Source organism: Roseomonas chloroacetimidivorans, from assembly GCF_049629625.1.
GTDB classification, from domain to species: Bacteria; Pseudomonadota; Alphaproteobacteria; order Acetobacterales; family Acetobacteraceae; genus Roseomonas; species Roseomonas chloroacetimidivorans.
In genome coordinates this window covers 1-56032 of record NZ_JBNBZS010000025.1, presented here as the reverse complement: position 1 = coordinate 56032, position 56032 = coordinate 1, and the positions used below count along the sequence as shown (strand labels likewise).

Genomic DNA, 56032 nt, shown 5'->3' with positions numbered 1-56032 from the left:
GGTCCCGATGCGGTTCCGCTGGGCGTCATTGTAAGCGAAGGCCCGGCCCAGCAGCATCTTGTCGGGCGACAGTCCGACGCCTGGGACTGTGTTGCCCGGCGAGAAAGCCGCCTGCTCGATCTGGGCGAAGAAGTTCTCAGGATTGCGTTTCAACGTCATCGTCCCGACCGGGATTAGCGGATAGTCGGCGTGCGGCCAGACCTTGGTCAGATCGAACGGATTGAAACGGTAGGTCGCCGCCTCGGCATAGGGCATGACCTGGACCGACAGGTCCCAAACCGGATGTTCACCACGCTTGATGGCGTCGAACAGGTCGCGGCGGTGGAAGTCGGCGTCCGCGCCCGACATGGCCGAAGCCTCCTCATTGCTGAAGAAGGCCATGCCCTGCCGGGTATGGAAGTGATATTTGACCCAGAACTTCTCGCCGGCCGCGTTGACCCACATGTAGGTGTGCGAGCCGTAGCCGTTCATGTGCCGCCAGGTGCGCGGCAGCCCTCGCACCCCCATCAGATAAGTCACCTGGTGGGCGCTCTCGGGATTGTTGGTCCAGAAGTCCCACTGCATATGGTTGTCGCGCAGGCCCGAGTCCGGTAGCCGCTTCTGGCTGCGGATGAAGTGCGGAAACTTCATCGGGTCGCGTACGAAGAAGACCGGCGTGTTATTGCCGACCAGGTCGTAGTTGCCCTCGTCGGTGTAGAACTTGAGACTGAAGCCGCGCACGTCGCGCCAGGTGTCGGGGCTGCCCATCTCGCCGGCGACGGTCGAGAATCGCGCCAGCATCTCGGTCGAGGCGCCCTTCTGGAATAGGGCGGCCTTGGTATAGGCCGACACATCCGCGGTGGTCTCGAACACGCCGAAGGCGCCGGCACCTTTGGCGTGGGGCTGGCGCTCCGGAACTTTCTCGCGGTTGAAATGCGCCATTTGTTCCAGGAAGTGCACGTCGTGCAACAGGATCGGACCATCAGGACCGACCGTTAGAGAGTTGCGATCGCTCGGCGCCGGGGCGCCGGTGCTCATGGTCGAGCCTGTCTCCGTCTTAGTCATGATATTCTTCGACCTTCCTGAGCGTCAGACGCCGCCAGCGCCAATGATGGATGAGTTTCGGCTATCCCCGTGATGGCGCCGGTCACGCGTCGCGTGGCAACACGGTTAGCACCCGCGTCACATGGGCGTGGAACTCGGTCATGTAGCTCCGCAGGAACTCTTCCGTGGCCTTGACGGTGACCTCGCCGTTCTCGGTGATCAGGTCGGGCGTGAACTGGATATAGCCCTCGACGGTGTTCATCTGCGGGGCGTTCAGGAACCCGAGGATGCTGCGCAGGTGCTGTTGGCCCACTGCCGTGCCGATGGCGCCGGGTGAGGTTCCGATCACCGCCGTAGGCTTGCGGGCGAACGAGTTCGTGCCCCATGGCCGGCTGCCCCAGTCGATGGCGTTTTTCAGAGCGCCTGGGATAGAGCGATTGTATTCGGGAGTGACGATCAGCAGGGCGTCCGCCTCCTTGATCGCCGTCTTGAACGCCGTCGCTTCCGCCGGGTAATCGGCGTCGTAGTCGTAGCTGTAGAGCGGCAGGTTTCCAAAGCCGATCTCGTGGAAGGTCATACCCTCAGGCGCAAGGCGGGTGAGCGCCTTCGCCAGCTTGCGATTGATCGAGCCGCTAGCGAGGCTGCCGACGAGATATCCAACTTTGAATGTGGTCATGAGCATCCTCCTGCGGGGAAGCCGAACGCAACCCTTCAGCTTGGACTGTGCGCTTCGACAAGCTCAGGGGCAACCGGCCTCATGCGAAGCTCCGAGTCGATAGCACAAATCGCTGATTATGTCGGATCCTCTAAAGCAAAGACCTCCCGCGACGCCGCTGTGTATTCGCTCCGAGCGCAGAACGCTCTCAAAATTTCTCGTTCATCCATTGATGGCGTGATTGTAACGGTCTGATATTGCCACAGGAATGCTTTGGAGGGGCTTTCGCTGCCTATAAAGCAGCCTGGGGTACAGGGCTCGACGTTGGTCGCCGTTGCTATCCCGAGTAACGCATAACGGCTTCCCAGCGGTGCATTTGTCCCATGCGGGAAGGTCAGCGATTTCGGAAATGGTTCTGGCTTGGCCGATCGCGCCGCTCAGGTGTTGGTCTGATCAGGCGGAACGTCGGGAGGAAGGCCAGCGGCGCCCTCCGGGTTGCTCAGGCGATGCGGCTCTATGCCCATCCCGTAGCTGGTCATGGAGATTGACCCCATTGAATAGCCCCTAATCACGGCCTCGGCGGGTTCGTTCGCCGCGGCTGCGAGGCCCGCGAGATAGAGCAGGGGAATGAAGTGGTCAGGGGTCGGCACGGCCCGTGTGTAATCCGGATGTTCGCCCAGCTTGAGTATGGCCGACGGATCGTCCGACAACTGCGCCAGGGCCGCTTCATCGAATCGTTCGGCCCAATCGAATACGGCATCCGGCTTGTCCCACTGCACGCGTGGCAGATTGTGGACGACGTTGCCGCTGCTGAGGATCAGGACGCCGCTCTCGCGCAGCGCCGCCAGCCGGGCGCCGAGATCAAGATGGTAGTCGAGCTGCTTTAGTGCATTGATCGACAGTTGCACCACCGGAACGTCGGCCTCGGGATAAAGGTGGGCCAGCACGCTCCACGTGCCGTGATCGAGCCCCCACTGGTCACGGTCGAGGCCGATCCAAAGAGGCTTGACCACCTCCGCCACCTCCTGCGCCACATCCGGCGCGCCGGGCGCAGGATAGTCGAAGGCGAACAGGTCTTCTGGAAAGCCGTAGAAGTCATGGATCGTGCGCGGTCGGGCCATCGCCGTCACCGCGGTGGCGCCGAAATACCAGTGCGCCGACACGGCCAGGATCGCGCGCGGTCGGGGAAGTCGACGGCCAATTTCTCGCCAGGCGTTCGTGAAGCCGTTTCGTTCCAGCGTATTCATCGGGCTTCCGTGGCCGATGAAGAGGGCGGGCATGAGACTCATGGCTGGCGCTTACCTCTGGGGGCGTTCGAGGGCCGCGCCAACTCTTGGAATAGCGCCTTAGCGTTCCCCTGCTGGATGGGATTGGGAGTGCTTGCAAGGTCTATGTAGTCGTCCAAGCGGTTGCTCGCAGTACATGATGCAGGGATCATGTCCCCGAGCTCCTTGAGCGCGCGAACGATGAGGGTGCGGTGCGCCCAAGGGCAGGCGAGGCTGACATAGAGATGATAGCGGCCGAGCTCGGCCTTGAAGCCTCCTTCGCCGCTGGGACCAGGGGAGCCATCCTGAGTGATCCAGTTGCGGAACTGGCTGTCGCTGCGGACGAAGCGACCGCCGGTCGCCTCGGTGTCATACCAGACATCGTGCCATTTCCCGTCGACCAGCATTCCCGTCGCCTTGCCCTCCTGCATGTTGACGAGGGAGAAGCAGGGGGCCTCCCTCGGATTATTACTCGGCGTCGACAAGAACGACTTCGCCGTCCTCAAGTGATATCTGGAAAGTTTGGCCGCCCTCCTATTACATGTATTCCGTGTGACGCCGCTGGGCTGCCGGAGGGGCGGACGCAGTCCTGCAGTTGGAGAACCAGCATGCCATATTTCGGAAATTACGAGACACCAAAGGATGTGCTGCTCGACAAAAGCCTGTCCACTGAAGAGAAGGTCGAAGTTCTTGAGCAGTGGCGTGAGGACAAGGAGGCGCTCGCGCGTGCATCGAGCGAGGGAATGGTCGGCGACGATCGAGCACATATTCTTAAGGCCATCGAGGATGCTATTACCTCGCTTTCCAGATAGTTTCGTCACAGCGCGCGGCGGGCGGTACTAGGGTCGAGACTCGTTCACAGCCAGAAGGCGATGGCAGCAGCGAGCGCGACGGCGGACTGGTAGTTGCGTGCGAGCTTGTCGTAGCGGGTCGCAACGCGGCGGAAGTCCTTGAGGCGGCAGAACATGGCCTCGACGAGCCAGCGGTCCCGATAGCGGCGCTCGTCGTATTGGATAGGCCGTTTCCTGTTGCGCCTGCCGGGGATGATTGGGGTCGTGCCCTGATCGCGCAGCTTCGAGCGAAGCCGATTGGCGTCATATCCGCGGTCCGCGATGAGGCGTTTCATACCCGCAGTCGCGCCGACGAGCAGATCAGCGCCCCTGATGTCCGATGTGTTGCCCGGCGTTAGCGCGAGGCGGAGTGGCCGTCCGAGGACATCGACGAGCGCGTGGATCTTCGTCGTGCGGCCGCCGCGCGAGATGCCAATGGCATTGGCTCGAGCCCCCCTTTTCCTCCACCCGAACAGCGGTGGGCTTTGATGTAGCTGCTGTCGATCTGGGCGGTCTCCGCGATCCAGCCTTCCTCGGTCAAAGCCGCCAGGATGCGCGTCCAGATGCCGCGATGGCTCCATCGGTTCCAGCGGTTGTAAACCGTCGTCGAAGGCCCATACTCGCTCGGGCAGTCCTGCCAGCGACCGCCGCATTTGAGCATGTGAACGATCCCCGAGATCACCCGCCGATCATCGACACGCCGCGCTCCAGGCTGGTTTTTCGGCAGATGCGGTTCGATCGCCGCCCACGCCACATCCGACAACCAAAACAACGAACGCGACATCCTCGACCTCCTTTGCTGGGAGGTCCCTTGAATCAATAGGCAAGCCATTTTTCAAGAGGATGATTGGGTTTGGACCCTAGTCTCGAACACGAGCGGGCATCGCGAGATCGATGCTGAAAGGCCGCAAGGATCGTGTCGAGGAGCACTGGGCTTACGCCGTCCCCGGAAAGAGGTTGAGCTTTACGCCCGAGACGGTATTTTTTGACCTGTTCTCGAATGCATGATCAGAGTCAGACAATCTCGTTTTCGGTGCGATAGAAGACGATACATGCCGAAAAGTGCATGCCGCGCACTGCGTCTGATTAAGTCAATAAAATCCAAAGCGTAGCTTTTCGCCGATACCGCCGACGGTATTTTTGATTAGAAAATATATTTTCACCTGAAATACCAGAGGCTTATTAGGTGGCGAACAATCGAGTGGGAGTGACGGAGAGAAACGGCGGCGATGGCGCGGGTTTGGCGGCGATTTTCGCCGTCGCGCCTTTGCCATTCCGCTCGAGTTTTACGCACGCCGAGGTCGCGTCCTCATCTCCGCTTCGCCGTTTCGACATGTCCCTGGCTTTAGGGCAAAGCCAGGCTTGCTCAGGCTCCAAGCCGCTCCACGACGAGGTCCAGGAGGGCGCGTAGGCGTGGCATGCGGCGCATGTCGCGATGATAGCCAACCCACGTGTCCCGGCCCGGAGGCGGTTCCCCGAGGTCGACCAGTTCGAGACCGGGCGTGCCGTCGCCCAGCGGTCTTGGCAGCACCGCGATGCCGACACCCGCAGCGCAAAGACGGGCCTGCACCTCCCGATTGTTGCTGCGGCTGATGACCGTCGCCTTGGGCAGCCTGGCCTCGATCCAGGCCACGTCCGGCATGCCGCCGAACGCGGTATCCATGAGGACCAGACGGTCGCCCGCGCCATCGCCACGGGCCGGATGACGTGACCCGGCTTTGACATACACGCCGTAGGACAGGTGCAGCAGTCGCCGCGACACGACTTCAGGGTCGTCGAATGCCTTGATGCGGAAGACCAGGTCGGCCTCACGTCGCGGGAGGCTGTAGAGCCGAGGGTCGGTCAGGAGTTCCACCACAACCTTTGGGTGGAGCGTGGCGAATTCCGCGAGGATCGGCGAGAGCATCAACACACCAAACCAGTCGGAACAGGAAACCCGTAGGAGGCCACTGAGCGCTGCCTGCGAACCGGCCAGTTCGCGCTCCATCGCGATCGCCTCCTCTTCCATGCGCTCGGCATGGGCAAGAACGGCCTGGCCTTCATCCGTCAGGATGAAGCCGTCGCCGGTCCGCTGAAAGAGTGTGTGGCCGATGGCCTCTTCAAGTGCCCGCAAACGGCGGCCCATGGTGGGCTGCGTCTGTCCGATCGCGCGCGCCGCGCCGCCGAGCGTTCCCTCGCGGGCGATAGCCAGGAAGATGCGGAGATCACTCCAGTTCATCAGAATCAGCCAAACAAAAATGCACGATTGGCAAACAATATCTATAATTTCCATGCGGAAAGGAAAGGGCAATCTTGGCCACCTGAAAGATGGAGGCCTGCTGAGATGAAAACATTGATCGTTGAGACCGCGAACGGACCGTTCCAGCCTTCGGAACTCGAACGGCCGGCGGCTGGTGCTGGCGAGGTTCTGGTCAAGGTTCACGCGAGTGGCGTGAACCCGCTTGATACGAAGATCCGGGCTGGCACTGCCGCCCATGCCAGGCATCCGCTGCCGGGCATTCTGGGCATCGATATGGCAGGCGTGATCGTCGAGGTCGGCGAAGGAGTCGGCGCGTTCCGAATCGGTGATGAAGTCTATGGCATGACCGGCGGTGTGGGCGGCGTGCAAGGCTCGCTGGCCGAATATGCTGCGGTCGACGCGAGGCTCATAGCCAGGAAGCCAGCCAACCTCTCCATGCGCCAGGCAGCCGCGTTGCCGCTGGTGGCGATCACGGCCTGGGAAGGCCTGGTTGATCGCGTCAATGTCGGCGCCGGGCAGTCCGTGCTGATTATCGGTGCCGCTGGCGGCGTCGGTCATGTCGCGCTGCAGATCGCCAGGGCGCGCGGTGCAACGACCTTCGGGCTCGATCGACCCGATGCCGCCGACTATCTTCGATCGATCGGAGCGACGCCTGTCGACAGGGCGAGAACAGTCGTGGACTACGTTGCCGAGCTGACCGGCGGCAAGGGCTTCGATGTTGTCTATGACTGTGTCGGCGCGCTGGACGATGCCTTCCAGGCGGTCCGGCGGTTCGGGCATGTGACCAGCTCGCTGGGTTGGAGCACGCATTCGCTCGCGCCGCTGTCATTCAAGGCCGCCAGCTATAGCGGTGTTTTCACCCTCCTGCCCCTTTTGAGCGGGGAAGGACGTGAGGCGCACGGTCATATCCTTGCGGAGGCGGCGCGTCTTGTTGAGCTGGGCCAGCTTGTGCCCTGCGTGGACGAACGTCGCTTTACCTTTGAGGAGGCCGAAGCGGCGCATGCCCTTGTTCGGGAGGGCGGAGCCCGCGGCAAGGTGATCGTCGAGCTGGTCAAGGCTTGACAGGGGCCTGCGCGGCAGCCCGGTCTGGGCATGGCGGGACCGGGCCGCCGCTGAGTCTATGTCATCGTCATCCTGACAAGGCACTCAAGACAGGCGCAACTTGGCTTCTTGGAAGCTTATCCTCTGCAATTGGAGGATGTCTGATGCAGCCTGGGCTGCGCCTGGTCGCGTGGGTATCGTTGGATGAAACTGACGGTGCTTCTTGGCGCGTTCGCGTTTTGGATGTCCGACCTGGAATCACCTGCCAAGAGCCGATAGCAGCCGATGGATAGCTCGCGCTGGGCCGCTCAAAATCCCTAATGATATCAGCGGTGTTTTCTTCTGACGGGCCCTGAGCCTGTGGCATTTGGACGAAGAATATCTTTCATCAAAAAATTCAGATGGTTAGCGTGGATCTGAACAATCGAGTGGGAGTGATCCGTCCCCGGCCCTGAGGACCACCCCCCCTGGGAGGGCGCTGAGAGACAGGCCAGGATGGTACCCGCCACCCGCAAACGGGGGCGGTTCCTCGGGGGAAACAACCATGCTCAAGACAGTTCTTGCCGCCGGGGTGGCGGCGCTTCTCTCGCTGCCAGCCCTGGCCCAGCCGGCGCCGGACACCGTGGCGGCCATCCGGGCGCGCGGCCAGTTGGTCTGCGGCGTGACGCCCAATTCCGCTGGCTTCGGCACGCCTGATAGCCGCGGGGAGTGGCACGGGATCGATGTGGATTCCTGCCGCGCCATCGCGGTGGCCGTGCTGGGTGACGCTCGCAAGGTGCGCTTCGTGCCGGCCAGTACCGCGCAGCGCTTCACAATGCTGCAGTCCGGCGAGATCGACGTGCTCGCCCGTGTCACGACCTGGAGCATGTCGCGGGAAGGGGCGCTCGGCCTCGTCTTCGCCAGCATCAATGTCTTCGACGGCCAGGGCTTTTTGGTGAAGACCGAGTCGGGCATCACCTCGGCCCGGCAGCTGGACGGCGCGACCATCTGCCTCCTGCCCGGCACCACCAATGAGCTGAACGTCGCCGACTATTTCCGTACGCACAACATGCGCTTCACCCCGGTAATTATGGACAATATCGAGGAGTTGCGCGGCGCCTTCCTATCGGGCCGGTGCGACAGCTACTCGACCGACGCTTCGGCCCTTGCCGCCTACAGAGCGAGTCATGGCGAGAACGCCACGCGCTTCCTCGTACTGCCGGAGATCATCTCGAAGGAGCCACTCGGCGTGGCCTTGCGTAAGGGCGACTGGCGCTTCTTCGACATGGCGCGCTGGGCGCATTTCGCCATGGTCACGGCCGAGGAGCTCGGGATCGACAGCCGCAATATCGACAGCTTCGCGAATAACCCGAACCCGGACGTCCAGCGCTTCCTGGGACGTGTAGGCGACCTCGGCCAGGCCATGGGTATGAGCAACGACTGGGCCGCCCAGATCGTACGGCAGGTCGGGAACTTCGGGGAGGTCTGGGATCGCAATATGACGCCGCTGGGCATCCAGAGAGGCATCAACGCGCTCTGGACGAAAGGCGGCCTACAATATGCGCCACCGCTGCGGTGAGAGCGCAGGGCAGCGATGCCCGCGCAGTGAGATCCCCTGTGGAGTACGGGGATCACGGGGACAGTTTATGTTCACATAAATGTTTCCGTTCGGTGAAACGGTGAGCTGAAACCCGCGACTCGTTGAAATTCTGCGAGTCGTGGAATCGGGTCGGTAAACCGGCCCCAGACGTGTCCTGAACAACACGGCAACTCCCTACATATGGGGCTCGTTCCTCCGGCACCGCGCGATATCTTGTGCGGACGACGTCCCAGAGGCATCCTCCGGCCCGGGGGAATTCAGGGGTTTCTGTTACGATGTTCGATGCCATTCAGCTCGAGGGCCATGGCCAGGTGAAGGTCGACCGCTCGCGCGACGCCCTGCTCACCGTGTTCGGCAAGGACACGCTGAGCGACCGCTATCTGCTGCCCGGCGAGTCCTATCAGGACCTCTTCGCGCGTGTCGCCAGTGCCTATGGCGATGACGCCGCGCATGCCCAGCGAATTTACGACTACATCTCCAGGCTCTGGTTCATGCCGGCCACCCCTGTGTTGTCCAATGGCGGCACCAAGCGTGGCCTTCCCATTTCCTGCTTCCTGAACGAGGCGGATGACAGCCTGGACGCCATCGTGGGCCTCTGGAACGAGAACGTGGCCCTGGCCTCCAAGGGGGGCGGTATCGGCTCCTACTGGGGCAATCTCCGCTCGATCGGCGAGAAGGTCGGGATGAATGGCAAGACCTCCGGCGTGGTGCCCTTCATTCGCGTCATGGACAGCCTGACCCTCGCCATTTCCCAGGGTTCCCTCCGCCGAGGCTCCGCGGCCGTCTACCTGCCGATTTCCCATCCCGAGGTGGAGGAATTCATCGAGATCCGCCGCCCCACCGGCGGCGATCCAAACCGCAAGGCCCTGAACCTCCACCACGGCATCCTCATTTCCGACGCTTTCATGCGTGCGGTCGAAGCCGATGAGGAATGGGCCTTCACCAGCCCGAAGGATGGCGCGCTGATCCGCAAGGTCTCGGCCCGCTCGCTCTGGATCCGCATCCTCACCGCCCGGATCGAGACGGGCGAGCCGTACCTGATCTTCTCCGACCACGTGAACCGGGCCATTCCGGAGCACCACAAGTTGGCGGGGTTGGAGGTGAAGACCTCAAATCTCTGCTCCGAGATCACCCTGCCGACCGGGCGTGACCATCACGGCAAGCAGCGCACCGCCGTGTGCTGCCTTTCCTCCCTGAACCTGGAAAAGTGGTTCGAATGGAAGGACGAGCCCCGCTTCATCGCGGATGTGATGCGCTTCCTCGACAACGTTCTGCAGTCCTTCATCGACACTGCGCCCGACACCATGGCCAAGGCCAAGTACAGCGCGATGCGCGAGCGCTCCGTCGGCCTCGGCGTGATGGGCTTCCACTCCTTCCTGCAGGCGCAAAACGTTCCGTTCGAGAGCGTGGTTGCGAAGGTCTGGAACGTGAGGATGTTCAAGCACATCCGCGCCCAGGCCGATGCGGCGAGCCGCGAGCTGGCCGCCGAGCGCGGGCCTTGCCCGGATGCTGCGGAATACGGCATCATGGAGCGGTTCTCGAACAAGATAGCCATCGCACCGACGGCCAGCATCAGCATTATCTGCGGCGGCGCGAGCCCGGGGATCGAGCCGATCGCGGCCAATGTCTATAACCACAAGACGCTGTCGGGCTCCTTCATCGTCCGCAACCCACATCTTCAGAAGGTGCTGGCGAAGCACGGGCGCGACGACGACGAGACCTGGACCTCGGTCACCGTGACCAAGGGGTCCGTGCAGCATCTCGACTTCCTCACGCAGCAGGAGAAGGACGTGTTCAAGACGGCCTTCGAGCTGGACCAGCGCTGGGTGATCGAGCACGCGGCCGATCGCACACCCTATATTTGCCAGAGCCAGTCCCTGAACGTCTTCCTGCCCGCCAATATTCACAAGCGGGACCTTCACCAGATCCACTACCAGGCCTGGAAGAAGGGGGTGAAGTCGCTCTACTACTGCCGCAGCCTGTCCATCCAGCGCGCCGACACGGTCAGCGAGAAGGTGGCGGTGCAACCCAAGCTCGGGCTTCCGGCGAATGACGCCGCGGCCCCGCTGCCGATGGTTGCCGCGCAGGCCGATAGCAGCACGAATTATGAGGAATGCCTCGCCTGCCAGTGATTCGACCGGGCCTTCGGCCCGGCCGCAATCTGCAGGTGCCAGCCGGCGGGTGAAGGCCCGCCGGAACGTCCAAGCCACGCCTCAAGCCCACCCAGGACTCCCGCCATGCCCGACGGCGCCATCTCTCCCGACGAACTGCCTGTGCATTTCGACTTGCTGACCGCCAATCCCGTCTACAAGCCCTTCCGCTATCCCTGGGCTTATGACGCATGGCTGATGCAGCAACGCCTTCACTGGCTGCCGGAAGAAGTTCCGATGGCGGATGACGTGAAGGACTGGCAGAAGAACCTCACCCCCGGCGAGCGCAATCTGCTCACCCAGATCTTCCGCTTCTTCACCCAGGCGGATGTCGAGGTGAACAACTGCTACATGAAGCACTACTCCCGCGTCTTTAAGCCGACGGAAGTGCTCATGATGCTGTCGGCCTTCTCGAATATCGAAACGATCCACATCGCGGCCTACAGCCACCTGCTCGACACGATCGGCATGCCGGAGCTGGAATACAGTGCCTTCCTCAAATACAAGGAGATGAAGGACAAGTACGATTACATGCAGAATTTCTCGGTCGACAGTAAGATCGAGATCGCAAAGACGCTCGCCGCCTTCGGGGCGTTCACGGAGGGGCTGCAGCTCTTCGCCTCCTTCGCCATTCTCATGAACTTCCCGCGCCACAACAAGATGAAGGGGATGGGCCAGATCGTCTCCTGGTCGGTGCGTGACGAGACGCTGCACTGCCTGTCCGTCATCCGCCTTTTCCGCACCTTCGTGCAGGAGAACCCGGAGATCTGGACGGAGGAACTGCGCCGCGACCTCTATCTGATCTGCGCCACCATCGTAGACCATGAGGACGCCTTCATTGACCTCGCCTTCAGCATGGGGGGCGTGCAGGGCCTCGATGCGGCTCAGACCAAGGAGTACATCCGCTTCATCGCGGACCGCCGCCTACAGCAGCTCGGCCTCGAGCCGCTCTACCACATCGAGAAGAACCCGCTGCCCTGGCTCGATGACATGCTGAACGCGGTCGAGCATACGAACTTCTTCGAGAACCGGGCGACCGAGTATTCGCGCGCCTCGACCCAGGGGACCTGGGAGGAGGCCTTCGCGGATCAGGCTTTCAACGGTTCGCCGCAGCCGCAGGGCGAGATCATGCTGAGCGAGCCACCACGGCACTGAGGTACACCGCGCGATGCCCTCTGCGGGTATCGCGCGAGCCTCACTCCTTTGTGAGGAAACATGCTGCTCGACAGGGTTCTGAACGGCCCAAACTTTGTTGGTCGGCCGTACGGAATGGTGCGTCTTCGGTCCGTCCTTGGCGTTGAGTTTTTGTAACGGCGCCCCGTTCACGTTCCTGCGGCCGGTGGTTATGCTCGCGCCGGAGTCCCGCGGCTCAGGAAGTTCATGTCGCCGACGGACATGGATCGGGATTCGATTGGGAGGTGGCGAGCGGCATGGCTGCGGATGAGCCAGAGGGTTCAAAACCACCGGGGCGCTCTTCAGCCGCGCCCCGGCAAACCCGTCGGCTGACGGACAAGATCCTGATCGCATTTCACCACGCTTGCGATCAGGGCGATTTCGAAGTGGCGGAGGAGATGCTCCGCATTCTGGAGATGATGATCACACGTCGCACGACCACCCCGGATCCGAACCGCCGCAAGAACATGGAAAGTCTTGTTGCCGCGCATGAGCGGCTCTGGCTCCTTCGTCATCCCGATCAGGAGGTCTGAGCGGGCTGGGGAACAGAAGATTGTCTCCGTTCCCCCAGGCTGGGCAGTCGTACGCAGCCTTGCGTCAGGAGCCAAACTGAAGCTCCGCGCTCACTGGCTCCCAGGGGAGGGCGGCTCCGCGGAGGATTGCATCTGCCTTCTCGGTCCAGCCTTGCCCGGCGTGAAGCACCAGGCCGGGCAGCAGGGTGGCAGGCGCGCGGGGCGCGTGGCGCGCACGGAGCAGCACGCGCCGGGCTGCCTGTCCCGCACGGGGCCAGAGGGGCATCAGTGTCACCCCGCCCAGACCTGCGCGACGCAGGGCAGTGATTCCGTCGTCCATCCGGGCAGCCGGAAGGACCAACCCCGCCCAGCCGCCGCGGCCAATCGCGGCGGCGAGTAGCGAGGTCCAGCGGTCCAGGCCCACCGCCCCGCCATGGGTCGCCCCGGCACGCAGCTTCTCGGGCGGCGCCGACCCACCCGACCAATAAGGCGGGTTACTCACCGCATGGTCGCAGCGGGGAAGCTGCGCGCGGAGCGCTGGGTCGGCAACATCGCCCTCGACCACCTCCACGTGATCCGCCCAGCCATTCAGGGCCGCGTTTTCCCGCGCGAGGGAGGCGAGCGCGGGATCACGCTCCACCGCCACGATCCTGATGCCCGGGCAGCGGGCCAGCAGGCAAAGAAACACTCCTCCCGGACCGCAGCCCGCATCCAGCACCGTCTCGCCCGGCCGCGCCTCCACCGAAGCGGCGAGCATCACCGCATCCAACCCCGCCCGAAGCCCCTGCGTGGGTTGGCGCAGCCGCAGCTTTCCACCCAGCAGGGCGTGGACGGGGCCTTCGGTCAGGTCCTCCATTCCCCGGCCTCGCGCAGCAGTGATTCGGCCGCGGCGGCTTGCTCCTCTGGCACGGCCAGGCGCTGCGGAAAGGCGCCGATCCGGCCCTCCAGGGCGCTGATATGGCTGTCCAGCAACAACGGCCGCAGCCCGGCATCCCGGAGCAGGGCCTGAAGAAAGCCGAGGCGTACCGGATTGCCCTCGGATAACAGCACGCGGATCATGGTACCCCCGGGCGCGCTTCGCTGCGCCTCCGTTTCGAGTGCTGGGCCGCCGGTTGCTGGGCGCCCACCCCGCCGTTATGGTGCCGCCCCCCATGAACAGGTCAATGCCCGCGTGAGCGTCACCACCGCGCCCGTCACCTCCGCGCGCGATCCCGAGCAGGCGCTCGAAGCCCTCACGGATCTCGTCCGCACGGATTTGGAAGCCTGCAACCGCCTGATCGTGGAGCGGATGCAGAGCCCGGTCGCGCTGATCCCGCAGCTCGCCGCCCATCTCGTCGCGGCCGGCGGCAAGCGCATCCGCCCATTGCTGACCCTCGCCGCCGCCCGGCTCTGCGGTCATAGGGGCGAACGCCATGTTGCGCTGGCCGCCTGCGTGGAGTTCATCCACACCGCGACCCTGCTGCATGATGACGTAGTGGACGAGAGCGCGCTCCGCCGCGGCGCGCCAAGCGCCAATGCTGTCTTTGGCAACAAGCCCAGCGTGCTGGTCGGTGATTTTCTTTTCGCCCGCGCCTTCCAGATCATGGTGGCTGACGGTTCGCTGAGGGTGCTCGACATCCTCGCCACCGCTTCCGCCACCATTGCGGAAGGCGAGGTGCTGCAACTCGTCACGCAGAACGACACCGCGACCACAGAAGAGCAGTATCTGCAGGTTATCGAGGGTAAGACCGCCGCCCTCTTTGCCGCTGCGACCGAGGTCGGCGCCGTGGTGGCCGACCGTCCACAGGCCGAGGCCGATGCGCTGCGGGAATATGGTCGCGCGCTGGGCATCGCCTTCCAGCTCGTGGACGACGCGCTGGACTACTCCGCCAGCCAGGCGGCACTGGGCAAGACGGTGGGCGACGACTTCCGGGAAGGAAAGATCACCCTGCCAGTGCTGCTCGCCTTCAACTCCGCAAGCGCGGAGGAGCAGGTCTTCTGGCGCCGCGTTCTGGAGGAGCGGGACCAGGCCGAGGGTGATCTGGAGAAAGCCATCGCCCTGATGCAGTCGCGCGGCACCCTCGCCGCCACGATCGACCGGGCGCGCCACTATGGCGACCGCGCGCTGGAAGCCCTGGCGATCTTCCCGGACGGGCCGGAGCGCCGGGCGTTGGCGGGCATCGTCGAGTTCTGCATAGCGCGGGCGCGCTAGAAAGAAGGCGGGGGAGATATCCCCCGCTTCCCCTGTTGTTCGTATCGGCAGCTCTGGTGCGCCAACAAGGCTGGCGCACTCAGCTCCGTGCCGCCTTTCCGACTTTTTCAGCCGCGCCCGAGGAAGGGCATCTTCGTGGCCATGATCGTCATGAAGGGAATGTTCGCATCCAGTGGCAGCGACGCCATATGCGCGACTGTCCGGCCGACATGCGCCACATCCATGCGCGGCTCCACCATCATCGAGCCATCTGGCTGCATCACGCCCTTGGTCATCCGCTCCGTCATGGGCGTCGCGGCATTGCCGATGTCGATCTGGCTTGCGGTGATGTCGTGCTTGCGGCCATCCAGGATGATCTGCTTGGTCAGCCCGGTCACGGCATGCTTGGTGGCCGTGTAAGGGGCGGCGCCGGGGCGCGGCGCATGGGCGCTGATCGAGCCGTTGTTGATGATCCGTCCGCCCTTCGGGTTCTGGTGCTTCATGATGCGATAGGCTTCCTGGGCGCAGTAGAAGGTGCCATCCAGGTTGGCGGCCACGACGCCGCGCCAATCCTCATAGGGCAGCTCGTCGAAATCCACGGCCGGGGCGCCGCGGCCGGCATTGTTGAAGAGCAGGTCCAGCCGGCCGAAGCGCTCCTTCACCTGGGCAAAGGCGGCCTGCACCTGAGCGCGGTCGCCCACATCCGCCGTGATGGCGATAGCCTTGTCATGCCCGGCGATGGTCTCCTCCAGTGGCGCGAGGCGACGGCCGAGCACGGCCACGCTCCAGCCGTCGGCCAATAGCGCCTGCGCCGCCGCGCGCCCGATTCCCGTGCCCGCACCGGTGACCACCGCAAACCGCTCTGTCATGGACCTGGCTCCTCCGCTGATTCCGCGGCGGAGCCTGCGTCCCGCGCCTGTCGCTGACAAGATCGGCCCTTCCACCGGGAACGGCCTGGGCGGGCAACTGCCCGCCCAGGCCCGCGTTTTTTCCCGGCAAAGCGGGGGGGCGCCGACATGGACGACAGATCGGATCGGGATATCAGCGAATCCCAGAAGGGGATCGATCCCATCCAGGACAGTCCCCTGGCCAAGCGCCAGGCGCATGGACGGCTCGGGCCTGACCGGGGCGAGGATCCCGCAGCCGGGACAGCGGCCGAGCCTGTTTCCCCCGGCGAGTTTCAGGCCGGAGACCGATCTGAGCTCGGGCAGAATCTCGGTGGCCCGGTGGACATCTCACCGATCCGTGGCCGACGGCAGATCGAACGACCCGAGGAGTAAGACCAACCGGCCGGGCCGGGCCACCCGGCGCCGGACGGCACGCATTCTCTCCAGCGGGGCCCGCAACTCTGGCCCGCCGGATCACCTTCCCTGGGGGGCGCGGCCAGAGGCGGGCCGCGGTGCCCGTGGAATGAACCCAACCCGAGCCCAGGCCGGGCCCATGAGAGGCGGCTAAAATGAGCGACCGTCCCGACCCCGACGACGAGGTGGATCTCGTCGTCAGCCTTCCCACCATCGCCGGCATCATTGATGCCGCCCGTGGCGCTGGTGAATTGGAAGAGGAAGCGACCAATGAGGAGGTGCAGGATCCGGAGGTCGGCGACGAGGTGGATCCGGATGGGCTCGCCGACACGCTGAAAGGCCTGATCGACGAGCTGAACGAGGACGAGCAGGCCGCCCTGATCGCGCTCACCTGGATCGGCCGCGGGGACTACGACGCCACCGAGTGGGATGAGGCTCTTCGCCTGGCCAAGGAGCGCAACGCGGACGGAACCGCGTCGGAATACCTGACCAACATGGAGCTCTTTGGCGACTATCTCTCCGAGGGTGTGGCTGCCTTCGGGATTTCGGTGGAGGAGGTCCCCCGCTGAGCGGGCGGGCTGCCTGATCCGGATCGCGCTCCGCCTACTCCGCCGCCGAACCTGGCCTATAGTGCCGGGAGAAGAGCGGAGGGACGGATGGAAAAATACGGGATCGGGCAGCCTGTCCGGCGACGCGAGGATGTGCGTCTTCTGACCGGTCGCGGCCGGTACACGGATGACATGGACCCGCCGGGCTGCGCGCAGGCGGTCGTCCTCCGCTCGCCGCATGCGCATGCGCGGATCCTGTCCATTGACACGGAGGCGGCCAGGGCAGCGCCGGGTGTCCTTGCCGTGCTGACCGGCCAGGACGCCGCCGACGACGGGCTGGGGCGGCTCGGTGCCCTGTTCGACGTGCCCGGCCGGGACGCGCCGCTTTTCAATCCGAAACGGGAGATCCTGCAGACGGAGCGCGTGCGCTATGTCGGCGATCCCGTGGTGCTGGTGGTGGCCGAGACCCGGCAGCAAGCCACGGACGCGGCCGAGCTGGTGGCCATCGACTATGAGCCGCTGCCCTCCGTGACGGATACGGCGGCTGCGGCCGCGCCGGGTGCCCCCGTTATATGGGAGGAGCGCCCGGACAACACCGCCGTCCTCTGGGACAGCGGCCGCTTCGAGGAGACCGAGGCCGCCTTCGCGAGGGCACACCGGGTGGTCTCGATTTCCCTGGTGAACAACCGGGTGGTCGGCAACCCCATGGAGCCGCGCATCGCGCTGGGCGAATGGGATGCCGCCACCGAGCGCTACATCTTCCGCGGCCCGAGCCAGGGCGCGCACCGCGTCCGCGACGCTCTGGCGAAGCATGCCCTGCAGATTCCACCGGAGAAGCTGCGCGTCATCTCCCCCGATGTGGGCGGCGGCTTCGGCCTGCGGGGCAAGCTGGTGCCGGAAAACGCCATGGTGCTCTGGGCCGCGAGGCGGCTTGGCCGGCCTGTGAAATGGCTGGCGGGCCGCACCGAGACCTTCCAGGCCGACCCGCATGGCCGGGATCAGGTAACCCATGCGGAGATGGCGCTGGATGCGGATGCGAAGGCGCTGGGCGTGCGCATCCGCACCATCGCGGGGATGGGCGCCTATCTGCAGGACATGGGCCCGCGTATTCCGACCACAGGCGGCGGGCGGGTCATGGGCACTGTTTATGACGTGCAGGCCATCAACAACCAGGTGCGCTGCGTCTTCACCAATACCGTGCCCACGGACGCCTTCCGCGGCGCAGGGCGGCCGGAGACGGCCTACATCATGGAGCGGCTCTTCGATCAGGCGGCGCTGGCCTTCGGAATCGGGCGCGACGAGGTCCGGCGGCGGAACTATGTCCGCCCCGAGCAGATGCCCTATCGCAATACGGTCGGGAATGTCATCGACAGCGGCGACTTCCTGGGCACCCAGGCCATGGCGCTGAAGCTGGCGGACTGGGAGGGCTTCCCGGCCCGACGGGCTGAGGCGAGGGCGCGCGGCAAGCTGCGCGGCATCGGCCTGGGCTATTTCATTGAGGCATCCGGAGGCATGCCCAGCGAATGGGCAAGGCTGCGGATCACGCCGGAGGGCCGCGCCGAGATCCGGGTGGGCACCTTCAGCCATGGCCAGGGCCATGAAACCGCCTTCGCCCAGATCGTGGCGGACCGCCTGGGGCTGCCGCTGAAAGATATCGTCTTTATCCAGGGCGACACGGACGAGGTTCAGGCCGGCCAGGGCACCGGTGGCTCTCGCTCCTCGCAAATGGGCGGCGTTGCCGTGCTGCGGACGAGCAACGCCGTGGTGGAGAAGGCCCGCCGGATCGCGGCCCATCTGCTGGAGGCGGCACCGGAGGATGTGGAGCTATCAAACGGGCGCTTCCGGGTGGCCGGCACCGATCTCGGCCTGGACTGGTCGCGCGTGGTCGCCGCCGCGCACGACCCGGCCCAGCTGCCCGAGGGCGAATCCCCTGGCCTCGACGAGGCCCTGACCTATACCCGTGACACGGAGTGCAACTTCCCCAATGGCTGCCACGTGGCGGAGGTAGAGGTGGACCCGGAAACCGGCCGGGTGGCCCTGGTCCGCTACGCCGCCGTGGACGATGTGGGCAATGTCATCAACCCGCTGCTGGTTCATGGGCAGATGCATGGCGGCATCATGACCGGCATCGGCCAGGCGCTGATGGAGGAGGCCCGCTACGATCCGGAGAGCGGCCAGTTCCTGACCAGCACCTTCCAGGACTACTGCATGCCGCGCGCCAGTGACGGCTGCGACTTCGAACTCGCGCTGAATGTGGTGCCCACCCCGACCAACGACCTGGGCGTGAAAGGGGCAGGGGAGGGAGGCGCCTGCGGGGCGCCGCCCGCCATCGTCTCGGCCGTCTGCGATGCCGTCGGGGCCACGCATCTCGACATGCCGCTAACCCCGGAGAAGGTGTGGCGTGCCTTGGCCCAGGCCGAAGCCGGCCAGCGTCAGGTCGCGTAGGGCCAGGCCACCTTCAGCACGTTGACGTAGAAGTTCTTCAGCGCGGCCGGGGATTGCAGCAGGCGGTAGTCCCCGGTCTCGGTGAAGGCGACATAGCTGCGATGGCCCTGCACCGCCTTCCCGCGGATGATCTCGTAGGCGCTGTTGCCCTTGGTGTTCCAATCGTCATTGGCGCCATGCTCGACGGGAATGTTGAGCGAGACGTTCAGCCGCTGGAACAGGCGCTCCGCCTCCGGATTGGTCCAGCGGGCGGAAGGGCCAGAGCCGTTACGCGTGAAGGGCAGGCGCTCATAATGCCCACCATCCGCGATCCACACCGACATCAGGTCGTAATCGCCCACGATGAGCTGGCCGTTGCCCCGCCGCACGAGGTCGTTGCCGACCTTCAGGCCCTCCTTGTCCTCCTCCGGCTTGCCCCTCACGCCCAGGCCGAGGCTCGCAAAGCGCCGTGTGCTGATGCCCGGGCAGCGCACCACGAAGACCACGCGGTACTCGATAGCCACGGTGCGGAAGGTCGCCACGTCGCCGGGATCCATATTGGTGAGCCGGGCGATGTGGTGGTCATGGGCCGAGACCTCGGCATCGGCGGCATCGCGGTTCAGCGTGTGGTGCATGCCCCGCCCGACCACCTTCCGCGCCTGTTCCTTCATCCCGTTCGAGATCTGGAAGCTGTCGTAGTGGATGGGAATCCGCGGCATGGGTGTCTCCTCTCGCCAGACCCCATAGCGTGTTTCGATTTCGAACTGAAAGTCCGATGACGACGGATTCAGAGCGGCACGATCGGCATGGCCCCCGGCCGCAGGATGGCGTCTGTGGTTGTCGCCAGGTTGCGCGGGGCAGGGGGCGGCATCTCCGGCCGTTCCATCCGTCCCCAGCCGGCCGCATCCGCAACCACGCCATCCCGCATCACCACCCGGCCGCGCACGACCGTCGCGATAGGCGCGCCGACCGTCCGCATCCCCTCGAAGGGGGTGAAGCGGCTGCGCTCCGATTGCAGCTCGGCCCCACGGATCTCCCCTTCCTTCGAGAGGTCCACCACCGCGATATCGGCATCCGCGCCGGGCTGGATCACACCCTTGCGCGGATAGAGGCCAAAGGCGCGGGCCGGGGCACCGCCCACCATCCGCACATATTGCTCCAGCGTCAGCTTGCCCTGGTGCACCAGGGTCAGCATCAGCCGCATGGAGGTCTCGACGCCCGGGAAGCCGCAGGCATTGCCCCAGATGGAGGGCGACTGCTTCTCCGAAACCGCATGGGGCGCATGGTCCGTACCGAGGATGTCGATGATCCCGTCTGCCAGTGCGGCAAGAATGCCCTCGCGCTGCGCGCCCTCGCGGATCGGCGGGTTCAGGCGGCCGATCCGGGCGGCCTCGCCGGTCAGCTCTTCCGCGGCCAGGATCACATATTGCGGGCAGGTTTCCACCGTGATCGGCACGCCCCGCGCCTTGGCCGCCTTGATATAGGGGATAGAGCGCGCCGTGCTCTCATGCGCGATATGGATGCGCGCGCCGGTCCACTCGCTCAGGATGATGCAGCGGTTCAGGCTTTCCAGCGCCACGATATCGGCGCGGGCGCACCAATGGGCGTAGTCGTCCGTCCGCCCGGCCTCCTGCATCCGGCGTTCACGCCAGAACAGCATGGGCGAGTTCTCGGCATGGATGGTGCAGCGATGGCCGCGCCGCGCCAGCACCTCGAAGCCCTCCAGCACCGCGCCGTCATTGGGCGCCGGCAGGTTGCCCGTGGTGTTGCCGTAGAACAGCTTGAAGCCGATCACCCCGGCATCCATCAGCGGCTCCAGGCTGTCGAGCTTGCGCTCATCCAGCAGCCCGTAGATGCCGAAATTCACATGGGCCTGGCGTTCCGCCGCCTCGCGCTTGATCGCCAGCGCCTCCAGGTCCCAGGTCGGCGGATCGGTGTTCGGCATATCGAAGATGGTCGTCACGCCGCCCGCGGCCGCCGCGCGGGTGCCGGTGGTCCAGTTCTCCTTATGGGTCATGCCGGGTTCGCGGATATGGACATGGGTGTCGATCGCGCCCGGGATCACATGGCGCCCACGCGCATCCAACACCTCGCGCGCTCTGGGCGCGAAGGCCGGATGGCCCACGAAGACGATCACCCCGTCCTTCACCGCCACATCGGCGGCGAAGCGCCCGGTCTCGTTCACCACCGTGCCGCCGGTGATGAGAAGATCAGCCATCCCGTCCATCAGATCACCCATCCCCCATCCACCGCGAGGTCCTGCCCCGTCACCTGTCGCGAAAGCTCCGATGCCAGAAAGAGCACCGCGCCCGCCACATCCTGATCCGTGCTGATCCTCCGTAGCGCGTAGTCCTTCGAATACTCCTCCCGTGCCTCATCCATGGAAATGCCGAGCCGGTGGGACATCTCGCCGCGCACCTTCTCGAAACGCGGCCCCTCGATCATGCCGGGGCAGACGCAGTTCACGTTGATGTTGTGCGGCCCCAGCTCCAGCGCCGCCGATTTGGTGATGCCGCGCAGCCCCCATTTGCTGGCGGAATAGGCAGCACGCCCGGCCTTGCCGCGCAGGCCGAAGGTGCCGCCGACATTCACGATCTTCCCCGATCTCGCGGCGATCATGGCCGGGGCGAAGGCCCGCATGGTCAGGAAGCATCCGGTGACGTTCAGGTCCAGGATCTCCCGGAACTCCTCCGGCGTCGTCTCCCAGAAGGTCTTCCCGAGCGGGCCCGTTCCGCCCGCGATATTCACCAGCACATCGGCGCGGCCGAAATCGCGCAGCACGGCATCGGCCATGGACTGGACCGCGGCGGCATCGGTGATGTCGCAGCCATAGATCTCCGCCCGGCGGCCCTTTGCGCGCGCCTCGGCCGCCACGGGCTCAATCGCGGCGGTATCGCGCCCGACCAGGGCCAGATCGGCCCCGTGATCCGCCAGCAGCAAGGTGGCGGCTGCGCCCATTCCCTTGGCGGGGCCGGTGATGACGGCCACGCGGTCCTTCAAAAGCATCCGAGTAATTCCCTCAATGCGCCAGCAGGCGACGCGCCGCGGTGAAGCGCGATCCCAAAGTGCGGCAGTGGCAGCTCACATGCGGCGCGATGGCCTCGCACCAGCTCCGCATGCCGGCGTTCAGCCCGGCCAGCCGGTCCGCCGCCTCCTGCGCATCGCGGGCCAGCTTCGCCTCATCCACGCCGAGCACGCGCCCGTCGCGCAGCTTCCAGGCGCCACCCACCATCACCTCGCGCACGGCCGAGCCATCCTCGGTCCAAACAAGCTGGTTCGCCGCGTCGTTGAAGGGTGCCCAATTGATATGCGACAGGTCGAGAAAGACGAGATCGGCCAGCTTACCCGGCGCGATCGCCCCGGCCTCGAAGCCGAGCAGCTTCGCCGAGCCCTCGGTCGCCAGCCGCACCGTCTCGGCCGTGCCGAGCCAGTCCTCCTCCGTCGCGCCTTCCCAGAGGCGGGAGGCGAAGGCGGCCAGCCGCATCGCCTCGAACATGTTCTGGTTGTCGGAGGAACCGGAGCCATCCGTGCCCAGCCCCACCGTCACCCCGGCCCGGATCGCCGCCCGCGTCGGCGCGATTCCGGAGGCGAGCCGCATGTTCGAGCCCGGATTATGCGCAAGCCCACCACCGCGCTCGGCCAGTAACGCCAGATCGGCTTCGGTCAGCCAGACGCCATGGGCCACGCTGAAACGCTCATTCACGAGGCCCAGCCGATCCATATGGGCGAGCAGCGTGGAGCCATAACGGACTTCACCGGCACCGGCTTGATAGCGAGCCTCGGCCACATGGGTCTGCATGGGCAGCCCATGCTCGGCGGCCAGATCGCGGCAGCCCTCCAGGAAGTCGTCGGAGCAGTGCAGGGGAATAGTGGGCGCGCAGCCCAGCCGCACATCGCCGCCGCGCCAGCCGCGCGCGGCGTGATGAATTGCCTCCAGAACCTCCTCGCCCCGCATCATCGACATGCCGGCGGCCCGTGCCTGGTGCTCCTCCGGCAGGGCCTGGATCAGGCCGGGCGTGGCCTGGAAGAAGGTCAGGTCCGCCACCATTGGCGCCAGCACGGCGCGCAGCCCGACCGCGCGATAGGCATCGGCCATGGCTTCCAGCCCCTCCACGGTCGGGCCGGGGAACTCGAAGGCCAGATCGTAGCCGGCGGTGCAGCCCTTCCGCAGCATCTCCACGGCCGTCAGCATGGTGGCGAGCCGCTTCTCTTCCAGTCCGCGCGCTCCTCCGATCCATGGGGCGTGGGTCAGCAAAAGCGCGAGGTCCCATTTGTCGCCCATGCCCTTGGAGAGGCCGCCATGCCCGTGGGTGTGGCCGTTCACCAGCCCGGGGATGACGAGGCGCCCGGCCGCGTCGTGCCGCGCCGCGTTCTCTATGACGGCGCCGGGCGGTAGGAGGGCGGCAATACGCCCGTCCTCCACCAGGATGTCCTGGTACGGCGCCGAGGCAGCGTCGGGCAGGAGAACACGGGCGCCGGTGATCAGGATTCGGTCCATGGCCCAGCATAGCAGGCCAGGGCCGAACACGTCCTCCCGGCGCCAACGGCCTGCCACCCCAGGTCGTCCACCGATATGGCGGCGCACCAGATGCGCGAGGGCATTGTGAGCGCCTCCCGCTTCGTTCACATAGGAAGCATGGTTGATGAGCCGATCGCGACTCCTCGTGCCGGCGTCGATGCGGCGCCGGTGCCGCATAGTGCCTGGTCGGCGGCGCGGCGCGACATTCTTGAGGCCTTCGCGGCCGGCGAGAAGCTTGTGGTGCTCATCGGCGCGAGCGGCACCGGCAAGAGCCTGCTGCTGCGCGACATCGAGGAGGCGCTCCGCTCGCCTGTATTCCATGTGGAGCGGGTCGAGGGCGGTGCCTGGCAGGACAAGGACACCGCACCGCAGGTTCTGCTCGTCGATGATGCGGACCTGATGGACGATACGACGCTGCGGCAGGTGGCGCAGCGGGCGGCGGGCTTTACCGTTCTGGTGGGCCCGCCGGGCCTTTCGAACCGGCTGGCCCCGGTGCCGCACCATGTGGTGGGGCTCGGGATGCTCCGGCCGTCGGATATTTCCGCCTATATCGCCATGCGCCTGGCACGGGCCGGTCTGGACCGGACCAGGCTGGCCAGCGGCACGGTTGCCGCACTGACCGAGGCGGCTGGCGGTATCCCCGGCCGGCTGAACCTGCTGCTCGGAACCAGCTTCCTGGTGGCTGATATGGCGGGGTCGAGCGAGGTGCGCCCGGAACATGTGCGGGACGCCGCCACGCTCCGCACCGGAGGCGCGGGCGAACCGGCCGATCCTTCCCTGTCGAGCCTCTTCGAGGAAGAGGAGGGGGAGGATCCCGCTCCCTTACCTCGTGCCGGTCATCCGGCCCCGCAACCCATCCCATCCGAAGCCCAACTGGCCGAGCCGCCGCCAGAGGCACCCGTCGGGCGTGGGCGGCACCTGCTCTCCGCGGCGGCTGCGGTGCTCGTCATCGGTACCGCGCTTGTCTGGCTCGCCTTTCCGGGTCCCCGCGGGGTGCCGGGGCCAGACCGGCCCGCAATGCGCCGCGCGGACCCCCCGCCCATGACGGCGAGCGCCACGCCTGCCCCTTCCGAGTTCACTGGAGAGGCTGCCTCTGCACAGCCACCCACTGTGGCAGCGCCCCAGGAGCAGGCCGAGGCCGAAACCTCGGAGGATGACGCGGAGACCAGGCGGGCCAGGTCCGGCGTGCTGCCCTCCGGCGCCATGATCCGGGTGGTGATCACCTATCCTCGCGGCACGGCCGAGGCCGCACAGCGCGCCGCTTCCCTTGCCGCCGGGTTGAGCGAGGCCGGGCTTGCGGTCGGCGTTCCCTTTCCAATCGGCCGCCAGGCCGCCGGACCGGAGCTGAACTATTTCTTCCGGGAGGACCGCGAGGCGGCTCTTCAGGTCGGTGTGATCGGCGCGGGGCAGTTCGGCCAGACGGAGCCGCGGCTCGGCCGGATGGGTGGCGCGCTGCCCAGGCCCGGAACCATCGAGGTCGGCCTGCCCGCCACGACGGCGCCGGAGGATCGGGCCGCGCCTGCGCCTGCGCCCACCACGGAGAGCGAGCCGCCGGCGCCCGCGGCCGCCCTGCCAACGGATCCGCCCAATGGCGCGGTGCTGTCATTGGAGGCTGCCACGCCCGGCGTTACGCTTTCCTGGACGAGCCCTGAACCGCGGCCTGACCTCTTTGTGGAGGTCGTGAGCGTCGGCATCGAGGGACCGGCGAAGGAGGTGTTCGCGGCCTATGCCGAGGTGCCGGATCGCCAGATCATCCGCTTCACCGAGCCGGGTCTCTACGCTTGGCGCGTCCTGGCGGTCTCGCGTACAGCGCGCCGCTACACCGCCAGCCCCTGGCAGCACATCATGATCGGAGAGGCCCCGACGTGACACGGCGCCCGCTGCTTCTACCCGCGCTTTTCCTGGCACTCGCGGCCTGCCAGTCCGCGCCCCCCGCGGCCCCGCCGCGCCGCGTGGTCCGCGCCCCGGCGCCGCCGCCACCGGCGGAAGTGGAGGGCGCCTGGTCCTTCGGCATCGTCGGGGATCGCTGCACCGCGCGGATTGCGCACCGGGAGATGACGTTGAGCCTGACAGCCGGGCCGGGGCGGAGGACGAGCCTTTCCCTGTCCGCGCCAGGCCGGGCCCTACCGGTCAGGAGCCGGGTCCGGCTCGCATTTCGCGGGGAGGGCACCGGCTGGCAGCTGGCGGCACAGACGGACGCACAACGCACCGCCCATGCTGGCACGGCGCTGGATGTGGCGGCGGAGGGACGGATCCGGGATCTGCTCGGTGGCGGTACGGTGAGCGTTAGCGGACGGGGTGTTTCCGCGCCCACCCTCTCGGTGCCCGATGCGGGCGTGTCCGGCCGGGATTGGTATGCCTGCGTGGCGCGGCTGACGCAGGAGTAAGAGAATGCCCTGGGCAGTCCCTCCTGGGGCAGCCCCGGCCTGCACAGCCCGGCCCGATCCGCTATAGGAGCCGCCCCCGCCGGGCGGGCGCGGGGGCGGAGGGGGTATGACGGTCGCGATCGATCTCGGGCGTACGAACACCGGCACGGCCGGAATGATGGATCTTGAGGAGCTTCTTGCGACCCGGCTCCTCGTGCAGGGCAATTCGGGCAGCGGCAAGTCGCATCTCCTGCGCCGCCTGATGGAGCAGTCAGCGCCCTGGGTGCAGCAGGCGGTGATCGACCCGGAGGGCGACTTTACCTCCCTGGCCGATCGCTATGGCCATTTGGTGATCGACGCCGCGGCCCATACCGAGGAGGCCATGACAGCCGCGGGCGACAGGGTGCGCCGCCACCGTGTCTCGGTGGTCCTCAATCTCGAGGGGCTGGAGGTGGACCGCCAGCTCCGTCATGCCGCCTCCTTCCTGAACGGCCTCTTCGACGCCGAACGCGATTACTGGACCCCCATGCTGGTCGTGGTGGACGAAGCCCAGCTCTTCGCTCCCGCCGCTGGCGGCGATACCTCGGACGATGCCCGTCGCGCCGCCCTCTCGGCCATGACCGACCTGATGTGCCGCGGCCGCAAGCGTGGCCTGGCCGGCATTATCGCGACCCAGCGCCTGGCGAAGCTCGCCAAGAACGTGGCGGCCGAGGCCTCTAACTTCCTGATGGGCCGTACCTTCCTCGATATCGACATGGCCCGCGCCGCGGACCTACTGGGCATGGAACGCCGACAGGCCGAGCAGTTCCGCGACCTCCAGCGCGGCCATTTCATCGGCCTCGGCCCGGCTTTGTCCCGCCGCCCGCTGGCCATCCGCGTCGGGGCGGTGGAAACCCAGAGCCGAGGCTCCGGCCCCTCCCTGACCCCGCTGCCCCAGACGGCGCCGGAGGAGGCCCGGGAGCTGATCCTGGCCGCCCCCGACCCCGTGGCGCCGCGCCCGGCCCGCCGCCCGCCGCCCGCGCCACCGCAGGACATCCTGGCGCAGCTTGCCCAGGCTTCCGCCAATGCCCGGCCCGCCACCGCCCGCGTGACCGAGCCTGAGCCCTCGCCCGAGGAGTTGGCCGAGCGCGAGGCCCGTACGGGCGCGATCCTGCGCGACATGCTGGCCGAGCCCGACGCAGCTTTCCGCCCGATCGGCGTGCTTTACCAGGACCTGCTGGTTCGCTTGCGCATCCATGCCGTGCCGGGCAAGCCGCCGGAGCTGCCGGCCTTCCGCCGCATGCTCGCCGTGGCCCGTGCCGGCGTGCCGCCCGAGGCTGCCAATGACCCGGACTGGCCCGAAGCCGCCGCGCGGGCCGAGGGATTGCCGGAGGACACCCAGGGTGTCTTCCTGCTGCTGGCCCATGCCGCGCGCCAGGGTCTGCCCTGCCCATCCGATGCGGCGATCGCCCGCGCCTATGGCAGCCGTTCGGCGGGCCGCGCCCGGCGGCTGCTCGGCTGGATCGAGGAACAGGGGCTGATCGTACAGAAGCCCGCGGCTGGCGGGCGCCGCATCGTGGCATTGGTCGGGCTGGCCTGGGAGACGGCGCCGGGGGATCCCGCCGCGGCCTAGGGCACAAGTTCGAGAGGGCAGGAATGTGGAAGCTTCCACATCTTGCGGATTCAGAACGAAATGATAGAAGCCGCTCCCCATTCGGTCCGCAGTGACGGGGAGACGTATTCGTGAAAGCTCAGTTCCTGGCCTCCCTCGCGGCTGGCGTCCTCGCGGCAGCGCTCCTCGGCCCCTCCGCGCCCACCCACGCGCAGCAGCTCTGGCTTCCGAACGGCTCCGGCGGCACGACCTTCAACAACCCGCAGGGCTCCATGCTCGGCACGGCGAATGAACGGATGCTGCAGCAGCACATGCAGCGCCAGAATCCCAATTGGCCGGGATCCGCGGCTCCGGGTAGCGGGTCCCGCAACCCTCAGTCCGCAGCGGCGGCCTCGTCGGATCCGTCCTTCCGCCTGGGCAACCGGAGCAAGACGAGGATCAACGAAATTTACGTCTCCTCCTCCTCTGAGGCGAACTGGGGAGCGGACCACCTCGGCCAGAACATCCTGGAGCCCGGCGGGGTCATCATCATCCGGCTGCCACAGGGCCAGTGCGTGAACGACATCCGCGTGGTCTATGCCAGCGGGCAGGCGACGGAGCGGCGGCAGGTGAACACCTGCTCGCTCACCGACCTGTCCTTTCCCTGAGCCGGCGCGCTTGAGTAAAGGAGGGCTAAGCCCAGACCTGGACCCGGTTTGCAGGCCGGGTCAGCCTGCGGCATCCTCCTGGCTATAACGCGAGGGAACTTCCGATGCGCATCACACGCCGTGCGGCCGTATCCGGCCTCGCTGCCGCCTTCGTCGCCCGTACCGGCGCCGCGCAATCCAACAGCATCACCCTCGTGGTTCCCACGGCACCGGCAGGCACCACCGACTTTGCCGCGCGCCTTCTGGCCGAACCGCTCTCGCGCCAGCTCGGCCAGCCCGTGGTCGTGGAGAACAAGGGCGGTGCCAATGGTGCGCTGGGCACACAGGATGTGGCGCGGGCACGGCCGGACGGCACGCGGCTGCTCGTGCAGTATTCCGGCTACCATGTCGGCTCGCCCGCCATCATGCCGAATGTCGGCTATGACGTGCGGAAGGACTTCGCCCCGGTTGCGCTCCTGCTCGATGCGCCGCAGGTGATCTTCGTGCATCCCTCCGTGCCCGCGGCGAATATGCGGGAGTTCATCGCCTATGCGAAAGCGCATCCGGGCACGCTGAACTATGCTTCCTCCGGCACCGGCTCGCTCCAGCACCTCGGCACGGAATTGCTGAAGCTGCGTACTGGCACGGACATGACCCATGTACCCTATCGCGGTACCGGGCCGGCCACGCAGGACCTCGTCTCCGGTCGCGTGCAGATGATGATGACCACGCCGCCGCCGCTGATGCCCTTCGTCCGCGATGGCAAGCTGAAGACCCTGGCCATCACCTCGTCCACGCGCCACCCGGCGCTGCCGGAGGTGCCGACCCTCGCCGAAGCCGGCTTCCCGAACCTGGAGGTTATCGGCTGGTTCGCCGTCTTCGCCCCGGCCGGCACGCCCGAGGCCACGCTGAAGCGGCTGACGGAGGCCTGCAACGCCGTGGTGGACACGCCCGATTTCCGTCGTCGCGCAGAGGAGCAGGGCGCCATCATTCGCATCATGCAGCCTGCGGAGTTGCAGGCGCGGGTGAACCGCGAACTGGATGAATGGATCCGCGTCGTGCGGGAAGCGAAGATCCAGCCGGATTGAGGGAAGGGGGCGTCTCCGCGCCCCCGCCACTCAGGCCGCCAGCGCGGACTGTCCGGGGATGGCCCCGCCGCGCACCGCACCCGGCGCCGTACTGCCCCATTGCACCGCATGCCCCGCCGGCAGTGCTCGGCTATTCGGTGTGGAGAGCCAGATCCGCATCAACACGCGGGAGGTGCCGGAGACCGCGTCATCCGCATAGGCCGTGCGCCCGTGATAGGTCACGTGCTGGTTCATCAACTGGATCTGCCCGGCTTCGAAGGGCAGTTGCAGGCATAACTCGTCGGCGATCGCGGCCAGCGCGTCCATCGCCTCAATCTGTTCCGGACGCAGCGGCGGCACGCCGGGCTCGGCATGGGCCATCTCGACATAGGTCCGGGAGTACTGGCTGGTGAAGGCACCCGTCGGCCCGCGCGAGAAGACGGGCATGGTGAAGACGCGGTCCGCATGGCCCTCGCCCTCCTCATCGGCCGGGCGCATGCGGTGGAAGTCCTGATACAGAACCTCCAGCAGGTCGGGCCGGCGCGCCGCCAGGGCGTCGTGGATCGCGACCGTGGAGACGATCCGGCTCTCCCCGCCCGCAATGCCGTTCGAAGCGCAGAGCAGCGCCAGCACGTCGCATTTATCCGTGTGGAAGCGCAGCGGCCCGGTGGAGCGCGACCTTGCGCGGGCCGAGGGGACGGTTCCGCTGGCATCCGGTCCGGTCACGGCCTTGCCCATGCCTGTTTCGTCCCGCACCTCAGCCAGGATCTCGCCTTTGGTGTTCTGCGGCAGCGGCGTGCCGAGATGGGCGCAGAGGCCCCAGAACACGGCCTTCAGATCGTCGGCGGACCAGCGATCCGCCGGCAGGCCGGAGATGCGGACCAGGCCGCGGCCTTCCTCCAGCTCCTTCGACACGGTGTCGAGCAGGGGCTTGGCAGAGGGCAGCGGGAAGTCCGCGGCCCGGATGCGCGGCAGGGGAAGGCCCCGCGCACGGATGCCGGCCAGCGCCGCCTCGATCTCGGCAATGGCGGGCGCATCGAAGCGGAAGACCCAGCTCGGGTCTTGCGCCAGTTCGGCGCCGGTCCAGGCGGCGCGGCCGCCAATGGGCTTGAGAAGGTCGGGCTGCATGAGGCAGAGCCTCGCGCGCCGGCGCGGGACGGGTCAATACGGATATGGCATGGTGGCTGCATCCGCCTGCGTCGACGGCGCCCGTGGCGCCCCTTCAAGAGGTTTTCATGTCCAAGCTGCGCCGCCGCGACCTTGCCGCGGTCCTCGCCCTTCCAGCGCTGGCCCGTCCCGCTCTGGCCCAGACCGCCTGGCCGTCCAAGCCTGTCCGTTTCATCATTCCCTGGCCGCCAGGCGGGCTGAACGACGTGATTGCGCGCGGTTACAACGACCAGGTGTCGCGTCGCCTCGGAGCGGTCATCGTGAATGACTTCAAAGCGGGCGCAGGCGGGCGGATCGGCGTGGCGGAGATCGCGCGCTCGGCGCCGGATGGCTACACGATCGGGATGGGCAATCTGGGCCCGCTGACCATCTTCCCGCATCTCTATCGTGACATGCCCTATGACGCGCGGCGGGATCTGGTGCCCGTGACCATGTTCGCTGCCTCACCCCTCGTGCTGGTGGTCAGCAAGGATCTTCCGGTGAACAGCGTGGCGGAGCTGATCGCCATGGTGAAATCGCGCCCCGGCAGGATGAATGCCGCCTCGGTGGGCGTCGGCACCGCGCAGCACCTGATCTTCGAGATGTTCAAGGAGCGCGACGGCATCCAGATGGAGCACGTGCCTTACAAGGGTACGAATGAGTCCCTGCCGGCCATGCTGACGGGCGATGTGCATGCCATGTTCGACACGCTGCCCTTGATGCTGCCTCAGTTGAAGGCAGGCGTCGTCAAGGCGCTGGCGGTCACCACCCCACAGCGCATCCCGCAGCTTCCCGATGTGCCGACCATGGTGGAGTCCGGCTATCCGGATGCCGATGTGGTCACCTGGTATGCGGTCATCACCCCGGCCGGCACGCCTCGGCCGATCATCGAACGGCTCTACGAGGCCTATACCGAGGCAGCAGGTACGCCGGAGGTAAAGAAGATGCTGGACGACCAGGGGCTGATCTACCTGCCCAACACCCAGGGGCAGTTTGCCGAGCGCATCGTGGCAGAATCCGACCGCTGGGCCCGGATCATCCGCGAGCAGAAGATCAGCGTGCAATAAGCCCAGGCAGCCGCCCGCCCGCAGCCGCGTTCCAGCCTGCATCTGCGTGCTGTGACGCAGTGGCGGGCCCGTGGAGCGCGGCCCAGGGAGGATCGCGCTTGCCGCTGTTGACCCGGGAGGACCTGCGCCACCATTCCCGCTACGCCTGGGCCTGCCTCGCCGCGCTGGTGACCGTGGCGGCCTGGTTCTGGAGCCTCGACAAACGCGATGCAGCGATGGGAACGGCCGCGGCGCTGGTCGGGTGCCTCGGGCTGATCCTGCCGCCGCGCGAGCGCATGCCTGTGCTGCCCCGGCGCCTGCGGACCATCCCACGTTCGCTTGACGCGACACCTGTCCTCATGACCCTCGTCGTCAGCCCCGGCTACGGATTGAACTGGTTCTACGGCGCCAACCCCTATGATGAGATCGTGCATCTTCTGAACGGTGTCCTGACCGGCCTCGTCTTCGCAGCGATCCTGCGTGGAGATGGACGGCCGCACGCGGCGGGCGAGCTGATCCTCGCGGGATTCCTCTTCGGCCTGAATCTCGGCACGGTGTGGGAGGGCTTCGAATACGTCACCGGGCTGATCGGCGACTGGACGGATACCTGGACCGACGTGGCGCTGACCACCTTCGGCGCCACCCTGGCCGCAGCATGGGCGGCGCACCGGGCACGGCATGATGCTTCTGCGGCCACGGCCGAGACCACGCCGCCCTGCCTCGCCCTCCGGGACAGCGCAGCAGCGGAATGACAACCCGTGCTGGTCGCCACCTACAACGTCCATCGCGGCCGCGGCACGGCCGGGCTGTTCCGGCCGGACCGCGTCGCACGCGTCATCGCGGAGATCGGCGCGGACCTGATCGCCCTTCAGGAGGCGCAGCACTACTTCCGGCGCGGCAAGGACATGCTGGATACGGAGTGGATCGAGCGCGAGGCCGGGCTGCACCTGTTGCGCGTCGGTGGGCGACCGGAGGAGCAGGGCTGGCGGAGCAACCTCGTCCTCATTCGGAAGAATGCCCGAATCCTGCGGCCTCCCGAGGGGCTTCCCATGGGCGGAATGGAGCCGCGCGGCGCCATCCTGACGGAACTGGACCTCGGCTGGGGTCCGTTCCGCCTTCTCGCCACGCATCTCAGCCTTGGCGCCGCGCGTCGCCGCATCCAGGGAGAAGCACTGCTGGCAGCCATGCAGACGGGGCAGGGAAAACGCCTGCCCACGCTGCTCCTCGGCGATTTCAACGAGTGGCGGATGGGTGCCTCGGTGCTAGGCGTGCTGGAGCCGGCTTTCGGCCACCCGCATTCGGCGCCCACCTTCCCGGCCTTCCGGCCCTTCCTGGCGCTGGACCGGATCATGGGCCATCCGCGCGGCCTCGTGCCTGATGTGGAGGCACATGACACGCCGCTGGCCCGCCGCGCCTCGGACCACCTGCCCCTGAAGGCGCGGATCAACACGGCGCTGCTCGCGCCGCGTCCGGACTGACCGGCCGGAACCCAGAAGCTCCGGCCGGTACCGGCTCAGGCGATCTTGCGATCGGCCGCCGGCGGCAGGAAGCGCTCGGTGAACATGTCGGCGGCCTTGGGCGGGTTGGACACGCCATAGGCCTCGGCATTCACCCGGATCAGCGTCTCGGCGCGGGCCATGTCGATCGCGCCCGTGCCGCCCGCCTTCACCGCCGGGGTCAGGATGGAGCGGTCGCGCGTCATGGCCCAGCGGCGCTTCTCGAGCGCCACGTCGAAGAGCGGCTCGCGCTTCTGCAGCGAGGCCATGGCGGCGTCCGGTTCGGCCAGCAGCATCTTCAGCCCCTCGACCGAGGCCTTCACGAAGGAGGCCGCCAGCTGCGGGTTCTTCTCCAGCCAGTCGGCACGGGCAACCAGGGCACTGCCATAGATGTCCAGCCCGTTCTCGGCATAGGGCCAGGCCACGATATCCTCTTCCTTCATGCCCAGGCCCACCAGGTTGAAATGGGTGGTGAAGAGAAAGCCGGTGACGGCATCCACCTGGCCCTGGGCCAGCATGGTGTCGCGCAGGTTCGCGGCCATGCTCGTCCACTTCACGCTGCCGGCGTCGATTCCGGCCACGCGGGCAAAGGCGGGGAAGAGCATGCGGCTGCCCTCGCCCTCGGGCGCCCCCAGGCGCTTGCCCGCCACGCCCTTCGGATCGGTGATGCCGTTCTTCTTCAGTGTGATCAGTGCGGCCGCGGTGCGGTCGAGGATCTGATAGAAGGAGACGAGGCGCTTTTCCGGGTTCTCGGCGTTGAACTTCACCATGGTGGAGACATCGGTGTAGCCGACGTCATAGGCGCCGGACGCGACCTTCACCGTGGTGTCGCCGGAGCCGAAGCCACGGTCCATGCGCATGGTGATGCCGTTGTTGCGGAACACGCCGCGGTCATCGGCCAGGGAGAACATGCCGTGGTTCCCCTGGAGCGCCCAGTCCAGGCAGAAGCGGATGGGGGCCTGGGCGGCGGCGGGGCGGATGAAGGGCAGGGCCAGGCCGGCGGTGCCGGCGGCAAGCAGGGTACGACGGGCGAGAGTCATGTTCGGCGTTCTCCGGTACACATGGCGGCGGTATCCCCGCCGCTCGGCGCCGGCCCATGCAGGAAGGATGCCGCGCTCAGGAACGCGTGATCAGCCCGCGACGGCAGCGACCTCGTCCATATCCACACCAACCGTCACCGAATGCCGGCCACCGCCGAGGATCACCCCGAGAAGCGGCGAGACATCCCCGAAATCGCGACCCCAGCCGAGCACCACATGCTCTTCCTCGACGAAGAGGCTGTTGGTCGGGTCCATCTCCAGCCAGCCCAGCTCAGGGCCCAGCCAGGCGGCCACCCAGGCATGGGACTGGTCGGCCCCGACGCGCCGCACGCCGCCCGGCGGTGGCCGCGTACGAACATAGCCGGACATGTAGCGCACGGGGATGCCGAGCATGCGCAGCCCCGTGACCAGAAGGTTGGCAAAGTCCTGGCACACGCCGGCGCGGCGCCGCAGAACCTCTTCCACCGGAGTGGAGATGGTGGTGACGCCGGAGCGGAAGTCGATCTGGTTCCGGAACTGCGCGATCATCTCCACCATCGCCGCGCCGGCCATCCGGCGGGGGGTGAAATGCGGGGCGAAGAAGGCGCGGGCAGCCTCCACCGGCGGCAGGGACGGGCTGGGGAAAAGGAACTCGGCCGCCTCCCGGTCCCGCAGCGCCATCTCGCGGATCGACTCCCAGGGCGGGGTCTCCGCCGGAAGTGGCGGCGGCGCCCAGACTTCCACCAGGGAATCCGCCGTCACCGCGAAATGGGTGTGTGGCTGCTCCAGGTAGAACCAGGCTGTCGGGTTGCCGAAATGGTCCAGCGCCTCGTGCCGGCGGGTCGGGACAGGGTCGCTGGTCAGCTCCGTCCGCAGCACGCGCTGGCGCTGCAGGGGCCGCGGTGAAAGGTGGAGCAGATGCGTCGCCAGCTCCACCGGCGTCTCGTAGTTGTAGGTGGTGACATGCCGCACGCGGTAGATCATGCCGTGCCCCGCGCTGGTTCCTCTGCGGTGTCCACGCCCAGGAGGCGCGGCGCGGAGACAAGAGTGAAGTAACGCCGGCCGATAGCGTCCGAAAGCGCGCCGACGGCGTCTTGCAGGGCGAGCAGGCGGGGGGAAAGACCCGTCGCCACCGTGGCGCTCTCGGCGGAGGCGGCTACCTCGGCGGCCATGGTCTCGCTTTCCACCCGCAGGCGCCGGGCCCAGGCGGAAAGGCTGGGATCACCACCACCCTCGACTCCAGCCAACAGCGCCTCGGCCGCGGCGAACTGGAAAGCGAGGCCACGCGGGTTCGCCGGATCGGCCATCACCAGGTCCAATGCCGGACCGGGCTGAAGCACATGCAGGTAGCGCGTGCGATAGGTGATGACGGAATCGCAAAGCTCAAGCGCCAGTGTCAGGGCGCTCTCCACCCGGGCCGGCACCTCGTTCAGCAGATGGCCAAGCAGCGCCGAAACGCTCACAGCCCGCTCTAGCCGCCGGCCGAGGTCAAGGAAGCTGTGGGCGCCGCCCCGCACCATGTTCTCCGCCGCGACACCGGCCACGCCCGAGGCGTAGCGCACGACCCCACCCAGCGCGGCGCCAAGCGCCGCCGGGTTGTCCGAGGCCAGCAGGGCGGCGCGCGAATCCCGCAGCGGCAAGGTGAAGGCAGCATGCATGTCGCTGGTCAGCCGGTCACGCGTCGCCTCGACCAGCTGCGCCACCTCTCCACTCAGCCGGTGCAGCCGCCCCCCCTCGCGCCCGGCTCGCAACAAGGCCCGGCGCAGCGCGCCGTCATCGCCGGAGGTGGGCCGTTCCTCCTTGGTGATCAGTTTCGCGTCCAGAAGGCAGCGGGAAAGGGCCACGATCTCGGCCTGATCATGCGGCAGCATCGGGGCGCGCTCCAGCCGCGCCAGGGTCGAGCGTATCAGCCGGGCGGAATCATCCAGCCGTTCCACATAACGGCCCAGCCAGAACAGATTGTCTGCGACGCGGGAGGGAAGGTCGCCGGAAGTGCGCCGGACCGCCAGCGCCGGGCGGTGCGGTATGATCGTGCTGCGGATCTCCGCCCGGTCCTCCGACAGGACCCAGACATCCTTCGCGACCTTCCCCGGGCGACCTGCCTCATCCGTCAGCCGGGCCAGCCCGCCGGGCAGGCAACGCCAGCCCTCGCCGTCATGCAGGAGAAAGAGCCGGAGCAGAACCGGGCGGGGTGCGAGCCCGTCCTCGGTAAAGGACGGGGCGAGGGAAGGCGGTTCGCAGGCGATGGCGGCCCAGCCGCGCGGGTCGCCCTCGATCATGTTCCCGGCCGTTCCCGTGCGCCCGGCCTGCCGCAGCACGAAGTCACCCGGGGCTGCGCGGTACCGCGCCAAGGCCGGCTCCTCACCCAGCCAGATGGTTTCAACCGAGGGAACGGCCAACGGCTCGCCCAGCAGCGTCTGGCAGAGCGCGGGCAGGAAGGAAGGCAGGGCAGGGGCCTCGGCCAGCCCGGCCCCGGGATGGTTGTGCACAACCAGCGTGCCTGCGCGCATCGCGTCCAGCAGGCCGGAGACGCCGTTCGCCGGTCTCCCGCCCAGCTCCAGCGGGTCCAGCGATGCGCCGGGCAGCCGCGAGAGCAGGACCCGCACGGGTTGAAGGCCGCGCAGGGTTTTCAGAAACAGCGTCCCGCCCCGTGCTGTCAGGTCGCCAACCTCAACCAGGACGCAGGAGAGGTCGCGCGCAAGGGTCACATGCTCCGCCCAGGCGGAGTGGCCAACACCGGGCGTCAGCAGCGCCACACTCGCTGCCCCGGCCATCTCTGGCCCGGCAGCCCGTTGCAGCAGGTCGCGCCAGGTATCCATGAAGGGCCGCAGCGGCCGCATCTGCACGGCCCGCGTGCATTCGGGCATGGTGCGGGCCATGTGGGCACGATTGGCCATGGCCTGGGCCAGACCACCCATGGTCACCACCCTGTCGCCCGCGACATGCCAGGCCCCGTCCGGCCCGCGCAGCAGGTCGGCGGCATAGGCGTGCAGGAACTGGCCGGCCGGGCCGTTGCGGCAGGGGCGCAGGAAGGCCGGGTTCGGAAAGACCAGCTCAGGTGGAATCGCGCCTTCGGAGATCAGGCGCTGTTCCCCGTAGAGATCCGCCAGCACGGCCTCCAGCAGCCGGGCGCGCTGGGCCAATCCTTCCGACAGGGAGTTGAACTCCGCGGCCTCGAGCACAAGCGGCACCGGATCCAGCCGCCCCGCGGGGCCACGTCCCCGGGCCGAGGCGTGCGAGGGAAGGAGGCCCGCCGGACCCTCCTCCTCGAAGGCGCGGTCCAGCATCCGCGCGCGCTCCGCCAACCCGCCCTCCGGCAGGTTGGACAGCGAACCGAGCAGGCCGCGCCAATGCGAACGGACGCGGCCCCGGCCGTCCACCATCTCGTCGACCGCGGCGCTGGTCGCGTGAAGGGTCATCCGGCTCTCCGCGTCGCGCAGGCGGAGGGCTCAAGGCGGAGTAGGGCGGCGGCACAGGCCATGCGAGGTGCTTCGGATCTATTCGACAAGGGCGGGTTCAAGGGGCGCGCAGCATAACGGCCGGGGCGCCCCGGCATAGCCCGGCTGTTCGACGTATCCCTCGCCGAGTCGGCCCTGGCGCGGAACGGTTCCGCCATGGCATGGAAGATGCGACGCGCATCGCCGCGGGCATGGGGCCCGCACGCGGAACCGGCACTGAGGCAAGTGAGCCCCGATGGGAACGAAGTACCGCATCCACCGCCGCAATCTTCTGGCGGGCGGCACCGCTTTCTCCCTCGTGCCGGTGACCGGTGCGCGGGCTTCCGCGCAGTTGCTGGATCGGGTGGTCTTTCAGACGGACTGGCGCGCCCAGGCCGAGCATGGCGGCTACTACCAGGCCGTCGCGGCCGGCATCTACCGGCGCCATGGCATTGATTGCGACCTTCGCCAGGGCGGGCCGCAGCTCAACCCGGCGCAGCTTCTGGTGGCCGGGCGTGTGGACATGATCATGTCCAACCCGTTCCAGCCCCTGAACTATGTGCGGGACAACATACCCTTCCTCTGTATCGCCGCGATCTTCCAGAAGGATCCGGTTATCCTCATGACGCATGAGGAAGCGGGGATCGACAGCTTCGAGAAGATGCGTGGCAGGCCGATCGCGATCAGCGCCGCGAGCCGCGTGACCCACTGGCCCTTCCTGCGGAGCCGCTTCGGCTTCGATGACAGCCAGATCCGGCCCAAAGCAGCCAGCCTGCAGCCCTTCATGGCCGACAAGAATTCCATCTATCAGGGCATTGTCTCCTCCGAGCCTTTCGCGGCCATGCAGGCCGGGGCACATCCGCGAGTCCACATGCTCGCCGATGCGGGCTACGAAGCCTACAACACCACGGTCGACATCTCCGCAAAGATGGTCACGGAGAAGCGCGACCTCGTGCAGCGCTTCATTGACGCGACGATCGAGGGGTGGACCGAATACATGAAGGGGCAGGACATCGCGGCCGCGAATGCCCTGATCAAGCGCCACAACCCCGAGATGCCGGACGAAATGCTGGCTTATGGTCTCAAGGTGATGCGTGAGCGCGGCATGGTGCTCGGCAACGAGGCCGCGATGCTGGGCATCGGTGCGATGACGCATGAGCGTTGGGATCGCTTCTACTCCACGATGCGGGAGACGGGCGTCTATCCCGCCGGGCTCGACATCCGCCGGGCCTATTCGCTGGACTTCGTGAACAGGAAGGTGGGCGTCGGCTGAGGTGGCCCCGGCGGTCCTCCTTTCCGGGGTCTCGAAGCGCTACGACAGCAATAGCCGATCGGGGGGCACGCGCGCCCTGGACCGGATCGAGCTGGCGGTGGAGGAGGGGGAATTCCTCTCCCTGCTTGGCCCCTCTGGCTGCGGCAAGTCCACCCTGCTGCGGATCATCGCGGGGCTGATTCCTCCGAGCAGCGGAGAGGTTCGCGTGCGTGCCGCGAAGCGCGGGGAAACCGGCTTCGTCTTCCAGGACCCGACGCTGATGCCTTGGTCCACCGCGATCGGGAATGTGATGCTGCCGCTGCGCCTGTCCGGCCTGCCGCGGGCGGAGGCGGAGCCACGCGCGGCCGAGGCGCTGGCCCAGGTCGGGCTCGCGGGTTTCGAGCGAAGCCGGCCCCGCGCCCTGTCCGGCGGCATGCGGATGCGCGTTTCCATCGCCCGCGCTCTGGTCACGCGCCCCCGCCTGCTGCTGCTGGACGAGCCCTTCGCCGCGCTGGACGAGATCACCCGCCATCGGCTGAATGACGACTTGTTGTCGCTTTGGGCCCAGACGCGCTTCACGGCGATCCTGGTCACGCATTCCGTGTTCGAGAGCGTCTATCTTTCCCGCCGCATCGCCGTGATGGCGGCGCGGCCCGGGCGGATCATGGAAACGTTGCCGATCGATGCGCCTGTGCCGCGCGGCGCGGAGTTCCGTACCTCCGCCGACTATGCCGCGCTGTGCCGCCACGCCTCCCACGCGCTGGCGCGTGCCATGGAGCCGGCATGAGATCCCTGCTGGAGCCCGGGTGGCGCATCGCCGCGCCGCTGCTGGTCGCGCTGCTGGCGCTTGGTGGCTGGGAATGGGCAGTGCGGGCCAATGATGTGCCGCCCTATATCCTGCCGGGGCCCATCGCGATCGGCCGGGCGCTGGTGCAGGACTGGCCGCTGCTCTCGCAGTCGCTCTTGGTCACCCTGGAAGTCACCGCCATGGCGCTGGTCGCCGCGGCCGTGTTGGGGCTGCTGCTCGCCATCCTCTTCGCGCAGTCCAAGGTGATCGAGACCGCGCTCTTTCCCTATGCGGTGATCCTGCAAGTCACGCCTGTCGTCGCCATTGCGCCGCTCATCATCATCTGGGTGGACCAGGTCTGGCTGGCGCTGCTCCTCTGTGCCTGGATCGTCGCCTTCTTCCCCGTGCTGTCCAACACCACGCTCGGGCTCAACAGCGCGGATCCGAACCTGCACGACCTGTTCCGCCTTTATGGCGCCAGCCGCTGGCAGGTGCTGACACGGCTACGCCTGCCCTCGGCCCTGCCGCTTTTCCTGGCTGGGCTGCGGATCTCCGGGGGGTTGGCTCTGATCGGGGCTATCGTGGCGGAGTTCGTGGCGGGGGCAGGGGGCGCGGAATCCGGGCTGGCCTATCGCATCCTGGAAGCCGGCTACCAGCTCCAGATCCCCCGCATGTTCGCCGCACTTGCCCTTGTTTCGGGCGCGGGCATCGCGATCTTCGCCGCCCTATCCTTGCTCTCCCGCTGGCTGCTGCGGGGATGGTCCGGCTCCTGAGGGAGCCCGGGGCCGCCATCGGCCCGGTCACCCGGCGGAAACGGGTCTCGAGAAGTTTTGCCGACGGTCCCTTGTTGCGTCCGGGAGAGCCGGTAACCTCCGGGTCAAGAAAACCGGAGGAGAGCGCGTCCATTGACCGCCGAGCGTGCCCCTGTGTCGTGCGGTCCGTCCCCGCGGCCCATCCATCATTCCGAGTCCCCTGAGGCTGGCGCCGGGACAGCGTCCGCTGCCGGGCATGCCCTCACGCGTCGCGCCGCCGCCGGAGTTTTCGGTGCGGCTGCCCTCGCGCGCTGGCGCCCCGCCCGCGCGCAAGCGCCGCTTTCCGTCATCGCCTTCCAGGGCGCGTCCAACTGGCCGATGTGGGTGGGGCTGGAGCGCGGCTATTTCGCGGAGCAGGGACTCGCCGTCACCCTCGCCATCACGCCGAATTCGGTGGAACTCGCGCGCGGCCTCTATGACGGGCGGCACCAGGTGGCGCTGACCGCCGTGGACAATGTCGTCGCCTATGCGGAGGGGCAGGGGGAGGCGCAGCTTCCAGGCCCGGCCGACTTCTTCGCCTTCATGGGCATCGATGACGGCGTGCTGACCCTCATGGCAGAGCGTGGAATCGAGTCGGTCTCCGGCCTCCGGGGACGGGGGCCGTTTGCCGTGGATGCGCTCACCACCGGCTACGCCTTTGCGCTGCGCGAGATGCTGCGCCGCGCCGGCGTGCCGGATGAGGAAGCGCCCTTTCAGCGCGTCGGCGGCCATGCCTTGCGGCTGGCGGCGCTGCGCGAGGGCCGCACCCGCGCCACGCTGCTGACCACGCCGCTGGATTTCATGGCTGAAGCGGATGGTTTCCGGCCCCTCGCGCGGGTTGCGGAATCGCTCGGCGCCTATGCCGGGGTCACCGGCAATGCCCGGCGCGCATGGGCGGCGGAGAACCGCGACACCCTGATCCGCTTCATCCGGGCCTGGCGGCGCAGCGTGGACTGGATCGTCGCGCCCGAGAACCGGGGGAAAGCGGTGGCGCTGTTCCGCACGCGCCTGGGCGGTAATCTCGACCCCGCTGTTACGGAGCGTGCGACGGCGGTGCTGCTCGATCCGAAGCGCGGCATCCGGCGCGACCTTTCGATCGACCCGGCAGGCTTCGAGACGGTGCTGCGGCTCCGCTCCGAACAGGCGGAGCCGCGGCGCAGTCTGCGCGATCCGTCCCGCTATCTCGACCTCTCCTTCCTCGAGGCCGCCGCGCGCGGCTGAGCCGTGGCGGCACCTCCTTTTCAACGACGGAAGCCCGATGAGCAGCACCAGTTCCAGCACCGCCCTGCGCGCCGACGAAAACTTCCGCTTCCCCGGTGGGGCGCGGGTCGGGATCGTGTTCAACATTGCCTATGAGGGCTGGTCGCCGGGACAAGTGCCGGGCATCGGGCCGATGGGCAATGTGCTGAAGCCCGGCTTCCACGACAGCAATGCCGAATCCTGGGCCCGGTACGGCGCCACGCGTGGCATCTGGCGCGCGCTGGAGATCGCAGCCCGGAACGGCGTCCGCGCCAGCGTCATGACCAATGGCGTGCTCGCCGAATTCTGGCCGGATACGGTACGCGCCATCCACCGCGCCGGGCACGAGATCGTCGCCCATTCCTACGGTATGGATGTCATCCCCGTATATCTCGACGAGGCCGCGCAGAGGGAGAACATCCGCCGCAACACCGGCCTGATCGGCGAACTGACCGGCGAGGCGCCGCGTGGCTGGATCAGCCCGCGCGGCACGGGTAGCCCCATCCATGCGCGCCTGCTGGCCGAGGCCGGGTACCTACACCATGGCGATTGCAACGATGACGACCTCCCCTACCTTCTGCGGGAAGGCGGTGCGGAGATCGTGTCCATCCCGCTCATCATGGATGTGAACGATCTGCCGAGCGCGATCCGCTACGGTAATAACGCCCGCGCCATGCTGGAGCAGTTCCAGGACGCCTTCTCCGCGATGCGTGAGCGCGAGACGCGGCCGGTGATGCTGGACGTGACCATTCACACCCATGTTTATGGCCGTCCCGCCGGCGCCTGGGTTTTTGACGAGATTATGCGGCAGGTGAAGGCCACCCCCGAGGTCTGGACGGGAACGCGGCTCGAGGCGGCGCAGCACCTGCTCGCCAATCGCGACCGGTTGAGGCCCGGCTGAGCAACGCCGCGGAGGGGACGCCATGAGAGCCATCACGCGCCGAGGCGCCCTGGCGGCGGCCGGACTCATCATGCCCGCGGGCATGGCGCACGCGCAGGGAACCAACTGGCCGGACCGTCCGGTCCGGCTGGTGGTCGCCTTCGCCCCTGGCGGCCCGGCGGATATCGTCGCCCGCATCGTCGGCGACCGTCTCGGCAGCCTCTGGGGACAGGCCGCCGTCATCGAGAATCGTGGTGGCGCCGGGGGAAATGTCGCCGCGCAGCTCGTGGCCCATATGAGGCCCGACGGGGCGACGGCGCTGGTCACCACAAGCGCCTTCGCGGTGAATCCCAGCCTTTCCCGCAGCGCCGGCTACCGGCCCGAGGAGTTGGCGCCGGTGGCACTGCTGGCTGCCACGCCGAACCTGCTCGCGGTGAAGCCCGATTTCCCGGCAAAGACGGTGCCTGAACTGATTGCCTATGCCCGGTCCAAGCCGCTGAATTTCGGCACGGCCGGAGTTGGCACCACCCCGCATCTCTCGGCGGAGCGCCTGTTCCGCCAGCTCGCGCGCGTCGAGGCGCAGCACATTCCCTTCACCGGGGCAGGACCCGCCCTGACGGCCGTGATCGGCGGCCAGCTCGAAATGGCCAGCGTGGCGCTTCCGGCGGCGATGGAGATGGTGCGGCAGGGCACGGTGCGCGGACTGGCTGTCACGGGCGCCCAGCGATCCCCGGCGCTGCCCCAGGTGCCCACACTCTCGGAGCAGGGCTTTCCGGGCGTGGATGACGTCACCTGGGTCGCCCTCTTCCTGCCCGCCGAAACACCGCCGGCGATCTTGGCGAAAGCCAATGCGGACGCGAACCGCGCCCTGCAGGATCCGGAGGTGCGCCGACGCCTGGAGGCCATCGGCTTCCAGGCCATGGGCGGCACGCGGGAGGAGGCGGCGCGCTACGTGGCCGCGGAGGTCGGGCGATGGGGTGAGCTGGTGCGCGCGATCGGCCTCACCATCGACTGAGGCCGCGGGGCCCTACCAGGGCAGGTCCACCCAGGAGAGGTGGCCGCCCTTGCCCGCACCCGTGTCCATGAACACCGCTGCTCCGCCGGCGGCGCCGATCTGCATGAAGGGGCGCCCGTCGCCGCTCCGCATTTCATGCCCGCAATACACAGTGAAGCCCTGCGGGATGCGGTCTACCCAGTCATGCAGGCGCTCGGGAAAGCCATCCTCACGCATCCGGCTCGTCACCTGGCCGAACAGGGCGCGGGGCACCAGGCCCTCAGGCTTCCGCGCCCCGGCATCGGGCGGGGATACGGCATGAAGCATTCGGGGGTGGAAGCCGCCATGCACGAAAAGGCGCTGGTCGATCCGCAGCCAGGCCGGGGCGCGGGCGATCTCCACCACGGCGCGGCGCCTAAGCGCCTCGGCATCCGGGGCGGCGTCGATCTGCTCCAGCGTGCGGCCCAGCCCGCTCGGTTCGATGCGGATCTGCGCGCCTTCCAGCGCCCGGCGCAGCTTATGGTCATGATTGCCCAGCACAAAGAGGCCGCGTCCCTCGGCCCGCAGCGCGAAGGCGCGGCGCAGCACGCCGGGGCCGTCGGTCCCGCCATCCGTCAGGTCGCCGAGCTGGATCAGGAAGAGCCGCTCCGCAGCTGCGCCGTCGGCCGCCGCATGGAAGGCGGCCGCGTCGCCATGGACGTCGCCCACGACGCGGATTCCCTCGAAGCGGCCGCGCAGCTCCCTCAAGCCGCCGACTCCTCGGTCCAGCCACCGAGCGCGGTGGCGGCGCTGCTCCTGGCTGGAGCCGCGTCCACCGGCTCATCCATGAACCAAGCAGCGCGGTTCTGCCAGGGCCGGGGCGGGTGCCTCACCGGATGGAAGGATGCGATCATCCGAACACGGTTATGCATCCACCCTATTCGCCAGAGCCGTCGCATCCCTCCGTCCAGGATTGGATGGCCTGTGCGGCGGCGCTGCCAAGCGGCAAGCAAGTTCCGGTCCGGCGCGAAAGGAGAAGGTGCAAAGCCGGCCAGGCACAGGCTCTGGCGGAATCCGAGGAGGGTGGGCGCGGTCACGCGATGCGCTCCACCCGGCGGCGCATCGGCGCCATGGGCACGCTGAACAGCCGGTCAGTGCCCAGCATGAAGACCCGCCCGCCCCTGGGAAACAGGCCGCCCAGGGCCGGGTCGCGCACGTCCAGGCCACCGGTGAAGGCGCCGAAGGCTGGCAGGATGACGCGGCGGGCATCGGTGGCGAAGCAGGGGCGGCTGATACCGCCTGCGCGCGTCTCCATCGTGGCCTTCGGGTGAAAATGCCCGCTCATCTCGCCGCTGGCGCGCGGATCGGCCTCATGCCGAAAGGTGAGGGGGCCGTCGGACAGCGCATCCAGCGCCACCCCCGGCAGGCCCACCGGCGCCACGGGGTCATGATTGCCCAGCACCCAAACTACCTCTTGCACCGAGTCCAGGATCCGGACCAACGCGGCACAATCGCTCGGCGTCATCCGCTCGCAGCCCCCGGCATCGTGGAAGCTGTCGCCCAGCAGCACCAGCCGCGCCGGATGATAGCGCCGGACCACCAGGGCGAGCTTCGACAGGGTTTCGCGCGTGTCGTAGGGCGGTACGAAATGGCCACGCGCCGCAAAGTGGCTGCCCTTCTCCAGATGCAGGTCGGAAACAACCAGCGTCTTCCGGGCTGGCCAGAAGACCACGCCCGCGGGGTCGAGCATCAGTCGTTCCCCGGCCAGGTGCAGAGGGGCGGGGGTCACTGTGCCAACCCCTTGGCGCTGCGGATGAATCGGCGCGGCGGGGGGCGGCGTTTCCGGTCCTGTCGTCTTGGGCGGTCCACAACACCGGAACGCACACGGACGCCCTCCGTCACCTCCGCGAGAACTTCGGCGAAGCGCTCGGCGCCGTCCGTGGCCTCGTCCACCAACGCGGCCGCCTCGGCCAGCAGCGCGTCCTCAGCGCCGCCGGCCACCCATTCGCGGCCCTCCTCGATCAGGGCTGGCACGGCCAGGGGGGAAACGCGGTCCAGCCGGCGGATGCGGATCGCGCCACGGATACGGGCGAGGAGGGTGGCGATGCGGCCGACATCGGTCAGGCCATGGGCGGCTTCCGCCCGGGTGGCGCGCAGCAGGATGTGGTCGGGCTCGTGCTTGCGGAGCACGTCGTAGATCAGGTCCGAATTCATGGTCATCTGGCGGCCGGACTTCTCCTGGCCCGGGTGGTTCTTCTCGATCAGCCCGGCGATGGTCGCGATGTTGCGGAAGGTGCGGCGGAGCATGGAGGATTCGGCGATCCACTCCTCCAGCTCCTCGCCGAGGATGTCCTCCTCGAACAGGCGCTCGGGCTCATCCGGCTCGAAGGCGCTCCAGGTGGCCAGGACGTAATCCGTGCCGAGATAGCCCATGGGGCCATAGCCCATGCGCTCCATCCGCTTGGTCACGAGCATGCCCAGGGTCTGGTGGGCCAGCCGCCCCTCGAAGCAATAGGCCACCATGAACCAGCGGCCGCCCTTCGGAAAAACCTCGATCAGCATCCCGTCCCGCTGAGGCAGCTCGGAGCGGCGCTGCTGCAGGCGCAGCCAGTCCCGCACCGGCTCTGGCAGGGCGCGCCAGCGCTTGGGATCGGCCAGGATGGAGCGCACGCGGAAAGAAAGGCTGGTGGAGAGCGGCATGCGGGCGCCGGCATAAGCTGGCACGCGCGGCTCGCCCTCTCCGCCGCGGGTCACCACCATCGTCAGGGCCTCGATCCCCTCATAGCGCAGGGTCTGGCCGGCGAAGATGAAGCAATGACCAGGCTCCAGGGTGGAAGCGAACCATTCCTCCACCTCGCCCAGCACGGGGCCGCCGCGCAGGCGCACCTTCAGCATGGGCGTGTCCACGATCGTGCCCAGATTCATCCGGGCCTGCCGGGCCACGCGCTGGTCCCGCACATGCACCAGCCCCTGGGAATCCGTGAAGAGCCGGCGGAAGCGGTCATAGGCTTGCAGGGCGTAACCGCCATCCTCCACGAAGCGCAGCACGTCGTCGAAGTCGCGGCGGCTCAGCGTGGCATAGGCACCGGTGCGCGTGACCTCGGCATAAAGATCGTCGGGGTGGAAGGGCGCCTGGCAGGCCATGGCAAGGATATGCTGGGCCAGCACGTCCAGCGCGCCGGGACGGGGGGCGTCGCCATCCAGCTCATGGGCCCGCACCGCTTCCGTAGCCGCAACGCATTCCAGCACCTCGAAGCGGTTTGCCGGCACGAGTACGGCACGGGAAGGCTCGTCCATCCGGTGATTGGCGCGGCCGATCCGCTGGAGCAGGCGGGACACCCCCTTGGGCGCGCCGACATGGATCATCTGGTCCACCGCGCCCCAGTCGATGCCGAGGTCGAGGGAGGCCGTCGCCACCACGGCGCGCAGACGCCCCGCCGCCATGGCCGCCTCCACCTTGCGCCGCTGCTCGATCTGCAGGGAGCCGTGATGAAGGCCGATGGGCAGGATGTCGTCGTTCAGCTTCCAAAGGGCGGCGAAGATCAGCTCCGCCTGGGCGCGCGTGTTGACGAAGACGATGGTGACGCGGGCTTCCCGGATCCGGTCCAGGATACCGGGCGCGGAGGCGATGCCCATATGGCCGCCCCAGGGCAGGCGCCCCTCCGGCAGCATCAGCTCCATCACCGGCTCGGCACCGCCCTTGCCGACCACCAGCCGCACATCCTCCGCCCGCGCCGTGGGGGAAAGCCAGGCCCGCAGCGCCTGCGGATGCGCGACCGTGGCCGAGAGGCCGACGCGCCGCAGCCCCGGCGCCAACACGTCCAGCCGCGCCATGCAGAGCGCAAGCTGGTCGCCCCGTTTGGTGCCGGCCATGGCATGGGCTTCGTCCACCACCACCGTCCGCAGCCCGGCGAAGAACTCCGGCGCCTCGGGGGAGGAGAGGAGAACAGCGAGACTTTCGGGCGTGGTCAGCAGGATCTGGGGCGGGGCTTCGCGCTGACGGGCGCGGCGGTTCTGGGGAGTGTCGCCCGTCCGGGTCTCGATCCGGATGGGGAGGTCCATTTCCCGCACGGGGTCCATCAGGTTCCGGGCAATGTCCACCGCCAGCGCCTTGAGGGGCGAGACATAGAGGGTGTGCAGGCCCTCGCGCGGGTTCTCATGCAGGTCAAGCAGGCTCGGCAGGAAGCCAGCCAGCGTCTTGCCCCCGCCGGTCGGGGCGATGAGGAGGGCGCTTTCCCCTGTGTTTGCGGCCTTCCAGAGGGCCAACTGATGAGGTCGCGGGGTCCAGCCGCGTGCGGCGAACCAGCCCGCGAAGGGTTCCGGCAATGTTCCCATGGGCCAGGGGTATATGGCATGGATTCCCCCGGTGGCGAGGTCCGCCCCGTATGACCCCTGCCGAAAGCGCCCGCATGGCTGAACTGACGACGCTGCTTCCCCTGGCCCTGGCCGGCTTCGCACTGCTGGTGGTGTGTCTCCTGTTGCTAAGGCGGCCGGAGGCAGGCGGCGGGGAAATGCTGGCGGCGCTCTCGGCGAAGCTGGACGCGCTGAGCGCCGCGCAGGACCGCCAGGCCACCGTTGCGGCCGACCGCGGCGCTGCCGTGGAGCGTGTCCTGGCGGACCGGCTGGCCGAGGCCCGGATGGCGACGGAAGCCGCCCTGGCTATGCAGCGCGAGCGCCTCGGCGCCACGGAACAGGTCCTGGCGGACCGCCTCGCCGCCTCCAGCCTCGCGCTCACCGAGACGCTGGCCAATGCGCTGTCCGCCCAGAATGAGCGTCTGGCGGCCCAGGAGAAGACCCTGGCGGACCGGCTGGCGAAGACCCAGGAGACGCTAGGGGCCGCCGTGGCCGCGCAGAATGAGCGGATCGGCCGCATCCTGAACGAGAACGCCCTGAAGGCCGAGGAAACCGCCGGCAAGATCCATGAGCGGCTGGCAGTGATCGACGCGGCACGGGCGAATATGGAGGCGCTTGGCGCGCAGGTCGGCAGCCTGGCGCAGATCCTCGGCAACAAGCAGTCTCGTGGCGCCTTCGGGGAGGTGCAGCTTCGCCAGATCGTCGAGGACCGGCTGCCGCCCGACGGCTTCTCCTGGCAGCACACCCTGGCGAACCGCACGCGCTGCGACGTGCTGATCCGCCTGCCGCACCCGCCCGGCCCGATCGCGGTCGACAGCAAATTCCCGCTGGAGGCCTGGCTGGCCGCGCGCGATGCGGCTGATGACGCGGCCCGCATCGCCGCCACCAAGCGCTTCGCCGCCGATGTGACGCGCCATGTGGACGACGTGGCCGGAAAATACATCTGCCCCGGCGAGACGGCGGAGGGCGCGCTGATCTTCGTGCCCAGCGAGGCGATCTATGCCGATCTTCATGCCGCCCATGCGCCTGTGGTGGACCGGGCGGCGCGGATGGGTGTCTACATCGTCTCGCCCAGCACCATGTGGGCCGTGCTCGGCACCATGCGCGCCCTGATGCAGGATGTGCGTATGCGGGCGGAGGCCGGCCAGATCAAGAACCAGGTCGCCGAACTGATGAAGGACATCTCCCGCCTGGACGACCGCGTGACGAAGCTGCGCAAGCACTTCGCCGACATGCAGATGGATGTGCAGCAGATCGAGATCACTACGGGCAAGATCACCCGCCGGGGTGTGGCGATCGAGGCGGTGGAGCTGACCGATGCGCCGGCCCTGGCCGCCCCGGGGACGGTGCTGGCGCCAGCGGCGGATTAGCCGCCGGCGCGCCGCAGTTCAGGCCGGCGTCAACCCGATTGCCTTCACCACGGGCTCCCACTTGTCCATCTCCGCCTTCAGCCACTGGGCCGCGGTTTGCGGCGTGGTGTCGGAGCGTGGCACGACGGTCAGGTCGGCAAAGCGTTGCTGCGTCTTCGGATCGCGCATGACGGCGTTCACGGCAGCGTTGAGCTTCTGCACGATCTCATCCGGCACGCCCGCGGGGGCGAAGAGCATGTGCCAGGTATAGGCTTCGTAGCCTGGCAGGCCGGACTCATCGAAAGTCGGGATGTCCGGAAGTTGGGGAATGCGCTTGAGGGAACTGATGGCGAGGCCGCGCGTGCTGCCGCGCTTCACGCTCTCCACGCCGTCGGATGCGACGTTGAGGAACATGGTCAGGTTGCCGTTCAGCAAGTCCGGCATGGCGGGCGCCGAACCGCGATAGGGCACGTGGTTGACCTTGAGATGCCCGGCCTGGTGCAGGAAGAGCTCCGTGGCCAGGTGCACCGCTCCGCCCGCCCCGGAACTGCCGTAGTTGTAGCGGCCGGGATTCGCGCGGAGCATCGCGATCAGTTCCTGAAGGCTGCGGGCCGGCACCTCGTTGTTCACCTGCAGCAGCATCGGAATCACGCCCGCCAGTGCGACGGGCTGGAAGTCCTTCACCGGGTCGAAGGAGAGATTCGAGAAGAGCGCGCGCAGCACCGAATGCGCGACCGTGCTGTAGAGAAAGGTGCTGCCGTCCTTTGGCGCCTTGGCGACCACCTCCGTTCCGACCACGACTCCAGATCCCGTCCGGTTCTCCACCATCACGCGCTCGGGCAGCATGTTTGAGAGCCCGTCGGCAATCAGCCGCGCGGCCACGTCGGTGGGGCCACCGGCGGCGAAGGGGACGATCAGGCGAATGGGCTGGCGCGGCCATATGCCCTGGGCACTGGCCAGGCCAGGGATAATGGCCGGTGCGGCGAGGCCGGCCATGCCGAGATGCAGTAAACCACGGCGCTGGATGCGCATGAACTTTCCTCCCTTGTGGTGCTTGCCGCACCCTTCGGAAGGAGCCTGTCATCCCTGCTGCCCTCGCGGCAACAAAAAGGGTGGTAAGATTCTTAGATCGGCGGGACGCCACCCACCCGCATGAGATGGTGCATCCCGACCTCTTCGGGGCTCAGGCATCCCAGGAAGGCGAGGTTCCGGTTCACCTCCGAGGCCAGGATGTCGATACCATGGCGCACCCCTGCCTCGCCGCCCACCGCGGCGGCATAGAGGAAGGGGCGGCCGACGAAGACGAAGTCAGCGCCCATCGCGAGGGCCTTCAGCACATCCGAGCCGCGCCGGATGCCGCCATCCATCATCACCTTCATGGTGCCCGCGGCCGACTTCACCTCTGGCAGGGCCCTGAAGGCGGAGATGGCGCCGTCGAGCTGCCGTCCGCCATGGTTGGAGACGACCACGCCGTCCGCTCCTTCTTCGGCGGCGCGGTGGGCATCCTCGCCATGCAGGATGCCCTTCACGACCAGCTTGCCCTTCCACTGCCGCCGGATCTGGGCGAGATGCGCCCAGTTCAGATGGTCTCGCGCGCCGAAGTCGCGTTCCACATGCTTGGCGATGATCGGCGCGCCGCGGGTCGCGTAGGAATTCTCGAAATGCGGCATGCCATGGTGCCGCAGGGTACGGAACAGGGTGTCCCAGAGCCAGCGCGGGCGGATCGCGCCGTCCCAGGCCAGGCGCAGCGAGGGCTTGAGCGGCGTCGAGAAACCGGTGCGGACGTTGTTCTCGCGATTGCCCAGGGTGGTGGTATCAACCGTCAGGGCCAGGGTACCGAAGCCTGCGGCGGCCACGCGGTCGACCAGCGCCGCGATGCGGTCGGGCTCGCCGGGCAGATAGGCCTGGAACCAGGCGCCGGGATATTCCCGCACAACCTCCTCGAGCGGGATCAGCGAGGATCCGCTCATGATCATCGGGATGCCCGCATCCCGTGCCGCTCGGGCGAGCACGAGGTCTCCCCGATAGGCCATCATGGCGCTGATCCCCATCGGCGCGATGCCGAAGGGCGCTGCGTATTCCGTGCCGAAGAGATTGGTCTGGATGCTTCGGCGTGAGACGTCGACCAGGTAGCGCGGACGGAAAGCCCATTCGCCGAAGACGTCGCGATTGTCTTTCAGGGAAGAATTGGTCTCCGCCGCGCCGGCGATATAGCCGAAGAGCGGCCGCGGAAGCTTCCGCCGCGCCGCCGGCTCAAAGTCGTCCAGCGCCAGGATGGGGCGCAGGGAGCGCGGCATGTTCTTCGAGACGCTGCGATAGACGCTCTTCGCAGGCGGCGGGACAGGGGCGGCACCCCCGCCACTGGCATCCGGTGGGCTCATGAGAGGCGCTCCAGCACGCGGTCCACAAAAAGGCCGGCGCTGCCGAGATAGGTTGAAGGGTCAGTGATATGTTCGATGGCGGCTGGGTCAAGGCGGGAGGACACCGCCTCGTCGCGGCCCAGCGCCTCAGCAAGTGGGATGCGCTCGGCCAGCGCCACGTCGCAGGCATGGTGGACGGCATCATGCGCCGCGCCGCGGCCGAGCATTGGAGCCAGTCCCATCATCACGGCCTCGGCCATGATGGCACCGCCGGTAACATCGAGGTTCCGGCGCATCCGGCCGGCATCCACCGTCATGCCCTGCGCGATCTGCCGCGCCTGATCCAGCGCGCCATGGGTCAGTAGCAAGGCCTGGGGAATGGCCAGGGGCTCGGCCTGCCAGGGACCGGTGCCGCGCTCATGGTCCAGCGCCATGGCGGACATGACCTGCGGCACCAGCGCGTGAACGCCGCGCGCCTGGGCCAGCACATATTCGCAGGCGATCGGGTTGCGCTTCTGCGGCATGGTGGAGGAGCCGCCGCGCCCGGCCTCATGCGGCTCGAACACCTCGGCCACCTCGGTCTGCATCAGAAGCATCACGTCGGTCGCCATCTTCGACAACGCGCCGCAAAGGATGCCGCACCAGCAGATAGCTTCCGTGACGGTGTCGCGCGTGACATGCCAAGGGATCTCGGGCACGGCGAGGCCCAGCTCCTTGGCCAGAGCCTGGGCCACTGCCGGGCCCTTCTCCCCAAGCGAGGCGAGGGTGCCCACGGCGCCTCCGAACTGCACGCGCAGCAGGCGCGGCAGCAGGGCGTCCAGCGTCTCCCGTGCATTGATCAGCGGCGCCAGCCAGACGGCGCATTTGTAGCCGAAGGTGACGGGGAGGGCGTGCTGCAAATGGGTGCGCCCTGCCATCACCGTATCCCGGTGCTCCCGCGCGCGAGTGGCCAGGGCGTGGATGACGGCGTCTAGGTCCGTGCGGATCAGCGTGAAGGCGTCGCGCAGCGCCAGCACCAGCGCTGTGTCCAGAATATCCTGGGTGGTCGCGCCCCAATGGGTCCAGCGCGCCGCTTCCTCGCCCGCCAGGGCACCGAGTTGCTTCACCAGCCCCACCACGGGATAGCCCGTGTTCCGCGTGGCAACGGCCAGCTTCGGGAGGTCCAGCCGGTCCGCGCGCGCTGCCGCGGTGATCGCCCGCGCGGCTTCCTGAGGCACGATGCCCAGCCCCGCTTCAGCGCGGGCGAGCGCCGCCTCCACGTCCAGCATGCGCTGAAGCAGCGCTATCTCCCCAACGGCGCCGCGCATCGCGTCGGTGCCGTAGAGGACACCCCAAACCGAACCGTCCGCCGGGTTGACCGCCATGACTAGACCGCCATCCAGACGGTTTCGCCTTCGCCCTGGAGGCGGAGGTCGAGGTTCCAGGTGCTGTTTCCGGCGTGCCTGGCGATGATGGTGGCGCGCCGGGCCTCGGGCACGGCCTTGAGCACGGGGTCGGTGGCGTTCAGCGGCTCGCCTTCGAAATAGAGCCGGGTTGAGAGGTGCTGGAGCAGGCCTCGGGCGAAGACGGCCAGCGCGACATGCGGGGCCTGCAGGGCATTGCCGCCGGCATGGGGTCCGACCGGCACCGGCCCGGGCTTCAGCGTCACGAAGCGGAAGCGCCCCTCCTTGTCGGTCCGGCTGCGGCCATAGCCCTGGAAGGCCGTGGGATCACCCTTCTGGTCGGGGTAGCAGCCGGAGGGATCGGCGTGCCAGATCTCCACCATGGCATCCGTCACCAGCGCGCCGGTGCCGTCCCTGATTGTCCCGGTCAGGGTGATGCGCTCCGCGCCCTCGGGCAGGCGATCGGCGAAGTGGCGCGTGGTATCCGCCCATTCCGGGAAGTCGATCAGGTGCCAGTAGGGGCCGGCAGTCTGGTGGGCGGTGGCGGGTGTCGCCGCGGAGGGTGCGAGTTCCGGCGTCGCGTCAGTCATGATGGCCATCCTCCATCGGGGTCGCCTCACGGCCGCGCAGGACGATGTCGAAGCGGTAGCCCAGCGCCCATTCAGGCCGGGTGATGTCGAGATCGAAGCGGGCCACCAGCCGGTTGCGCGCGGCCTCGTCGGACACCGTGTTGAAGATCGGGTCCAGCGGCAGCAGCGGGTCGCCCGGGAAGTACATCTGAGTGATCAGGCGCTGGGCAAAGCCCTGGCCGAACAGGCTGTAGTGGATGTGGTTCGGACGCCAGGCATTCTGGTGGTTGCGCCAGGGATAGGCACCGGGGCGGATGGTGACATAGCGGTACCAGCCATCCTCATCGGTGAAGACCCGGCCGAAGCCGCGGAAGTTGGGGTCGAGCGGGGCGTCATGCGTGTCGCCCTCATGGTTGTAGCGGCCAGCGGCATTGGCCTGCCACACCTCCACCATGGCATGGCGGATGGGGCGGCCATCCTCGTCGCTCAGCCGGCCGGCCACGATGATCCGCTCGCCCATCGCATGACCCCGGCCGTTCTCCAGCACGGTCAGGTCCGTGATCTCCGGGTATCTCGCCGGGGTGAAGACCGGGCTGCTCGTCTCCGTCAGCGTATGCGGCAGCTCCAGCAAGGGCTGCGTCGGGTAGCGCGCATGCGTGCTGCCATAAGAAGGCGAGTTCAGCGGCGGCTGCGTCGCCGGAGCCGGCCGGCGATAACCATGCACAACCTCACTCATGGAGTTTTCTCCATTTCCGCAAGGATGTCCTTGGCGATCTTCAGCGCATGATTGGCTACGGGAACGCCGGCATAGGCACCGACCTGCAGCAGCACCTCCGCGATCTCCTCCGGTGTGACGCCGGTGTTCCTCGTCGCGCGCACATGCAGGCCGAACTCGCCTTCCCGCGCCAATGCGGCCGTGACCGCCAGAGTCAGCAGCGAACGGGTATGGCGCGGCAGGCCCGGGCGGGTCCAAATCTGCCCCCAGACATTGCGCGTGATGTAGTCCTGGAATGGCGCATCGAGCGGCGTGACATTGGCCTGGGCCCGGGCGACATGTGCCTCGCCCAGCACTGCCTTGCGGACCGCCGTGCCGGCCGCGGCCGTATCACCCTCTAGACCGGGCGCGAGATGGGCGAGCAGCCCTTCCGTGACTGCCTCGGCTGCTTCGAAGGTCGGGATATGCGCGAAGCCGGGCAGCACCGTCAGCGTGCTGCCGGGGATGGCATCCCGCATGGCCTCGGCCGCGGAAACGGGCGAGGCCATATCCAGTTCCCCGACCATGACGGTCGCCGGGCCATGCAGCTTGCCCGCCAGCGGCTCCGCCCGCGCGTCGCGCAGGGCGGCCGCGGCGGCGGCATAGCCCTCGGGCGGCGTGGCGAGCAGCATGGAGCGCAGGCCGCGCGAAGAGGGCGAGGACGGGTCCACCACCCAGCGCGCGATAACCCCATCCACCACGGCGGCCATGCCGCCGGTCGTCACCGCCTCGATCCTCGTCTGCCAGGTGGAGGGCGGTGGGAACTCCATCGCGGTATCGAGCAGGAACAGCGAGAGCACCCGGTCTGGCTGGCTCGCCGCCATTTCCATCGCGATACGGCCGCCGATCGAGATCCCCGCGACATGCGCCGCCCGGACACCCAGGGCATCCAGCACTGCAAAGGCGTCCTCGGCTAGGGCGGCCATGGTGGCTTCGCCCGGAATCGGTGCGGTCAACCCGTGGCCACGCAGGTCAAAGCGGATGATGCGGTGGGTGCGGGACAGCGCCTCGACCTGCGGGTCCCAGACATGCAGGTTCGTACCAAGGCTGTGGAGCATCAGGATCGGTGGAGCGCCTGGCGGGCCTTCCACCTGCACATGCACCGCCAAGTCGCGAAGCGCGATGAACATCCGGCCGTTATTCTCCCCCGGCGATCCGCCGGTCCGCGCCGGCCAGGTGGCCGGGAGGGGGGACGCCGGATGGTAGCCCTACCACGGCGCCCCCGAGGCGAAAACCCGGCGGCTACACCCCCGCGACGGAGACCTGGTTGCCGTCTTGTCCGCGCATCGCCCAACCGGTGGTGCGGTTCTCGATCGCGACGGCGATGACATACATCAGGACGCCCATGATGCCGGTGATGATCAGGCCGGCAAAGACGAGGGGGACGTCGAAGCGGGAGGAGGCGAGCATCATCAGGTGGCCGATGCCCTTATTGGCCGCGACGGTCTCCGCCATGATCGACCCGACGAAGGCCACCGTGATCGCGATCTTCAGCGAGGCGAAGAAGTAGGGCATGGCGCGTGGCAGGCCGACCTTGCGGATGATGTCGCTCGGCCGGGCGCCGAGGGCACGTAGCACATCGCGCAATTCCGGCTCGACGGTCGCGATGCCCGTGGCGACATTCACCACGATCGGGAAGAAGCTGATCAGGAAAGCGGTGATGACGGCCGGGATGGTGCCGATGCCGAACCAGATCACGAGAATCGGCACCACGGCCACCTTGGGCACGGAGTTGAAGGCGATCAACAGCGGGTAGAGCCCGTGATAGACCAGGGTGGAGGAGCCGATCGCCACGCCGAGCAGCAGGCCGAAGACGATGGCCAGGGCGAAGCCGATCAGCGTCGTCATCAGCGTCTGCCAGGAGTTCTCGAGCAGCGGCAGCCACCATTTCACCATGCTGGCCCCGATGGCCGAAGGCGCGGGCAGGATGAACTGGGGAATGGCGAAGCCCTGGACCACCACCTCCCAGATCAGGAAGGCACCAAGGATGACCAGCCAGGGCAGGGCGGTCTGCAGCCGGCGCCTGCGGCGGGCGGAGGCGGCCATGGCGTCGATACGGCGCTGGGCTGCGGTCGGGATCGGCTTCGGCGGGGCCATGGGGGCGGTATCAAGCGGCATGC

53 protein-coding genes (1 of these 53 cut by a window edge) are annotated in these 56032 nt (G+C 67.7%); 25 read left to right on the top strand and 28 right to left on the bottom strand.

Annotated features, from left to right (window positions below):
• The 4 genes from ACO1BU_RS19160 to ACO1BU_RS19145 form a co-directional block, all read right to left on the bottom strand.
• Positions 1-1017, bottom strand: the 5' portion of a protein-coding gene (locus tag ACO1BU_RS19160) for a catalase (RefSeq protein WP_424137568.1). It extends 444 nt beyond the left edge of the window; 1017 of the gene's 1461 nt are visible here — the first part of the coding sequence; it begins with the start codon at positions 1015-1017; its stop codon lies beyond the left edge, outside the window.
• A 109-nt stretch (positions 1018-1126) separates the two neighbouring features.
• Positions 1127-1705, bottom strand: coding sequence for an NADPH-dependent FMN reductase (locus ACO1BU_RS19155; RefSeq protein WP_424137567.1), 579 nt, complete (start codon positions 1703-1705; stop codon positions 1127-1129).
• Positions 1706-2115: 410 nt separating this feature from the next.
• On the bottom strand, positions 2116-2958 hold the full coding sequence (gene ygiD / locus ACO1BU_RS19150; protein ID WP_424137566.1) for a 4,5-DOPA-extradiol-dioxygenase: 843 nt from the start codon (positions 2956-2958) through the stop codon (positions 2116-2118).
• Between the two features lie 5 nt (positions 2959-2963).
• A complete protein-coding gene (locus ACO1BU_RS19145) occupies positions 2964-3374 on the bottom strand; it encodes a glutathione S-transferase family protein (protein WP_424137565.1) in 411 nt (136 codons plus the stop codon).
• Positions 3375-3551: 177 nt separating this feature from the next.
• On the opposite strand from ACO1BU_RS19145, the gene ACO1BU_RS19140 reads away from it, so the two are divergent.
• Entirely contained in the window at positions 3552-3755 is a 204-nt protein-coding gene (locus tag ACO1BU_RS19140) for a hypothetical protein (RefSeq protein ID WP_424137564.1), read from the top strand.
• A gap of 44 nt (positions 3756-3799) precedes the next feature.
• Here the strand turns inward: ACO1BU_RS19140 and ACO1BU_RS19135 are convergent.
• Together ACO1BU_RS19135 and ACO1BU_RS19130 are read right to left on the bottom strand one after the other, a co-directional pair.
• Positions 3800-4557 (bottom strand): IS5 family transposase gene (locus tag ACO1BU_RS19135; protein ID WP_424137563.1). Its coding sequence is split into 2 segments (ribosomal slippage): positions 3800-4224 and positions 4224-4557, totalling 759 coding nucleotides; the frame shifts between segments, so codons are not numbered across the junction.
• 582 nt (positions 4558-5139) lie between these two features.
• Positions 5140-6063 (bottom strand): LysR family transcriptional regulator, encoded by a 924-nt coding sequence (locus ACO1BU_RS19130; protein WP_424137562.1) that lies wholly within the window; start codon positions 6061-6063, stop codon positions 5140-5142.
• A gap of 33 nt (positions 6064-6096) precedes the next feature.
• Here ACO1BU_RS19130 and ACO1BU_RS19125 point away from each other — a divergent pair, with 33 nt between their 5' ends.
• From ACO1BU_RS19125 to ACO1BU_RS19105, 5 genes are all read left to right on the top strand, one after another.
• Positions 6097-7074, top strand: coding sequence for a zinc-dependent alcohol dehydrogenase family protein (locus tag ACO1BU_RS19125; RefSeq protein ID WP_424137561.1), 978 nt, complete (start codon positions 6097-6099; stop codon positions 7072-7074).
• Between the two features lie 523 nt (positions 7075-7597).
• Positions 7598-8611 carry an amino acid ABC transporter substrate-binding protein gene (locus ACO1BU_RS19120; protein WP_424137560.1) on the top strand — a complete coding sequence of 338 codons (1014 nt, stop codon included), beginning with the start codon at positions 7598-7600 and terminating at the stop codon, positions 8609-8611.
• A gap of 296 nt (positions 8612-8907) precedes the next feature.
• A complete protein-coding gene (locus ACO1BU_RS19115; protein ID WP_424137559.1) occupies positions 8908-10764 on the top strand; it encodes a ribonucleoside-diphosphate reductase subunit alpha in 1857 nt (618 codons plus the stop codon).
• A 105-nt stretch (positions 10765-10869) separates the two neighbouring features.
• The gene (locus ACO1BU_RS19110) at positions 10870-11937 is read left to right on the top strand and encodes a ribonucleotide-diphosphate reductase subunit beta (RefSeq protein ID WP_424137558.1); all 1068 of its coding nucleotides are present in this window, start codon (positions 10870-10872) and stop codon (positions 11935-11937) included.
• 275 nt (positions 11938-12212) lie between these two features.
• Complete coding sequence (locus tag ACO1BU_RS19105) at positions 12213-12488, top strand: hypothetical protein (protein ID WP_424137557.1); 276 nt, start codon at positions 12213-12215, stop codon at positions 12486-12488.
• Positions 12489-12552: 64 nt separating this feature from the next.
• Here the strand turns inward: ACO1BU_RS19105 and ACO1BU_RS19100 are convergent, their stop codons facing one another.
• Both ACO1BU_RS19100 and ACO1BU_RS19095 read right to left on the bottom strand, forming a co-directional pair.
• Positions 12553-13323 (bottom strand): tRNA1(Val) (adenine(37)-N6)-methyltransferase, encoded by a 771-nt coding sequence (locus ACO1BU_RS19100; RefSeq protein WP_424137556.1) that lies wholly within the window; start codon positions 13321-13323, stop codon positions 12553-12555.
• Positions 13311-13526 carry a putative signal transducing protein gene (locus tag ACO1BU_RS19095; RefSeq protein WP_424137555.1) on the bottom strand — a complete coding sequence of 72 codons (216 nt, stop codon included), beginning with the start codon at positions 13524-13526 and terminating at the stop codon, positions 13311-13313. The genes ACO1BU_RS19100 and ACO1BU_RS19095 overlap by 13 nt, the downstream gene beginning before the upstream one ends.
• Positions 13527-13638: 112 nt before the next feature.
• Here ACO1BU_RS19095 and ACO1BU_RS19090 point away from each other — a divergent pair, with 112 nt between their 5' ends.
• On the top strand, positions 13639-14658 hold the full coding sequence (locus ACO1BU_RS19090; RefSeq protein ID WP_424137554.1) for a polyprenyl synthetase family protein: 1020 nt from the start codon (positions 13639-13641) through the stop codon (positions 14656-14658).
• A 107-nt stretch (positions 14659-14765) separates the two neighbouring features.
• Here ACO1BU_RS19090 and ACO1BU_RS19085 read toward each other — a convergent pair whose 3' ends face one another.
• On the bottom strand, positions 14766-15506 hold the full coding sequence (locus tag ACO1BU_RS19085; protein ID WP_424137553.1) for an SDR family oxidoreductase: 741 nt from the start codon (positions 15504-15506) through the stop codon (positions 14766-14768).
• Positions 15507-15653: 147 nt separating this feature from the next.
• On the opposite strand from ACO1BU_RS19085, the gene ACO1BU_RS19080 reads away from it, so the two are divergent.
• The 3 genes from ACO1BU_RS19080 to ACO1BU_RS19070 all read left to right on the top strand — a co-directional run bounded on the left by ACO1BU_RS19080 (position 15654) and on the right by ACO1BU_RS19070 (position 18931).
• Positions 15654-15917 carry a hypothetical protein gene (locus ACO1BU_RS19080; protein WP_424137552.1) on the top strand — a complete coding sequence of 88 codons (264 nt, stop codon included), beginning with the start codon at positions 15654-15656 and terminating at the stop codon, positions 15915-15917.
• A 176-nt stretch (positions 15918-16093) separates the two neighbouring features.
• Positions 16094-16507 (top strand): DUF3775 domain-containing protein, encoded by a 414-nt coding sequence (locus tag ACO1BU_RS19075; protein ID WP_424137551.1) that lies wholly within the window; start codon positions 16094-16096, stop codon positions 16505-16507.
• Between the two features lie 87 nt (positions 16508-16594).
• Complete coding sequence (locus ACO1BU_RS19070; RefSeq protein WP_424137550.1) at positions 16595-18931, top strand: xanthine dehydrogenase family protein molybdopterin-binding subunit; 2337 nt, start codon at positions 16595-16597, stop codon at positions 18929-18931.
• Here the strand turns inward: ACO1BU_RS19070 and ACO1BU_RS19065 are convergent.
• The 4 genes from ACO1BU_RS19065 to ACO1BU_RS19050 form a co-directional block, all read right to left on the bottom strand.
• A complete protein-coding gene (locus tag ACO1BU_RS19065) occupies positions 18919-19629 on the bottom strand; it encodes a hypothetical protein (RefSeq protein ID WP_424137549.1) in 711 nt (236 codons plus the stop codon). The genes ACO1BU_RS19070 and ACO1BU_RS19065 overlap by 13 nt on opposite strands.
• Before the next feature lie 68 nt (positions 19630-19697).
• A complete protein-coding gene (locus ACO1BU_RS19060; protein WP_424137548.1) occupies positions 19698-21149 on the bottom strand; it encodes a dihydroorotase in 1452 nt (483 codons plus the stop codon).
• Positions 21137-21916 (bottom strand): SDR family NAD(P)-dependent oxidoreductase, encoded by a 780-nt coding sequence (locus ACO1BU_RS19055; RefSeq protein WP_424137547.1) that lies wholly within the window; start codon positions 21914-21916, stop codon positions 21137-21139. The genes ACO1BU_RS19060 and ACO1BU_RS19055 overlap by 13 nt, the downstream gene beginning before the upstream one ends.
• Positions 21917-21929: 13 nt before the next feature.
• Complete coding sequence (locus tag ACO1BU_RS19050; RefSeq protein WP_424137546.1) at positions 21930-23537, bottom strand: amidohydrolase family protein; 1608 nt, start codon at positions 23535-23537, stop codon at positions 21930-21932.
• 9 nt (positions 23538-23546) lie between these two features.
• Here ACO1BU_RS19050 and ACO1BU_RS19045 point away from each other — a divergent pair, with 9 nt between their 5' ends.
• From ACO1BU_RS19045 to ACO1BU_RS19025, 5 genes are all read left to right on the top strand, one after another.
• Entirely contained in the window at positions 23547-25298 is a 1752-nt protein-coding gene (locus ACO1BU_RS19045) for a hypothetical protein (RefSeq protein WP_424137545.1), read from the top strand.
• Entirely contained in the window at positions 25295-25816 is a 522-nt protein-coding gene (locus ACO1BU_RS19040; protein WP_424137544.1) for a hypothetical protein, read from the top strand. The genes ACO1BU_RS19045 and ACO1BU_RS19040 overlap by 4 nt, the downstream gene beginning before the upstream one ends.
• Before the next feature lie 106 nt (positions 25817-25922).
• On the top strand, positions 25923-27407 hold the full coding sequence (locus tag ACO1BU_RS19035) for a helicase HerA domain-containing protein (protein WP_424137543.1): 1485 nt from the start codon (positions 25923-25925) through the stop codon (positions 27405-27407).
• Between the two features lie 110 nt (positions 27408-27517).
• Positions 27518-28033, top strand: a complete 516-nt coding sequence (locus tag ACO1BU_RS19030; RefSeq protein WP_424137542.1) for a hypothetical protein — start codon at positions 27518-27520, stop codon at positions 28031-28033.
• A 104-nt stretch (positions 28034-28137) separates the two neighbouring features.
• Complete coding sequence (locus ACO1BU_RS19025) at positions 28138-29100, top strand: Bug family tripartite tricarboxylate transporter substrate binding protein (RefSeq protein ID WP_424137541.1); 963 nt, start codon at positions 28138-28140, stop codon at positions 29098-29100.
• A 30-nt stretch (positions 29101-29130) separates the two neighbouring features.
• On the opposite strand, the gene ACO1BU_RS19020 is transcribed toward ACO1BU_RS19025, so the two are convergent.
• Complete coding sequence (locus tag ACO1BU_RS19020) at positions 29131-30207, bottom strand: TauD/TfdA family dioxygenase (RefSeq protein ID WP_424137540.1); 1077 nt, start codon at positions 30205-30207, stop codon at positions 29131-29133.
• A gap of 107 nt (positions 30208-30314) precedes the next feature.
• Here ACO1BU_RS19020 and ACO1BU_RS19015 point away from each other — a divergent pair, with 107 nt between their 5' ends.
• From ACO1BU_RS19015 to ACO1BU_RS19005, 3 genes are all read left to right on the top strand, one after another.
• Positions 30315-31292 carry a Bug family tripartite tricarboxylate transporter substrate binding protein gene (locus ACO1BU_RS19015; RefSeq protein WP_424137539.1) on the top strand — a complete coding sequence of 326 codons (978 nt, stop codon included), beginning with the start codon at positions 30315-30317 and terminating at the stop codon, positions 31290-31292.
• A gap of 98 nt (positions 31293-31390) precedes the next feature.
• The gene (locus tag ACO1BU_RS19010) at positions 31391-32023 is read left to right on the top strand and encodes a DUF2238 domain-containing protein (protein ID WP_424137538.1); all 633 of its coding nucleotides are present in this window, start codon (positions 31391-31393) and stop codon (positions 32021-32023) included.
• Positions 32024-32029: 6 nt separating this feature from the next.
• Complete coding sequence (locus tag ACO1BU_RS19005) at positions 32030-32749, top strand: endonuclease/exonuclease/phosphatase family protein (protein WP_424137537.1); 720 nt, start codon at positions 32030-32032, stop codon at positions 32747-32749.
• Positions 32750-32784: 35 nt separating this feature from the next.
• On the opposite strand, the gene ACO1BU_RS19000 is transcribed toward ACO1BU_RS19005, so the two are convergent.
• From ACO1BU_RS19000 to ACO1BU_RS18990, 3 genes are all read right to left on the bottom strand, one after another.
• Complete coding sequence (locus tag ACO1BU_RS19000) at positions 32785-33807, bottom strand: ABC transporter substrate-binding protein (protein ID WP_424137536.1); 1023 nt, start codon at positions 33805-33807, stop codon at positions 32785-32787.
• Between the two features lie 90 nt (positions 33808-33897).
• Positions 33898-34770, bottom strand: coding sequence for a transglutaminase family protein (locus ACO1BU_RS18995; RefSeq protein WP_424137535.1), 873 nt, complete (start codon positions 34768-34770; stop codon positions 33898-33900).
• A complete protein-coding gene (locus ACO1BU_RS18990) occupies positions 34767-37205 on the bottom strand; it encodes a circularly permuted type 2 ATP-grasp protein (RefSeq protein WP_424137534.1) in 2439 nt (812 codons plus the stop codon). The genes ACO1BU_RS18995 and ACO1BU_RS18990 overlap by 4 nt, the downstream gene beginning before the upstream one ends.
• 274 nt (positions 37206-37479) lie before the next feature.
• On the opposite strand from ACO1BU_RS18990, the gene ACO1BU_RS18985 reads away from it, so the two are divergent.
• The 6 genes from ACO1BU_RS18985 (at position 37480) to ACO1BU_RS18960 (ending at position 43187) form a co-directional block, all read left to right on the top strand.
• Positions 37480-38496 (top strand): ABC transporter substrate-binding protein, encoded by a 1017-nt coding sequence (locus ACO1BU_RS18985; RefSeq protein WP_424137533.1) that lies wholly within the window; start codon positions 37480-37482, stop codon positions 38494-38496.
• Between the two features lies 1 nt (position 38497).
• Positions 38498-39262, top strand: coding sequence for an ABC transporter ATP-binding protein (locus ACO1BU_RS18980; protein ID WP_424137532.1), 765 nt, complete (start codon positions 38498-38500; stop codon positions 39260-39262).
• Positions 39259-40035 (top strand): ABC transporter permease, encoded by a 777-nt coding sequence (locus ACO1BU_RS18975; protein ID WP_424137531.1) that lies wholly within the window; start codon positions 39259-39261, stop codon positions 40033-40035. Before ACO1BU_RS18980 ends, ACO1BU_RS18975 begins: the two co-directional genes overlap by 4 nt.
• 132 nt (positions 40036-40167) lie before the next feature.
• On the top strand, positions 40168-41274 hold the full coding sequence (locus ACO1BU_RS18970; protein WP_424137530.1) for an ABC transporter substrate-binding protein: 1107 nt from the start codon (positions 40168-40170) through the stop codon (positions 41272-41274).
• Positions 41275-41311: 37 nt separating this feature from the next.
• Positions 41312-42193 carry a polysaccharide deacetylase family protein gene (locus ACO1BU_RS18965; RefSeq protein WP_424137529.1) on the top strand — a complete coding sequence of 294 codons (882 nt, stop codon included), beginning with the start codon at positions 41312-41314 and terminating at the stop codon, positions 42191-42193.
• A 22-nt stretch (positions 42194-42215) separates the two neighbouring features.
• Entirely contained in the window at positions 42216-43187 is a 972-nt protein-coding gene (locus ACO1BU_RS18960; protein WP_424137528.1) for a tripartite tricarboxylate transporter substrate binding protein, read from the top strand.
• A 12-nt stretch (positions 43188-43199) separates the two neighbouring features.
• Here the strand turns inward: ACO1BU_RS18960 and ACO1BU_RS18955 are convergent, their stop codons facing one another.
• From ACO1BU_RS18955 to ACO1BU_RS18940, 4 genes are all read right to left on the bottom strand, one after another.
• Positions 43200-43913 (bottom strand): metallophosphoesterase, encoded by a 714-nt coding sequence (locus tag ACO1BU_RS18955; RefSeq protein WP_424137527.1) that lies wholly within the window; start codon positions 43911-43913, stop codon positions 43200-43202.
• Positions 43910-44104 carry an FAD-binding domain-containing protein gene (locus tag ACO1BU_RS18950; RefSeq protein WP_424137598.1) on the bottom strand — a complete coding sequence of 65 codons (195 nt, stop codon included), beginning with the start codon at positions 44102-44104 and terminating at the stop codon, positions 43910-43912. The genes ACO1BU_RS18955 and ACO1BU_RS18950 overlap by 4 nt, the downstream gene beginning before the upstream one ends.
• A gap of 134 nt (positions 44105-44238) precedes the next feature.
• Positions 44239-44934 carry a ligase-associated DNA damage response endonuclease PdeM gene (pdeM, locus tag ACO1BU_RS18945; protein ID WP_424137526.1) on the bottom strand — a complete coding sequence of 232 codons (696 nt, stop codon included), beginning with the start codon at positions 44932-44934 and terminating at the stop codon, positions 44239-44241.
• The gene (locus ACO1BU_RS18940; protein ID WP_424137525.1) at positions 44931-47480 is read right to left on the bottom strand and encodes a ligase-associated DNA damage response DEXH box helicase; all 2550 of its coding nucleotides are present in this window, start codon (positions 47478-47480) and stop codon (positions 44931-44933) included. The genes pdeM and ACO1BU_RS18940 overlap by 4 nt, the downstream gene beginning before the upstream one ends.
• A gap of 74 nt (positions 47481-47554) precedes the next feature.
• Here ACO1BU_RS18940 and ACO1BU_RS18935 point away from each other — a divergent pair, with 74 nt between their 5' ends.
• Complete coding sequence (locus ACO1BU_RS18935; RefSeq protein ID WP_424137524.1) at positions 47555-48868, top strand: DNA recombination protein RmuC; 1314 nt, start codon at positions 47555-47557, stop codon at positions 48866-48868.
• An 18-nt stretch (positions 48869-48886) separates the two neighbouring features.
• Here ACO1BU_RS18935 and ACO1BU_RS18930 read toward each other — a convergent pair whose 3' ends face one another.
• The 7 genes from ACO1BU_RS18930 to ACO1BU_RS18900 form a co-directional block, all read right to left on the bottom strand.
• Positions 48887-49879 carry a Bug family tripartite tricarboxylate transporter substrate binding protein gene (locus ACO1BU_RS18930; RefSeq protein ID WP_424137523.1) on the bottom strand — a complete coding sequence of 331 codons (993 nt, stop codon included), beginning with the start codon at positions 49877-49879 and terminating at the stop codon, positions 48887-48889.
• A 92-nt stretch (positions 49880-49971) separates the two neighbouring features.
• Positions 49972-51228, bottom strand: coding sequence for an alpha-hydroxy acid oxidase (locus ACO1BU_RS18925; protein ID WP_424137522.1), 1257 nt, complete (start codon positions 51226-51228; stop codon positions 49972-49974).
• A complete protein-coding gene (gene pcaB / locus ACO1BU_RS18920) occupies positions 51225-52571 on the bottom strand; it encodes a 3-carboxy-cis,cis-muconate cycloisomerase (protein WP_424137521.1) in 1347 nt (448 codons plus the stop codon). Before pcaB ends, ACO1BU_RS18925 begins: the two co-directional genes overlap by 4 nt.
• A gap of 2 nt (positions 52572-52573) precedes the next feature.
• Positions 52574-53179, bottom strand: a complete 606-nt coding sequence (pcaG, locus tag ACO1BU_RS18915; RefSeq protein ID WP_424137520.1) for a protocatechuate 3,4-dioxygenase subunit alpha — start codon at positions 53177-53179, stop codon at positions 52574-52576.
• Positions 53172-53894: a protocatechuate 3,4-dioxygenase subunit beta gene (gene pcaH / locus ACO1BU_RS18910; protein WP_424137519.1), complete on the bottom strand. Its 723-nt coding sequence runs from the start codon at positions 53892-53894 to the stop codon at positions 53172-53174. The genes pcaG and pcaH overlap by 8 nt, the downstream gene beginning before the upstream one ends.
• The gene (gene pcaDC / locus ACO1BU_RS18905) at positions 53891-55042 is read right to left on the bottom strand and encodes a bifunctional 3-oxoadipate enol-lactonase/4-carboxymuconolactone decarboxylase PcaDC (RefSeq protein ID WP_424137518.1); all 1152 of its coding nucleotides are present in this window, start codon (positions 55040-55042) and stop codon (positions 53891-53893) included. The genes pcaH and pcaDC overlap by 4 nt, the downstream gene beginning before the upstream one ends.
• Before the next feature lie 112 nt (positions 55043-55154).
• A partial coding sequence (locus ACO1BU_RS18900) for an ABC transporter permease (RefSeq protein ID WP_424137517.1) occupies positions 55155-56032 on the bottom strand: 878 nt, incomplete at its 5' end.

Coding starts and splice junctions, on each gene's coding strand:
- ACO1BU_RS19155 (WP_424137567.1), bottom strand. CDS start 1,705: ATGCTCATGACCACATTCAAAGTTGGATATCTCGTCGGCAGCCTCGCT.
- ygiD (WP_424137566.1), bottom strand. CDS start 2,958: ATGCCCGCCCTCTTCATCGGCCACGGAAGCCCGATGAATACGCTGGAA.
- ACO1BU_RS19145 (WP_424137565.1), bottom strand. CDS start 3,374: ATGCAGGAGGGCAAGGCGACGGGAATGCTGGTCGACGGGAAATGGCAC.
- ACO1BU_RS19140 (WP_424137564.1), top strand. CDS start 3,552: ATGCCATATTTCGGAAATTACGAGACACCAAAGGATGTGCTGCTCGAC.
- ACO1BU_RS19125 (WP_424137561.1), top strand. CDS start 6,097: ATGAAAACATTGATCGTTGAGACCGCGAACGGACCGTTCCAGCCTTCG.
- ACO1BU_RS19120 (WP_424137560.1), top strand. CDS start 7,598: ATGCTCAAGACAGTTCTTGCCGCCGGGGTGGCGGCGCTTCTCTCGCTG.
- ACO1BU_RS19115 (WP_424137559.1), top strand. CDS start 8,908: ATGTTCGATGCCATTCAGCTCGAGGGCCATGGCCAGGTGAAGGTCGAC.
- ACO1BU_RS19110 (WP_424137558.1), top strand. CDS start 10,870: ATGCCCGACGGCGCCATCTCTCCCGACGAACTGCCTGTGCATTTCGAC.
- ACO1BU_RS19105 (WP_424137557.1), top strand. CDS start 12,213: ATGGCTGCGGATGAGCCAGAGGGTTCAAAACCACCGGGGCGCTCTTCA.
- ACO1BU_RS19100 (WP_424137556.1), bottom strand. CDS start 13,323: ATGGAGGACCTGACCGAAGGCCCCGTCCACGCCCTGCTGGGTGGAAAG.
- ACO1BU_RS19095 (WP_424137555.1), bottom strand. CDS start 13,526: ATGATCCGCGTGCTGTTATCCGAGGGCAATCCGGTACGCCTCGGCTTT.
- ACO1BU_RS19085 (WP_424137553.1), bottom strand. CDS start 15,506: ATGACAGAGCGGTTTGCGGTGGTCACCGGTGCGGGCACGGGAATCGGG.
- ACO1BU_RS19080 (WP_424137552.1), top strand. CDS start 15,654: ATGGACGACAGATCGGATCGGGATATCAGCGAATCCCAGAAGGGGATC.
- ACO1BU_RS19075 (WP_424137551.1), top strand. CDS start 16,094: ATGAGCGACCGTCCCGACCCCGACGACGAGGTGGATCTCGTCGTCAGC.
- ACO1BU_RS19070 (WP_424137550.1), top strand. CDS start 16,595: ATGGAAAAATACGGGATCGGGCAGCCTGTCCGGCGACGCGAGGATGTG.
- ACO1BU_RS19065 (WP_424137549.1), bottom strand. CDS start 19,629: ATGCCGCGGATTCCCATCCACTACGACAGCTTCCAGATCTCGAACGGG.
- ACO1BU_RS19060 (WP_424137548.1), bottom strand. CDS start 21,149: ATGGGTGATCTGATGGACGGGATGGCTGATCTTCTCATCACCGGCGGC.
- ACO1BU_RS19055 (WP_424137547.1), bottom strand. CDS start 21,916: ATGCTTTTGAAGGACCGCGTGGCCGTCATCACCGGCCCCGCCAAGGGA.
- ACO1BU_RS19045 (WP_424137545.1), top strand. CDS start 23,547: ATGGTTGATGAGCCGATCGCGACTCCTCGTGCCGGCGTCGATGCGGCG.
- ACO1BU_RS19035 (WP_424137543.1), top strand. CDS start 25,923: ATGACGGTCGCGATCGATCTCGGGCGTACGAACACCGGCACGGCCGGA.
- ACO1BU_RS19025 (WP_424137541.1), top strand. CDS start 28,138: ATGCGCATCACACGCCGTGCGGCCGTATCCGGCCTCGCTGCCGCCTTC.
- ACO1BU_RS19020 (WP_424137540.1), bottom strand. CDS start 30,207: ATGCAGCCCGACCTTCTCAAGCCCATTGGCGGCCGCGCCGCCTGGACC.
- ACO1BU_RS19015 (WP_424137539.1), top strand. CDS start 30,315: ATGTCCAAGCTGCGCCGCCGCGACCTTGCCGCGGTCCTCGCCCTTCCA.
- ACO1BU_RS19000 (WP_424137536.1), bottom strand. CDS start 33,807: ATGACTCTCGCCCGTCGTACCCTGCTTGCCGCCGGCACCGCCGGCCTG.
- ACO1BU_RS18995 (WP_424137535.1), bottom strand. CDS start 34,770: ATGATCTACCGCGTGCGGCATGTCACCACCTACAACTACGAGACGCCG.
- ACO1BU_RS18990 (WP_424137534.1), bottom strand. CDS start 37,205: ATGACCCTTCACGCGACCAGCGCCGCGGTCGACGAGATGGTGGACGGC.
- ACO1BU_RS18985 (WP_424137533.1), top strand. CDS start 37,480: ATGGGAACGAAGTACCGCATCCACCGCCGCAATCTTCTGGCGGGCGGC.
- ACO1BU_RS18975 (WP_424137531.1), top strand. CDS start 39,259: ATGAGATCCCTGCTGGAGCCCGGGTGGCGCATCGCCGCGCCGCTGCTG.
- ACO1BU_RS18965 (WP_424137529.1), top strand. CDS start 41,312: ATGAGCAGCACCAGTTCCAGCACCGCCCTGCGCGCCGACGAAAACTTC.
- ACO1BU_RS18960 (WP_424137528.1), top strand. CDS start 42,216: ATGAGAGCCATCACGCGCCGAGGCGCCCTGGCGGCGGCCGGACTCATC.
- ACO1BU_RS18950 (WP_424137598.1), bottom strand. CDS start 44,104: ATGCGACGGCTCTGGCGAATAGGGTGGATGCATAACCGTGTTCGGATG.
- ACO1BU_RS18940 (WP_424137525.1), bottom strand. CDS start 47,480: ATGGGAACATTGCCGGAACCCTTCGCGGGCTGGTTCGCCGCACGCGGC.
- ACO1BU_RS18935 (WP_424137524.1), top strand. CDS start 47,555: ATGGCTGAACTGACGACGCTGCTTCCCCTGGCCCTGGCCGGCTTCGCA.
- ACO1BU_RS18930 (WP_424137523.1), bottom strand. CDS start 49,879: ATGCGCATCCAGCGCCGTGGTTTACTGCATCTCGGCATGGCCGGCCTC.
- ACO1BU_RS18925 (WP_424137522.1), bottom strand. CDS start 51,228: ATGAGCCCACCGGATGCCAGTGGCGGGGGTGCCGCCCCTGTCCCGCCG.
- pcaB (WP_424137521.1), bottom strand. CDS start 52,571: ATGGCGGTCAACCCGGCGGACGGTTCGGTTTGGGGTGTCCTCTACGGC.
- pcaG (WP_424137520.1), bottom strand. CDS start 53,179: ATGACTGACGCGACGCCGGAACTCGCACCCTCCGCGGCGACACCCGCC.
- pcaH (WP_424137519.1), bottom strand. CDS start 53,894: ATGAGTGAGGTTGTGCATGGTTATCGCCGGCCGGCTCCGGCGACGCAG.
- pcaDC (WP_424137518.1), bottom strand. CDS start 55,042: ATGTTCATCGCGCTTCGCGACTTGGCGGTGCATGTGCAGGTGGAAGGC.